Source organism: Arthrobacter zhaoguopingii, assembly GCF_009828595.1.
Taxonomy (GTDB): domain Bacteria; phylum Actinomycetota; class Actinomycetes; order Actinomycetales; family Micrococcaceae; genus Arthrobacter_D; species Arthrobacter_D zhaoguopingii.
Genome location: NZ_WPNY01000017.1, coordinates 1 through 47,774, shown reverse-complemented (window position 1 = coordinate 47,774; position 47,774 = coordinate 1). Strand labels below are relative to the sequence as shown.

44 protein-coding genes and 3 pseudogenes are annotated in these 47,774 nt (G+C 65.6%); 21 read left to right on the top strand and 26 right to left on the bottom strand.

Annotation, left to right across the window (positions count from 1 at the left end):
* The coding region (locus GVV86_RS16995; protein WP_159803490.1) for an SDR family NAD(P)-dependent oxidoreductase at positions 1–479 on the top strand (479 nt) is incomplete at its 5' end.
* A 164-nt stretch (positions 480–643) separates the two neighbouring features.
* Positions 644–790 (top strand): annotated as a pseudogene (locus tag GVV86_RS18810) (MFS transporter); the annotation flags it as partial.
* A gap of 274 nt (positions 791–1,064) precedes the next feature.
* Here the strand turns inward: GVV86_RS18810 and GVV86_RS16985 are convergent.
* The 8 genes and pseudogenes from GVV86_RS16985 to GVV86_RS16950 all read right to left on the bottom strand — a co-directional run.
* Positions 1,065–1,415, bottom strand: a pseudogene (locus GVV86_RS16985) (ParB/RepB/Spo0J family partition protein); the annotation flags it as partial.
* A 587-nt stretch (positions 1,416–2,002) separates the two neighbouring features.
* Positions 2,003–2,878 carry an alpha/beta fold hydrolase gene (locus GVV86_RS16980; RefSeq protein WP_159803488.1) on the bottom strand — a complete coding sequence of 292 codons (876 nt, stop codon included), beginning with the start codon at positions 2,876–2,878 and terminating at the stop codon, positions 2,003–2,005.
* Positions 2,879–3,083: 205 nt separating this feature from the next.
* Positions 3,084–3,944, bottom strand: coding sequence for an alpha/beta fold hydrolase (locus GVV86_RS16975; protein ID WP_159803487.1), 861 nt, complete (start codon positions 3,942–3,944; stop codon positions 3,084–3,086).
* Between the two features lie 40 nt (positions 3,945–3,984).
* On the bottom strand, positions 3,985–5,346 hold the full coding sequence (locus GVV86_RS16970; RefSeq protein ID WP_159803486.1) for an FAD-binding oxidoreductase: 1,362 nt from the start codon (positions 5,344–5,346) through the stop codon (positions 3,985–3,987).
* Positions 5,347–5,691: 345 nt separating this feature from the next.
* Positions 5,692–6,531, bottom strand: coding sequence for an alpha/beta fold hydrolase (locus tag GVV86_RS16965; RefSeq protein ID WP_159803485.1), 840 nt, complete (start codon positions 6,529–6,531; stop codon positions 5,692–5,694).
* A gap of 112 nt (positions 6,532–6,643) precedes the next feature.
* Positions 6,644–7,717, bottom strand: a complete 1,074-nt coding sequence (locus GVV86_RS16960; RefSeq protein WP_159803484.1) for an ABC transporter permease — start codon at positions 7,715–7,717, stop codon at positions 6,644–6,646.
* On the bottom strand, positions 7,714–10,242 hold the full coding sequence (locus tag GVV86_RS16955) for an ATP-binding cassette domain-containing protein (protein WP_159803483.1): 2,529 nt from the start codon (positions 10,240–10,242) through the stop codon (positions 7,714–7,716). Before GVV86_RS16955 ends, GVV86_RS16960 begins: the two co-directional genes overlap by 4 nt.
* Positions 10,239–11,342, bottom strand: a complete 1,104-nt coding sequence (locus GVV86_RS16950) for a substrate-binding domain-containing protein (RefSeq protein WP_159803482.1) — start codon at positions 11,340–11,342, stop codon at positions 10,239–10,241. The genes GVV86_RS16955 and GVV86_RS16950 overlap by 4 nt, the downstream gene beginning before the upstream one ends.
* A 351-nt stretch (positions 11,343–11,693) precedes the next feature.
* Between GVV86_RS16950 and GVV86_RS16945 the strand changes: the two genes are divergently transcribed.
* From GVV86_RS16945 to GVV86_RS16915, 7 genes are all read left to right on the top strand, one after another.
* Positions 11,694–12,767 (top strand): phenylacetaldoxime dehydratase family protein, encoded by a 1,074-nt coding sequence (locus tag GVV86_RS16945; protein WP_159803481.1) that lies wholly within the window; start codon positions 11,694–11,696, stop codon positions 12,765–12,767.
* 211 nt (positions 12,768–12,978) lie between these two features.
* Complete coding sequence (gene nthB / locus GVV86_RS16940; protein WP_159803480.1) at positions 12,979–13,689, top strand: nitrile hydratase subunit beta; 711 nt, start codon at positions 12,979–12,981, stop codon at positions 13,687–13,689.
* Positions 13,690–13,697: 8 nt separating this feature from the next.
* Entirely contained in the window at positions 13,698–14,321 is a 624-nt protein-coding gene (nthA, locus tag GVV86_RS16935) for a nitrile hydratase subunit alpha (RefSeq protein WP_159618640.1), read from the top strand.
* Entirely contained in the window at positions 14,318–14,686 is a 369-nt protein-coding gene (locus GVV86_RS16930) for a nitrile hydratase accessory protein (protein WP_246199783.1), read from the top strand. The genes nthA and GVV86_RS16930 overlap by 4 nt, the downstream gene beginning before the upstream one ends.
* Positions 14,686–14,889 (top strand): hypothetical protein, encoded by a 204-nt coding sequence (locus GVV86_RS16925; protein ID WP_159618638.1) that lies wholly within the window; start codon positions 14,686–14,688, stop codon positions 14,887–14,889. The genes GVV86_RS16930 and GVV86_RS16925 overlap by 1 nt, the downstream gene beginning before the upstream one ends.
* Entirely contained in the window at positions 14,886–16,349 is a 1,464-nt protein-coding gene (locus GVV86_RS16920) for an amidase (protein ID WP_159803479.1), read from the top strand. The genes GVV86_RS16925 and GVV86_RS16920 overlap by 4 nt, the downstream gene beginning before the upstream one ends.
* A 16-nt stretch (positions 16,350–16,365) precedes the next feature.
* On the top strand, positions 16,366–17,412 hold the full coding sequence (locus GVV86_RS16915; RefSeq protein ID WP_159803478.1) for a HoxN/HupN/NixA family nickel/cobalt transporter: 1,047 nt from the start codon (positions 16,366–16,368) through the stop codon (positions 17,410–17,412).
* 139 nt (positions 17,413–17,551) lie between these two features.
* Here GVV86_RS16915 and GVV86_RS16910 read toward each other — a convergent pair whose 3' ends face one another.
* The 7 genes from GVV86_RS16910 to GVV86_RS16880 form a co-directional block, all read right to left on the bottom strand.
* Positions 17,552–18,013 carry a MaoC family dehydratase gene (locus GVV86_RS16910; protein ID WP_159803477.1) on the bottom strand — a complete coding sequence of 154 codons (462 nt, stop codon included), beginning with the start codon at positions 18,011–18,013 and terminating at the stop codon, positions 17,552–17,554.
* 12 nt (positions 18,014–18,025) lie between these two features.
* On the bottom strand, positions 18,026–18,907 hold the full coding sequence (locus tag GVV86_RS16905) for an HpcH/HpaI aldolase/citrate lyase family protein (RefSeq protein WP_159618630.1): 882 nt from the start codon (positions 18,905–18,907) through the stop codon (positions 18,026–18,028).
* A 3-nt stretch (positions 18,908–18,910) separates the two neighbouring features.
* Positions 18,911–20,707, bottom strand: coding sequence for an ATP-binding protein (locus tag GVV86_RS16900; RefSeq protein WP_159803476.1), 1,797 nt, complete (start codon positions 20,705–20,707; stop codon positions 18,911–18,913).
* Between the two features lie 9 nt (positions 20,708–20,716).
* Positions 20,717–21,574, bottom strand: coding sequence for a fumarylacetoacetate hydrolase family protein (locus GVV86_RS16895; RefSeq protein ID WP_159803475.1), 858 nt, complete (start codon positions 21,572–21,574; stop codon positions 20,717–20,719).
* Entirely contained in the window at positions 21,571–23,106 is a 1,536-nt protein-coding gene (locus GVV86_RS16890) for a class I adenylate-forming enzyme family protein (RefSeq protein WP_159618624.1), read from the bottom strand. Before GVV86_RS16890 ends, GVV86_RS16895 begins: the two co-directional genes overlap by 4 nt.
* A 43-nt stretch (positions 23,107–23,149) precedes the next feature.
* On the bottom strand, positions 23,150–23,611 hold the full coding sequence (locus GVV86_RS16885) for a cupin domain-containing protein (RefSeq protein WP_159803474.1): 462 nt from the start codon (positions 23,609–23,611) through the stop codon (positions 23,150–23,152).
* A gap of 138 nt (positions 23,612–23,749) precedes the next feature.
* Positions 23,750–24,370, bottom strand: a complete 621-nt coding sequence (locus tag GVV86_RS16880; protein ID WP_159803473.1) for a TetR/AcrR family transcriptional regulator — start codon at positions 24,368–24,370, stop codon at positions 23,750–23,752.
* A gap of 161 nt (positions 24,371–24,531) precedes the next feature.
* Between GVV86_RS16880 and GVV86_RS16875 the strand changes: the two genes are divergently transcribed.
* A complete protein-coding gene (locus GVV86_RS16875) occupies positions 24,532–25,323 on the top strand; it encodes an SDR family NAD(P)-dependent oxidoreductase (protein WP_159803472.1) in 792 nt (263 codons plus the stop codon).
* Between the two features lie 111 nt (positions 25,324–25,434).
* On the opposite strand, the gene GVV86_RS16870 is transcribed toward GVV86_RS16875, so the two are convergent.
* Positions 25,435–27,012, bottom strand: a complete 1,578-nt coding sequence (locus tag GVV86_RS16870) for an acyl-CoA carboxylase subunit beta (protein ID WP_159803471.1) — start codon at positions 27,010–27,012, stop codon at positions 25,435–25,437.
* Positions 27,013–27,193: 181 nt separating this feature from the next.
* Here GVV86_RS16870 and GVV86_RS16865 point away from each other — a divergent pair, with 181 nt between their 5' ends.
* The 5 genes from GVV86_RS16865 (at position 27,194) to GVV86_RS16845 (ending at position 30,903) form a co-directional block, all read left to right on the top strand.
* Positions 27,194–27,643 carry a MaoC/PaaZ C-terminal domain-containing protein gene (locus GVV86_RS16865; RefSeq protein WP_246670027.1) on the top strand — a complete coding sequence of 150 codons (450 nt, stop codon included), beginning with the start codon at positions 27,194–27,196 and terminating at the stop codon, positions 27,641–27,643.
* A 63-nt stretch (positions 27,644–27,706) separates the two neighbouring features.
* On the top strand, positions 27,707–28,381 hold the full coding sequence (locus tag GVV86_RS16860) for an HD domain-containing protein (RefSeq protein ID WP_159803469.1): 675 nt from the start codon (positions 27,707–27,709) through the stop codon (positions 28,379–28,381).
* On the top strand, positions 28,369–29,184 hold the full coding sequence (locus tag GVV86_RS16855; RefSeq protein WP_159803468.1) for an MIP/aquaporin family protein: 816 nt from the start codon (positions 28,369–28,371) through the stop codon (positions 29,182–29,184). Before GVV86_RS16860 ends, GVV86_RS16855 begins: the two co-directional genes overlap by 13 nt.
* A gap of 329 nt (positions 29,185–29,513) precedes the next feature.
* Entirely contained in the window at positions 29,514–30,107 is a 594-nt protein-coding gene (locus GVV86_RS16850) for a TetR/AcrR family transcriptional regulator (protein WP_201291497.1), read from the top strand.
* A gap of 349 nt (positions 30,108–30,456) precedes the next feature.
* Positions 30,457–30,903 carry an NUDIX hydrolase gene (locus GVV86_RS16845; protein ID WP_159803466.1) on the top strand — a complete coding sequence of 149 codons (447 nt, stop codon included), beginning with the start codon at positions 30,457–30,459 and terminating at the stop codon, positions 30,901–30,903.
* A 24-nt stretch (positions 30,904–30,927) separates the two neighbouring features.
* Here GVV86_RS16845 and GVV86_RS16840 read toward each other — a convergent pair whose 3' ends face one another.
* Entirely contained in the window at positions 30,928–31,431 is a 504-nt protein-coding gene (locus GVV86_RS16840) for a tetratricopeptide repeat protein (protein WP_159803465.1), read from the bottom strand.
* On the opposite strand from GVV86_RS16840, the gene GVV86_RS18895 reads away from it, so the two are divergent.
* Positions 31,364–31,786 carry a GNAT family N-acetyltransferase gene (locus GVV86_RS18895; protein ID WP_201291496.1) on the top strand — a complete coding sequence of 141 codons (423 nt, stop codon included), beginning with the start codon at positions 31,364–31,366 and terminating at the stop codon, positions 31,784–31,786. The genes GVV86_RS16840 and GVV86_RS18895 overlap by 68 nt on opposite strands.
* A 1,510-nt stretch (positions 31,787–33,296) precedes the next feature.
* Here the strand turns inward: GVV86_RS18895 and GVV86_RS16830 are convergent.
* Positions 33,297–33,929: a TetR/AcrR family transcriptional regulator gene (locus GVV86_RS16830; protein WP_201291499.1), complete on the bottom strand. Its 633-nt coding sequence runs from the start codon at positions 33,927–33,929 to the stop codon at positions 33,297–33,299.
* A gap of 53 nt (positions 33,930–33,982) precedes the next feature.
* Between GVV86_RS16830 and GVV86_RS16825 the strand changes: the two genes are divergently transcribed.
* On the top strand, positions 33,983–34,906 hold the full coding sequence (locus GVV86_RS16825; RefSeq protein ID WP_159620673.1) for a zinc-binding dehydrogenase: 924 nt from the start codon (positions 33,983–33,985) through the stop codon (positions 34,904–34,906).
* Between the two features lie 833 nt (positions 34,907–35,739).
* On the opposite strand, the gene GVV86_RS16820 is transcribed toward GVV86_RS16825, so the two are convergent.
* Entirely contained in the window at positions 35,740–36,300 is a 561-nt protein-coding gene (locus tag GVV86_RS16820) for a hypothetical protein (protein ID WP_159803462.1), read from the bottom strand.
* 542 nt (positions 36,301–36,842) lie between these two features.
* Positions 36,843–37,274: a zinc-binding dehydrogenase gene (locus tag GVV86_RS16815; protein ID WP_159803461.1), complete on the bottom strand. Its 432-nt coding sequence runs from the start codon at positions 37,272–37,274 to the stop codon at positions 36,843–36,845.
* Between the two features lie 214 nt (positions 37,275–37,488).
* Here GVV86_RS16815 and GVV86_RS16810 point away from each other — a divergent pair, with 214 nt between their 5' ends.
* Complete coding sequence (locus tag GVV86_RS16810) at positions 37,489–37,707, top strand: hypothetical protein (protein ID WP_159803460.1); 219 nt, start codon at positions 37,489–37,491, stop codon at positions 37,705–37,707.
* A gap of 797 nt (positions 37,708–38,504) precedes the next feature.
* Here the strand turns inward: GVV86_RS16810 and GVV86_RS16805 are convergent.
* Positions 38,505–39,584: an ice-binding family protein gene (locus tag GVV86_RS16805; protein ID WP_159803459.1), complete on the bottom strand. Its 1,080-nt coding sequence runs from the start codon at positions 39,582–39,584 to the stop codon at positions 38,505–38,507.
* A gap of 528 nt (positions 39,585–40,112) precedes the next feature.
* On the opposite strand from GVV86_RS16805, the gene GVV86_RS16800 reads away from it, so the two are divergent.
* The 3 genes from GVV86_RS16800 to GVV86_RS16790 all read left to right on the top strand — a co-directional run bounded on the left by GVV86_RS16800 (position 40,113) and on the right by GVV86_RS16790 (position 43,891).
* Positions 40,113–40,628 (top strand): hypothetical protein, encoded by a 516-nt coding sequence (locus GVV86_RS16800; protein ID WP_159803458.1) that lies wholly within the window; start codon positions 40,113–40,115, stop codon positions 40,626–40,628.
* 91 nt (positions 40,629–40,719) lie between these two features.
* On the top strand, positions 40,720–41,733 hold the full coding sequence (locus GVV86_RS16795; protein WP_159803457.1) for a hypothetical protein: 1,014 nt from the start codon (positions 40,720–40,722) through the stop codon (positions 41,731–41,733).
* A 157-nt stretch (positions 41,734–41,890) separates the two neighbouring features.
* Positions 41,891–43,891: a putative bifunctional diguanylate cyclase/phosphodiesterase gene (locus tag GVV86_RS16790; RefSeq protein ID WP_159803456.1), complete on the top strand. Its 2,001-nt coding sequence runs from the start codon at positions 41,891–41,893 to the stop codon at positions 43,889–43,891.
* A 122-nt stretch (positions 43,892–44,013) separates the two neighbouring features.
* Here the strand turns inward: GVV86_RS16790 and wrbA are convergent, their stop codons facing one another.
* The 5 genes and pseudogenes from wrbA to GVV86_RS16765 form a co-directional block, all read right to left on the bottom strand.
* Positions 44,014–44,658: an NAD(P)H:quinone oxidoreductase gene (gene wrbA, locus GVV86_RS16785; protein ID WP_159803455.1), complete on the bottom strand. Its 645-nt coding sequence runs from the start codon at positions 44,656–44,658 to the stop codon at positions 44,014–44,016.
* A gap of 289 nt (positions 44,659–44,947) precedes the next feature.
* Positions 44,948–46,138, bottom strand: a complete 1,191-nt coding sequence (locus GVV86_RS16780; protein ID WP_159803454.1) for an MFS transporter — start codon at positions 46,136–46,138, stop codon at positions 44,948–44,950.
* Positions 46,139–46,147: 9 nt separating this feature from the next.
* Positions 46,148–47,029 carry an NAD-dependent epimerase/dehydratase family protein gene (locus GVV86_RS18890; protein ID WP_159803453.1) on the bottom strand — a complete coding sequence of 294 codons (882 nt, stop codon included), beginning with the start codon at positions 47,027–47,029 and terminating at the stop codon, positions 46,148–46,150.
* Between the two features lie 87 nt (positions 47,030–47,116).
* Positions 47,117–47,512, bottom strand: coding sequence for a RidA family protein (locus tag GVV86_RS16770; protein WP_159620686.1), 396 nt, complete (start codon positions 47,510–47,512; stop codon positions 47,117–47,119).
* A gap of 32 nt (positions 47,513–47,544) precedes the next feature.
* A pseudogene (locus tag GVV86_RS16765) lies at positions 47,545–47,774 on the bottom strand (hypothetical protein); the annotation flags it as partial.

The following is a 47,774-nucleotide window of genomic DNA, read 5'->3' as shown; positions in this document are numbered from 1 at the left end:
GTTTCCTTGAAGGCGCAGAACGGATCGTCGAGACGAACGTGCTTGGTCCGCTGCGCCTGATCGCGGCCTTAAGCGAGCACCTGCAAACCCGGCCCGAGGCCACTCTGATGACCGTATCGTCAGGGCTCGCACACACCCCGCTGGCCCTCACGCCGACGTACAACGGTTCCAAGGCCTTCATCCACCGGTTCACCGAGACCATCCGGCTCCAGTTCGCTGACACCCCGGTTCAAGTCATCGAGCTCGTCCCGCCGGCCGTGCGCACCGAACTCATGAGCGGCGGGTCGCAGAACGAGCACTACCTTCCGCTCGACGCATATGTGGACGAGGTCATGGCTCTCCTCGAGACCCAACCCGAGGCCAGGGAAATCCTCGTCGACGCCGTGAAATTCCTCCGTTTCTCCGAAATCGAGAACCGTTATGACGAAGCAGTTGCTGCCCTCAACCCCTCGGTGAAACTCAAGGTCGCCGACAGGTGAGGCGGCAGATGGTTCTGCCGACCGCCGCGGACCTGCGCCGCACGTGAGTATCATCACCCGGTAACCGGGTAACCGGGTAACCGGGTGACCGGGTGACCGGGTGACCGGGGTGACCGGGGTGACCGGGGCAACCGGCCCCGGACCCCGGTACGAATAATGGAGGAGTGGGCAAACGCCGGGCGTGGTTGGTGTGGGGGACCGGTGTGGTCGCGTACCTCATCGCCGTGACCCAGTGGACGATCTTCGGCGTCGCGGGGCTTGAAGCGACCGAACGCTACTCGGCCAGCGCCTCCGCACTTTCCATCTTCACCGAGGGGTGTGGCGTGGATGGCGGTTCGGGGCAGGTGATGCGCGCTCGAGGTTCTCACCTGGCGGCGAACCGCCCCGGCACCTGCGGACACAATCACCGCCATTCCTGATGTGCCCTGATCGGCTGGGCCTGCTGTGCAGGGTGTGTATTCCCGCCCTGCACAGCTTCCGCCGCTGCTATTCTGCGGTCAACTCCTCGGCCATCAGTTCTTCCTCATCGGCGTGGACTTCCTCGAAGGTCTCCGTGTCCTCGTCTTCCTCGGTGTCCTCGTCCGGTTCGTCTGACTGCTTGGTGCCGTCGAGGAGAATCTGCTCGACCTCACTGGCCGTGCACCCCCATGCGACCAGCTGGGTGAGGTAGGCGAGGGCTCCCGGCCGGTGAGCGCCATGAGTCCTTGGCGATGGTCTTCTCATACCCTGCGCACACCAGCGCGATTAGGGACACCTCGGGGCGGGCGGTTGTCTTGGCCACATGGTCCCGCAGCGGGTTCCACCCCACGTGTCCTTGCCCTCGGTCTTAGCCCCGGCCATCTCGGCGGCCACTGCTGGCTCGTACCCGCTGGCGACCTCTGCGTGGTGGGTCAGGGCGTAGGCGGTGAAGTACTGCCAGCCCTTGGGTGCCTGCTTTGTCCCATCCCGGCCGTGGGAAAAGCGCGGGTGTGGACAGTGTCCACACCTGGGGCTTCGGATCGAGTCGTACATCGGTCGGACTAGTCCGGATTCCGCATGTTTCCTGAGGAGCCCAGTATTCGCAAGGGCTGGAGTCCGGTTCGAGTCCCACTTCGGGCACATGTTTCCCCTAGTCAGAGGCCCTTTTGCTCTCTGACTGTGGACAGCCGGCCCAATTCTGCGGTCCGGGTGCCGGTTCTGGTGGCTGGGGTGGACTTTTTTAAGCGTCGCGGGTGCCTCCTCTCTCTCGCGAAGCCCGGTCGGGCTTTCTTACAACTTCATGGGGGAGCGGGGGTGTAGCTACATGACTGTGGTGAGGGTTCTTGACCTCGCGCGCCGCCGCCGGCCCCGGCCGGGCCACACAACTATCTTCTGGCATGGATGCCGCGTTGGCCCCAAGCACTGTTGGCCCCAAGCACTGATGTCATTGGGGCGTGCCGGGCCAGCCGCCTGCAACGTGTCGCCGACGCGTCACGCAGGACCGCCCCGAGGTAATTCCGCCCGGAGCACAGGTAGTTCCAGCTGTACCGGGGGTCGTTCCACGCCTACGAAGCCCTCGTGGCCAGCGCGCGGGAGAGAAAGTCCAGGATTAGTCCGCCGGCTTCCTGGAGGTGGCTCTCGAGAAGGAAATGGCCGCCGTCGAGGAGATGGATTTCGGCGTTCAACAGGTCCCGGGCAAACGCCGTCGCTCCGGGATGGATGAAAATCAGGTCGTTCTTTCCCCACACCGCAAGCAGCGGAACCTGGCTGTCCCGGAAGTACTCGTGGAGCCTGGGGTAAAGGTCCCGGTTGGTGGTGTACTTGCCCAGCAGGGCCACGTGCGCATCCAGGACCCCTGGGCGGCTGATCAGCGCGAAGTCCTGCGTCCACCCGTCCGGGCTGACCACGGAGGGATCCGGCACCCCGTGGGTGTACTGCCACTTCATCGCCTCCAGTCCGAGGACCTCGCCGATGGCCGCGGCCTTTCCCGGAGTTGGGTTCGCGTTGAAGTCCCAGACCGGACCCCAGAATGCGTCGTCGAAGCCGTCCTCGTAACCGTTGCCGTTCTGCGTGATGATCGCCGAGATCCGCTCCGGGTGGTTCAGGGCCAGCCGCCAGCCCACGGGGGCACCGTAATCCTGAACGTAGATCGCATACCGCTGAACCCCGAGTTGCTCCAGGAGCCCGTTGACGTAGCGGGTGAGCGAGTCGAAGTCGTACTGGAATTCCTCGACCGAGGGGGCGGCGGAGTGCCCGTAGCCGATCAGGTCCGGGGCGATCACATGAAAGCGGCCCTCAAGCATCGGGATCAGGTTCCGGAACATGAAGCTGCTGGTCGGGGCGCCGTGAAGCAGCACCACCGTAGGCTCGGAGGGGTCTCCTGCCTCCCGGTAGAACACGTTGAGACCTTCGACGTCGGTATTTCGGTAATGAACAGGCATGTGTGCCTCCTGAGCGGTCGGTGCGGGAAACGGCGCGGGCGGTCCCGGCGTGGATTGAGCCCTAGTAGCGATTGTCGTACGTTCGTTTGTTCGTGTCACGTGATCGAGGTTCTGTGACGAGCGCAGGGGTGCTGAGCTTTGCCTTCGCGGCGGTTCCAGCCTGCACGGGGCTCCCGGCCATGGGGGTGCACCTTTCCGGGACGGTCTATGCTGCGAGGAATGAGAGCGTTTCTGCGGCCGCCTCGGCCGCGTACTGGTAGATCGCCCCGTGGGAAGCGTTGGGGAAGATCCTGATTCGGGCATCGGGGATAAGGCCGGCCATGAGGTGGCTTGCGGGGGTGGGGATCATCAGGTCGTTGTCGCCCTGCAGGATCAGCGTGGGCTGCTGGATGCGGGTCAGTGACTGCACCGCCTGCCAATCCGGCCGGCCCCAAGCCAGGACCGCCCCGTGGTACTGGCTGTTCTTTGTGTCGATACTGACGTCGCTGTCGCGGCCTTCAGTGCGGCTGAAGATCCGGCCCAGGGACGCCGTTCCGGCCGTCTGGCTCTCGCCGGTTGGCGCATAAAAGACGGCGAGAATACCCTCGGCGCTTGGGACGTCGGGGGTGACGAGGTGGGCCACGACATCCTCTGACCAGCTGGCCATGCCGGGGGCGCCCTTCGGGCCGGTGCCGGCCAGGACGATCCGGCGCACGAGCCCGGGATTGGTGAGGGCAAGATGCTGGGCGATGAAACCGCCGAGCGAGAACCCGAAGAGGTCCACCTTCGCAAGGCCCAGGGCGCTGAGAAACGCGGTGGTGTCCTCTGCCATTTTCTCGACGGAGTCCGGTGTGGTGCCGGTGGTGGAGGCCACGCCGGTGTTGTCGAACACAACGACCTCGCGCTCGCGGGCGAGGGCGTCGACAAGGGCCGGGTCCCAGTAATCCATGTCTCCCCGGAAGTGCTGGAGGAGAACAAGAGGGACCTCTCCCCGGGGGGACCCGAGAATGCGGTAGGCGTAGGTGACATCGTTCTCCGCGTGGACGGTCAGCGTCGTGGCGGTGGTGATGCTTGAATTCGAGGACATGGGGTTTCTTTCGGTTGTGGTTGAGACGGCGGAGGGCCGGCTAGAAGACGCCGCGGGGGTCGTACGCTGACCGGACGTGCGCCAGCCGTGCACGGATATCTCCGGGCCAGGAGTTCCTGGCGGCCTCGCTGGCGGGCAGAGCCTGGAAGTTGATGAGCCGGCTTTCGGACAGCCATGGCTTCAGCTGGGTGGTGACGCCCGCCATTATCTGGGGCAGGACGGTCTTGAACAGACTCGGGTCGGGGACCCCGGCCAGCAGGATCGAATAATCCGAGCCGCGTCCGCCGGCGGCGCTGCCTTCGGGAACGTCGCGCCGGGTGGCCGCGCCAATGTGGCGAACCTCTGCGGCGACGATGGGAACGTTGACCTCAGGGCCGACGGCGCCGAGGAGGGCGGCGGCGAATCCGGCGTCGGCGTGGGTCAGCAGCTGCTGGACGCTGCCTTCCCAGAGGGGGATGGGGTCGGTGGGGTCGCCGTGGATGGTCCCGATGTCGGCTGCGGCCATTTCGCCGACGGCATCGATGAGGGCCGGCGCGGTGCCGCGCAGGGGAGCGAGGAGACGCTCGCCGTCGGCAGAATCCCCGACATAGGCCACCCGGAGTTGCAGCACGGTCTTGCCGCGCAGGGGTGCCGGGATAAAGTCCAGCGGCGGGAATCTGACGATGGCGGCCGAGGAGGTCAGGGTCTCGGGTACCGCGGCGGTCCAGTCGAGCCAGGCGGTGAAGACCGGTCCGACGTGTTCGGGGTCGAAGAACATGGACCCGCCGTAGAGGCTCTCGAGGGGCACCAGTTCGAGCTCCATGGAGGTGACGACGCCGAACCCGCCCTTGCCTCCGCGGAGCGCCCAAAAGAGGTCCGGATCGTTCGTGGCGTCGGTTGGAATGATGTCGCCCTGGGCTGTGACAACGCGGAAGGACCGGACCCAGTCCGAGGACATTCCGTAGGTGCGCGCCAGCGGGCCGATGCCGCCGCCAAGGATGTATCCGATCGCGGACACGGTGGTGGAGGAACCGACCACCGGGGCCAGGCCGTGTTTGGCCGCGGCAGAGACGACGTCGCCAACTCGGTGTCCGGCGAGAACCGTCGCGGTGCGCGCCTCAGTGTCGATCGCGACCTCACCGGTGAGCCGGGAGGTGGTGATGATCAGCCCCTCGGTCACATTCACATAGGAGCCGTGGCCCGTGGACAGGATGGCCAGGGGAAGGGAGTGGGACGTGGCGAAGTGGATGGCCGCAGCGACGTCCGCTTCCGATGCGGCACCAACCACGAGGTCTGGTCGGTGCTCGACCAGCACGTTGTAGGCGGCCACTTCGGCCGTGAGGCCATCGTCACCGCGGGCAAACACCGGGCCGGAGATAAGGGCGCGCAGCTCGTTGAGTTGATGGGCTGATACTTCTGCCATGGGGGTGGCCTTTCAGGGGTATGACGGATAGAACAGGTGTGCTCCGGTGGCATAACGGCCGGGCCGGTACGAGCGACAGGCTGCTGGGGCGGTGGTTGCCAGTTGCCCGCGGGCGGCCCTGCTGATCAAGCGGTGGACGGATCAGAAGGGCAGGGAGTGATTGTCCCAGCAGTCAATACACGGGCGATTTGCCGGATCGGTTCAAGCGGGTGTTGTGCCAACCGTCAGCCCGCCCATTCCGGCGAGGCGGGGTGAGCCGGTGCACCCGAACACCGCGCCTAGGCACGGCGGTCCGCGGGGCAGTGCCAGCGTCAGCGGTCCCTGCCCCGCGGAAGTCGACGGGGCCTATTTCCCGGTGATGAATTTCATGAAGGGCTGGTTGAATTCCTCGGCGTGGGTCCAAAGCATGCCGTGCGGGGCGCCGTCGATCTCGACGTATTCGGCATCGGGATTGGCCTTATGGAACGGCCGTCCGGTCGAGTCGATGGGAAGGGTGCGGTCCTCGGTGCCCTGGATGATCAGGGCCGGCACGTTGATCTTGGTGATGTCCTCTCGGAAGTCCGTCGTCCAGGACTTGATTGACTCCAGGGTTCCATAGGCCGACGAGGCGAACGCGTCGTCCAGGCTGTGCTTGAAGGCGTGTTCGCTGAGCCGGTCGGTGCCCAGGAAAACATCGGAGTTGTAGAAGTTGTGGGTGAAATCCACGTAGTGCGCGAAGCGGTCTCTGGTGGCGGACTCGACGATCCCATCGAACACGGCCTGGTCAAGGCCGGTGGGGTTCTCCGGGGTTTTCAGCAGGAACGGCTCTAAGGGCGCGGCGAAGATGGCCTTGGCGACCCGCGCGGTCCCGTACTTGCCGATGTACCGGCCGACCTCCCCGGAGCCCATGGAAAACCCTGCAAGAATGACGTCGTTAAGATCCAGGGATTCCAGCAGGGTTCTCAGGTCCGTGGCAAAGGTGTCGTAGTCGTAGCCGACGGTGGGCTGGCTCGACTGGCCGTAGCCGCGCCGGTCATAGGTGATGACCCGGTAGCCGGCCTCCAGCAGCACGGGAAGCTGGCGCTCCCAGGACCTGCCGTTGAGCGGATAGCCGTGGATCAGCACCACCGGCTGGCCCTGGCCGTGGTCTTCGTAGTAGATGTTGATGTCGGTGCTGTTTTCCTGTCCAACAGTGACAAATGCCATTTCTGGGTCCTTCGAGTTAGGTGCTTACGGGGCGGGGAACGCTAGGCCGGGGGTGCAGCGAGCGCTGCTCCGGTCTGGGTGGGAATACTTCCTGCTGAAGAACAGCGCGCGGTCAGGTGATGGGCGCCCTCCTTTCCAGTGCCGCGTCGTTGGCGGATACCAGCCCGTGCGCGGTCGGACGGCGCCGCGGCCGGTTCCGGATGTCCCGCCAGCTGAAGGCTCCGAGCACCGTCGCCACGGCGATGGCGCCGGCCTGGATGAGCAGCTGGGAGGACGTCGGTGCGCCCAGGGTGAGGACGACCTGGACCAGATGGGAAAGGAACAGGGCCGCGATTGCGGATCCGATCACCGTCCCCTTGCCGCCGCTCAGGGGCGTCCCGCCCACGATGACTGCGGCGATCACGGCCACCAGATACGAGTTTCCGACGTTGACTGTCGTGTTCCGCAGGAACCCGGCGAGCAGGATTCCCGCTACGCCGTAACAGAGCGCCCCGCAGACGTAGCCGAGGGCGACATAGCGTGAAACCCGGATCGAGGAGACTGTCGCTGCCGCCGGATTGGCCCCTGCAAGCACGAACCGGCGGCCCGCAACGGTTCCCGAGGACACGGCGGCCAGGATGAGGATGACCACTGCGGCGAACCAGACCAGCAGGGGAACGCCGAGGATGTCGGCCGTGACGACGGCAGTCAGCCCCTCCGGAGCAGTGGCCGGTGATCCCCGGGTGAACGCCGTGACAGCCCCGATGAGCAGCGCGTTGACGGCCAGGGTCGCTACCAGGGAGGTGATGGACAGCCGCAGCACAAGCAGGCTGTTGACCAGCCCGATAACCGCACAGATCACGAGGGTGATGATGATGACCAGCGGCACGGGCAGTCCGTACCGGGCGGGCAGCACCGAGACCGATACGGCCGCCACGGAGATGGTTCCACCGACGGAGAGGTCGATGCCGCGCTGCTGGACCACGAAGGTGCTGCCGACGGCGGCCACGGCGAGCACAGCGGCGAACGGAAGCATTGACAGCAGGGAGATCGCGCTCACGGTCTGGGGGGCGAGCACCGCGCTGAGGACCAGCAGCAGGATCGTCGCAGCGAGGATGGGAAGAAAAGCGGGACGCGCCGGTTTCCCTGCGGCAGGGGCGTCCGCTTCGGGGTTCTTCGCTGCAGACACCGAGCCTTCGAAAGTCATAAGTGCGCCTCCACTGACACTTTGCGCCTGCTGGCCGAATAGCCGGCGACGGCGACGATGGTGAGTCCTCCAAGGAGGAAGGACTGGTAGGCCGCATCAAGCCCGATGAACGTAGTGACGGACAACGCCACCTGAATGAGCAGTGCGCCCAGCAGTGCCCCGACAAAAGAACCCCGGCCACCGAGGAGACTGACGCCTCCGATGACCGCCGCGGTGATGCTCGAGAGCGTGTAGCTGGTTCCGGCCGCGGGATCACCCGAGCCGATCTGCGCCATCAAGGTGACGGCGCCGAGCATGGCGATGAGGCTCGCACCGACAAAGGCGGCCAGCCGGACCCGGGCCGGTTTCAGCCCGTTCATCGCCGCGGTATCCGGCCTCGAGCCGACGGCGCGCAGCGCCACTCCCGCACGGGACCTGCTCAGGAGCAACCCCAGCGCCACGCTAAGGATGACGGCCGCGAGGAACACCACCGGGACCGGGCCAAGCTTAAGCGTCAGGGGAGCGGTGATCCCGCGGCTGATGAATCCGCCGGGCACCGGTCGCAGGATGAGGGACAGCGCCTGAAGGGCCATGAACGTCACCAGTGTCGCGATCATCGGGTGCATGCGTGCGAGGTCGCACAGGGCCCAGTTCACGACGCCGACGATGACCGGTATGACGAGCAACAGGATCCAGCCCACTCCCTGGAAGACCGCCGAGGTGCCATCGACGAGGAAAAAGGACATGACGACGACGAGGAAGCCCATCAGGGGGCCGACGGATAGATCGATTCCGCCGGCCAGCAGCGCCAGGCTTTGGGCGAGGCTTGCAAAGATCAACGTGGTGGCCATCGTCAGCATGCCGGCAATGCTCAGAGGGCCGAGGAACATTGGATTGACCGACTGGGCCAGAACCGCCAGCAGCGCCACGGCCGTCCCGACAAGGGCCGCCGGCGCCCAGTCGCCGGCCAGCCAAGAGCTGACCGGGCTGCGGGTGTCTTTGCGTTTTTCCCTGACGGCGGTGGCCTGCAGCGCCGTCTGGGTAATGTGCTCCTCGGTGACCTCGCCGCCCACGAGTTCGGCGACGATCTGGCCGCGGGAGAAGATTAGGACGCGGTCGCAGAAGCCTGCGAGTTCCTTGGCGTCGGAGGAGAGCAGTACGACGCCCATTCCAGTCCCGGCCGCCCGTTCCCGGATCAGCCCGTAAATCTCGCTCCGGGCTCCGACGTCGACCCCCTGGGTGGGTTCGTCAAGCAGCAGGACCGCCGGCCCGGTGGCAAAAGCTCCGGCGAGCACGGCCTTCTGCTGGTTCCCGCCGGAGAGCGACTCGATATCCGTGTCCAACGTCGGGGTCTTGATCCGGAACTGGCGCACCAGCCTGCCCGCGAGCTGGTCCTCGCGTCCGCCCGAGACGACGCCACCCCGGGACACGCCCGAAAGACTCCTGGCGACGATGTTTTCCTTGACGCTCAGCCCGGGAAAAATGCCTTCCCGGTGCCGGTCGGCCGCGATGTATGCCATTCCGGCGGCCCCGGCCTGCGTGGTGTTGCGGAGGTCGACCTCCAATCCGTCGATCTGCATGGTTCCGCGCCGGGAACAAAGCCCCGGGAGTGAGCGCAGGAATTCCCGCTGGCCGTTGCCCTCGATTCCCGCGAGCCCGACGATCTCCCCGGACCGGACCTGCATACTGACCCGGTTGAAGCGGGGTCCGCTGAGGTCCTGCACACGCAGCCTGATCCCGGTGCCGGTGGAGCCGGGGTGCTTCGGGGGGAAGGACGCCTCGAGCACCCGGCCAACGATCAGGTTGACGATGTCACCCTCGGTGAGATCCGTTGCCTCGTGCGTGCCCTGGGACCTCCCGTTCCTCAGGACGGTGATCCGGTCTGCGATCCGCTTGACCTCCCCGATCCGGTGGGAGATGTAGACGACGGCTGCGCCGCCTGCCGCCGCGCGCCGGATATGGCCGAACAGCCGGTCGACATCCTCGGCGGCCAAGTGTTCGGTCGGTTCATCAAGGATGAGGACCTTCGGCCGGGCGGCGACGGCGCGGCAGATTTCCACAATGAATCGCTGCTCGGGGAGCAGTTCCTCCACCCGTGCCTGCGGGTCGAGAAGAAGGTCCTCACTCCACAGTCGGAGGATGGATGAGGCCCAGTCCGAGAGTCCGTTCAGCCCGGGGCGGAGGGCGGCGGGGGTGCCCAGGAAGAGATTCTCCGCGACCGTGAGATCGGGCAGCAGGGCCGGCTCCTGGCGCACGATGGCAAGGCCCCTGGACCTGCTGGCCGCGGGCTCACCCGTTGGGAGGTCCTCCCCGCCGATGGCGACGGATCCCTCGTCCGGGCGGACGGTGCCGGAGATCACGCCCATGAGCGTCGACTTGCCGGCACCGTTCTCGCCGACCACCCCATGCACCTCGCCCGCCCGGACCTCCAGGTCAACACGGTCGAGCGCGCGCACCCCGGGGTATGCCTTGCCAATCCCCCTGGCCGAGAGCAGGAGCTCCGCGGCCAGCACGCCGCTCCGTGAGGTGCCGCTTGTCTGCGTCATCGCTGGCCCAGGGCTGAGTTCAACTGTTCGGGTGACAGCTTCGAGGTGAGGTCGGCGTCGGGGGGGAGATCGGGCAGGCACTTCGGGTTGGTGCCCGCCTCGGTGTCGATTGCCCTGGGCATCTTCACCATCGAGGGCTCGTCATTCTCCATGCCCTGCGCTGCGGCGAGGGCTTTCCGCAGGGCGATGCGGCCGAAGGTCGTGGTCTCGTCGAGGGTCATATAGGGGAAGTTCTCCTTCTCCCACTGGCAGCCGTTGGCGTTTCCGCTGGCCAGACCGGTCAGTGCCGGAAGCTCAAGGCCTGCGGCGTTGTAGGCATCGATAACACCGGTGTCGGTGAGGGAGTAATCGCTGACAAACGCGTCGATTCGCCCGTGCTGGGCGAGCAGGCCCGAAACCACCCGTTTCTTCTGCCCGGCGTCCCAGTTGGTGTCGATGACGGAGTCCGAGACCAGCTCGAGGTCGGGATATTTCTCCAGGGCCTTTTTGAAGCCTTCGAAGAACAGCGAGCTGGACGCCGCCCCTGGCGTCCCGCCCAGGAATGCGACGGTGCCTTTTCCGACTGTCGCGTCGAGCCACTTGGCCCACTCCGCGCCGGCGGCGTTCGGGTCCTCCAGCACGGCGTCGGGGTAGTCGGTGCCGACGATGCCGCCGGGATCCGAGATGAGGGGGACGATGCCCACCCCGGCCTGGGTGGCGGCCGCGATCGAGGGAATCTGGGCCCGGCCGAACTCGGGTTGAATCACGATCGCCTTCACACCCTGTGCCACCAGCCCGTTGAGGTCCGACACGGCCTGCTGCTGGTTGCCCTGGGCGTCAGTGAAGATGACGTCGGTGATCGTTTCACACTTGGATGCCTCGTCCTTGATCTCGGCGAGGGTGATCTGCGCCCAAGTGTTGTTGCTGCCCTTGGCGTATGCGACCTTGGTGGGCTCGTCCGGGCAGTAGTCGGTGATGTCACCGGCGCCGTAGTCGCTGGACCCGGTCTGCAATGCCGCGGAGCCATCGGTCGAGGCTGTCGTGCTGGCGCATCCGGAGGCGAGCAGTGCCAGCGCTGTGAGACACACCGCCGCCGGTGCGGCCTTTCGTTCCTTGTTCAATGCTCTCGAACTCCCTTGGAATGAACTTCAGGTGGATTGGCTTCCGCCGCCACTGTGTCCGGGAGCTTCCGGCCGGCGTCGGGATACGGCTCCTTCGAGCCGAGGCGAACAAGCGTTTGTTCCCATTAGTGTGACGCCGGCCCACTCCAGTGTCAACAGGGCCCTTCTTGGCTGACCCCCGGGCGAGGCGGACCGTCCCGGGGGCCTTGACATCGTGCTCCGGCGGGTTAACACTCATCTAACAAACGACCGTTCAGCGGTAGTGGGCGGAACTCAGGCGCTACCAGTCGGGTGAGCGGCAGTCCTCCAGCTGGGGCCCGGTACGGCGATGACTGACTTGGAGCAGGGCAAATGACCAGTGCAGACACAGGTACCGCACCGGAGGATCCGGCCGGCAGCTACACGGCCGAGGACTACCCGGGAAAGGTGACGAAGTTCCTCGACGACAACGCCACCCTGGTGCTGAGCATCATTGGCTTTCAGTCACTGGACGCCGACACCGCGGTGCGCCGGCGGGGGGAGCTGGTCCGCCTGCTGGACGGAGACTTCCGTCCCGACGCCGTCGAGCACGCCCGCCATTTCGACGCGGCAGGCTTCGAAGGCCGGCTGAGCTTCCTGTACTGGAGGACCGACGAGCAGTACGAAGGGTGGTGGAACCGGCCGGAGGTGCGCAGCTGGTGGGAAAACCTCCCGCTGGACGGGCCGGACGGCGGGACCTGGCGCGAGACGATGGCCACCACCGCGGGACGGCACCAATATGCCACCGGACAGAAGGCGCCGGCCGGGCCCTCCGCTTTCCTGCCGCTAACCCCTTCACCGCACTTCGGATTCCAGGGCGCCTACCGGGCGCGGATGGCCGACTCCAGCTTCGACCGGCTCGGCAACGACATCCGGGAACTGCCCGAGCCCCGGCCTGCCGATTCCCTCGGGCGGAGGCTCACCGTCAGCCTTCCCGAGAACGTGTGTTTCATCCGTGAGGGCCAGACGTGGGATGACTGCTCAGAGGCCGAGCTGCAGGTGTGGCAGCGGCAGATGAATCCGGTGATCGGCAGCTGGGTCTCGGAACTGGAGCGAAACCCGGTGGGAACAGGCTGCATCAGCATCAGGGACTGCATCGAGCAGGACGGCGGGGGAAAGGATCTGGAACGCCGCTCCGAAATCGCTTTCCTGCTCTCGTTGGGCCACATTGAGAAGGCCGCGCGGAAAAACCCGTCGCACCTGGCGCTCATGAACGCCTTCACGTCGATGTACGCGGAGGCCACCTTCGATCCGACCATGAACATCTGGGTCGAGGTGCAGATTCCCCATACCGGAAAACTCGAGGCCGAGTACATCAACTGCCATGGGTTGACCGGTTTCCTCCCCTTCTTCGAGTCCCGTCCGGCGCTACCCGCACCGCGCCGGCGCCATGCCGTCCCGCAATAGGGCCAGGGGAGCGGCCCTGCATTCCTCGCCGGCCCGTTGACAAACGAGCGTTTGTTTGGTGAGATGGGTGGGTGGGTGTGACGCAGGTCATTCCTTGAGTAGATTGGAACCGGGAACGCGGTGGCCGGCTGAAGACCGGGGCCATCCCGGGTTCCGCCACGGCCCCGCGGTGGAGATTCCGCCGGAGGTCCCGACCTGAAGGGGTGCGGCCATGATCGGCGTTCACGATCTCGGGGGAATGCATCATCTGGGACCCGTCGCGACCGGCGATGACGAGGCGTTCCACGAGGACTGGGAGCGGTTGACCTTCGGGTTGCAGATGCTGGGGGCCGCCGTCGGTGACTGGACGGCCGACGAATACCGCCACCTGATCGAACTTATGCCGCCGGCGGAGTACCTTCAGACTCCCTACTTCACGCACTGGCTGACGGCACTCGAAGCCCTGTACTCCAGCAGGGGCTTCGTCACCCGCGAGGAGATCCGCACGCGGCAGGAGGCGCTGCGGAACGGAGCCCCGCTTCCCCCGCCGCCGGCCGCCGATTCCCAGGTGGCGGAACACCTGATCTCCACGATGCGCCGGATCGCCTTCGAGGGAGGCGGGGTCCGCAGACCCGAAGTGCCCTCGTCCTTCTCCGTGGGGGACCGTGTCCGCGCGAAGACCCTTGCGGTCCCGGGACACACCCGGGCTCCCCGGTACATCTGGGGCAGGACGGGGACCGTCGTGTCCTACAGCGGCGTCTACTCGTTGCCGGACACCGTGGCCCACCACCGGGGGGAGAACCCCGAACCCGTGTTCGGGGTGCGGTTCGACGGCCAGGAACTGTGGGGCCCGGACGCCGAACCGGGCACCAGCGTCACCGTCGATCTATGGGAAAGCTACATGGAACCACTCGGCCACCTCCAAACTGAACCGACCTCCTAGGAGCTCTTATGGGCAGCAATCATCACCACCCCAGTGAACTTTCCGACGGCGAGGTCCGCGCCCGGGCCCTCGAATCGCTCCTGCGGGAGAAGGGCATCCTCCAGGGCGACGTCGTGGATCAGATCGTCTCCGTTTATACGAGTGATATCGGGCCGCTGAACGGTGCCCGCGCCGTGGCGAGGGCGTGGGTCGACCCGGGCTTCCGCCGCCGGCTGCTCGACAATGCCACGGCCGCGCTGGGTGAACTCGGAATCGGTGGGATGGAAGGCGAGAACATGGTGGCCCTCGAGAACACCGGCAGTGTCCACAATGTCGTGGTCTGCACCCTGTGTTCCTGCTACCCGTGGCCGGTGCTGGGACTTCCGCCCACCTGGTACAAGGATGCGCCCTACCGGTCCCGTGTCGTTCGGGAGCCCCGCACCGTCCTCGCCGAGTTTGGCACGACGATCCCGGCGGACACCGAGATCCGGGTGTGGGACAGCAACTCCGAGATCCGCTATCTGGTCGTGCCGCAGCGCCCGCCCGGTACCGACGGCTTCACCGAAGAGCAGCTGACCGGGCTGGTTACCCGGGACTCGATGATCGGGGTCACCGTCCTCGGGCCAGAGTTCTCGAACGTGGGTGTGCAGTGAGCGCCGCGGCCGCTTCGGGCGGCACGCCCGGCGCCGCCGGCGTGGACCGGGCCGTCGACTCGATGGAAGGGACCATCGCGGTGCCCCGCAGCAACGGGGAGCTTGTTTTCGATGCCCCCTGGCAGAGCCGCGCGTTCGGGATGGCGGTCGGCCTGTCCCAGGCGGGGCTGTTCTCCTGGGATGACTTCCGGGCCGAACTCGCCCGGGCCATCGCCCAGCAGGGCCAGTCCGGTCCGGAGGAATACTACCTTCGGTGGCTCGATGCCCTCGAAGCGGTGCTGGCGGGCGGCGACGTGCTCGATCACGGGCTCCTTCACCAGCGCGAGGACGAGTTCCGGGACCACAGCCGGTCGGAGGTGTTCTGATGACCCAGCATGGGCCCGTCATCGCTACCCTGTTTGCCGAGGCGATCGAGCTTCCGGTGGAGGCCACCGACCGTGCTGTCCTCGAGGAGATGACCCGCTCGCTGCGGGCGGGCGCGCTGCGCCTTCGGGAGGCGGCTGCCGGCCGGGTCGGTGTCGCCCCGATCACGTCGATTCCCGACCCGTTCAGCGGGACCGCGGAGTGAGCGCCGAGCGCGCCTTCCCGGACGGCATCGACGAGGCCTCCGGGCTGATCCATCGCCGGGAGGCCAGCAGCAGGGAGCTCACCGAACTGTATCTGGAGCGGATCGCGGTAGCAGAGCCGCAGCTCAATGCGTTCATCACCGTCGCCGCGGATAAGGCCCGCGCGGCGGCGGACGCCGCCGATGCCATGCTCGCCGCCGGATACGACCTGGGGATCCTGCATGGCCTGCCGTTCGCCGTCAAGGACAACATCGACACCGAGGGGATCCGCACGACGTCCGGATCAGGGTTCCTCCGAGGAAACGTTCCGGCGACGGATGCGACGGTCATCCGGAGACTCAAGCGGGCGGGCGCCGTCGTCGTGGGCAAGACCAACCTCCACGAGTTCGCCTGGGGTGGGACTACCGAAAACGAGCACTACGGGCCCACCCGAAACCCGTGGGACCTCTCCCGGAACGCCGCGGGCTCAAGCGGTGGATCCGCCGCCGCCGTCGCCGCCGACGAGGCGCTTTTCGCCCTGGGCACCGACACGGGAGGATCGGTCCGCTTGCCCGCGGCGGCTACCGGCATCACCGGGCTGCGGCCCACTCTGGGCAGGGTGAGCAATGCTGGAGTGTTTCCGCTGGCCTGGAGCATGGACACCGTGGGCGCGATGGCCCGCACCGCGCGCGATGTCGCCGTCGTGCACACCGCCATCGCAGGCTGCGACCCGGCCGATCCGTCGACATCGTCCCGGCCCGTGCCGGAAACACCCCGGCCCCTGGTAAACCTGCGGGGACTGCGGCTGGGCGTCGTCACGGACTTCGCCTTCCCCGGCGTCGACCCCGCGGTGGTGGCCGCGACCCACAAGGCGCTCGAGGATCTCGAAGCCGCCGGGCCCCAGGTCATCCCCCTGGCGATGCCGCGGCTCGGCGAATACTATGACGCGTGGCTGACAGTGCATATCGCCGAACCCAGCGCGGTCCACCAGCAGCTGCTGCGAAACCATGCCGCCGAGTACGGGCAGGACGTGCGGGCGCTCCTGCAGGCGGGTGAGTTGATCCTGGCCACAGATTACCTCCAGGCCCAGCGCTACCGGCAGCAGCTCCGCGAGGAGTTCCTCACGGTATTCGACGGAATAGATGCCTTCATCACCCCGACAGCTGCCAGCCCGTGTTCGCCGCTGGGCTCCTCACCGCTCGAGATTGCGCGCACCATGGTGACCCCGGACGGGACTCCCCGGTTCTTCACCGGCCTCGCCAGCGTCCTGGGCATGCCCGCCCTGTCGGTTCCCTGCGGAATGGCCGACGGCGTGCCGATCGGACTGCAGATCATGGGTCGGCCGCACGACGAGACGGGGATCCTCCAGATCGCAATGGCCTACCAGGAGTTGACCAGCTGGCACCGCCAGCGGCCGCCCGCACTGGATTCCGGCACCGACACCCTCCGCATGCTGGCCGTACCGCCGGCCGGCGGCCGGTGACCGCAGTGCGGCGCCGATGAGCGCGCCGGCACTCGACGCGGCGCCCGACGGGCAGGACCGGTTCAGCGAACGCTTCCGGCTGGGCTCCATCCTCACCGCGATCGTGCTCCTGCATGGAGGTGGAATCGTGTTCCACCTGCTGGGCCGCGGCGACCTGGTGGCGGCCGGCGGCCTGTCCGGGGCCGGCATCCTGGCGTATGTGCTCGGGGTCCGGCACGCGTTCGATGCGGACCACCTTGCGGCCATCGATGACACGACCCGGCTGATGCTCGTGCGCGGCCGGCGCCCGGTCGGCGTCGGCTTCTTCTTCGCCATGGGCCACTCGTCGGTGGTGGTGGTGCTGGCACTGCTGGTGTGGTGGGGGGCCGGTTCAATCAGCTCCGACCGCGTGATGGAAGCCGGCGGCACCGTGGCGGCCATCGTCGCCGCCGTTTTCCTGCTCCTGGTGGCCGGACTGAACACCTCCGTGCTGCGGGGCCTTCTCCGGCTGTGGAGGCGCGCCCGGACCGCCGGCGTGGACCGGGCCGGCCTCGAGGACCAGCTGGCGAACCGGGGACTGGTGATGCGGCTGTTCGGCGGGCGGGCACGTGCGCTGATCCGCTCCTCGTGGCACATGTATCCGATCGGGCTGCTGATGGGGTTGGGGCTGGAGACCGCCAGCGAGGTGGCCCTGCTGGCACTTGCCGCATCGGCCTACGAGGTTTCCCTGCTGGGAGTGATCAGCCTTCCCCTGCTCTTCGCCGCCGGCATGACTACCTTCGACACCGCCGACAGTTTGATCATGGCGAAGGTCTATTCCTGGTCCTACCGGGACCCGGCGCGCACCCTGTTCTTCAACCTGGTGACCACGTCGATGACGGTGCTCGTGGCCTTCTTCGTTGCCGCCGTCTATATCAGCGGGCTCGGCGTGGAGTTTGCTGGCGCCAGTGTGCTTGCCCCCGTGGCCGCCGTCGCCAACCACTTCGAATTCCTCGGCCTGGCCATTGCGGGGATCTTCCTGGCGACCTGGCTGGGGGCGCTGCTGTTGTGGCGGGGATCCGTCCGTCACCGCGCGGTGGAGTGAACCGTCCGGCACCGGGCGGGGGCGGTGACGACTTCCTCGGAGGTGGGCACAGGCGACCGCCGGTACGGGGACTGGCCACCCGTACCGGCGGGTTCTGGTGCCCGCGGGTGCGGTACCCGCTGCGGCCGCGTTGTGGAACCTAGGGTCCGGCCCCCGGCTGACGCTTCATCAGTGCCGTCCTGCGGACGACGCACACGAGCTCATCGCGCTGGTTGTAGCCGCGGTGCTCGATCCCGACGATTCCGGTGTCCGGGCGGGAGTTCGATACGCGCTTGTCCAGGGCCTCGGTCTCCACGCGCAGCGTGTCGCCTATGAAGACGGGCTTGGGGAATTCGATCTCTCGGAACCCGAGGTTTGCCAGGGTGGTGCCGAGGGTCGTCTCCTGGACCGGGATGCCGGTCACGAGCCCCAGGGTGAAGATGCTGTTGACGATCCGCTGCCCGTACATGCTTTGGCCCGCGAACTCGGCGTCAAGGTGCAGCGGCTGCACGTTCATTGTTAACGCCGTGATCAGCAGATTGTCTGCCTCGGTGACGGTCCGGGTGGCCTCGTGGGCAAGGACCTTGCCGATGACGAAATCCTCGTAGTACATCCCTGCCATGGTGTTCGTCCTTTACTCGATGGGTTCGGTGCGCCCGGCGATGGCGAGTGCCTCGCGGGCGTGGTTGGCATGGGCCAGGTCGATGTGGTCCCCGCGGTAGGACACCGCGCCGTCACCTCTGCGCCCGGCCGCTTCGAAGGCCTCGATCAGGCCCCGATAGTAGTCTTCGTCGGTGGCGGACAGGCCGTACTCCTCGTTCACGACGGCCGCGTGGGTGGGGTGGATGACGACCTGGCCGGTGTATCCCAGCCCGTGGTTCGCGGCGGCGAAGCGGCGCAGCCCCTCGAGGTTGGCGACCTCCTGCCACAGGCCCAGCAGGATGCAGCGCACTCCCGCGGCGCGGGCGGCAAGCACGACCTTGCTGCGCAGGTACAGGGTTTCGAATCCCTCGGCGGTCCACACGAAGCCGACCTCGCGGGAGACATCGGCGTCCTTGGCGGCGGCGGCCATGACCCCGCCGACGCGCGGGGCGCCCAGGATCCCGTCCACCTTGCTGATGGATGCCGCGGTCTCCAGGGACGGAACGAGTTCGACCTGTCCGCGGGGTACTCCATTGGCGATTTCGGCGGCGGTGAGAAGGGCGTCGAAGCGGACGACGTCGTCCCTGTCAAAGAGCTTGGGCAGCAGCAGGGCGGTGAGGCCCGGGCGGGTGACCGCTTCGACGTCGAGGCCGAAATGCTCGGTGTCCAGGGCGTTGGGGCGTACCAGGATGCCGGCCCCGGGAAGGACCCCGTGCAGGACCGCCCGGACGTTGTCACGGGCCACCTGCTTGGCGGTCGGGGGAACAGAGTCCTCGAGATCGATGATGACGGCGTCGGCGCCGGAGGCCAGGGCTTTGGCAATCCAGTCCTTCTTGTGGCCCGGAACGAAGAGGACGGAGCGGAAAGGCTTCATGGTTCAGCCCTGCGCCGCGGTGAGAGAGGTCAGCAGGGCGCCGGCGGCGGGGGTTTCCCCGACCACGATACTCACGGGCCCCACTGTTCCGGCGAAGGGGGCCTTGATGGGATTTTCCATCTTCATGGCTTCGAGCACGAAGAGCACCTTTCCCGCCTCGATGATGTCTCCTTCGGCGACGTTGACCTTCACGATGGTTCCCTGCATGGGAGCGCGGATGGTTCCGTCCGACTCCTTCTTTGACCGTCCGCGGTTGGCCGTCCGGGTCCGGCCGGGGCCCTCGTCGGCGGGGGCTGCCGTGTCCGGGACCGCCGACCGGGTGCGGCCCGGTGCCGGAGAGTCGTCGAAGTAGGGGATGGTGTAGAAACGCCCGGCGACCTCCACTTCGTTGCGGGCCAGGAGGCCGCCACCCTCTGCTTCGTCGGCGGTGCCGCCGCCGCCGGAGTCCTCCGCCTCGGGGAAGGTGACGGAGGACTCCAGCCACAGCGTGGTGAAACGCTGCGCCTGAAAGTCGGGGTGGCGCAGCACGGCCAGCGCTGCGGGGACGGTCGTGCTGACACCGTCGATAACGAGTTCCTCGAGGCCGGCCGTGAGCCGCCGGATGGCCGCTTCCCGGTCAGGTCCCCATGCGATCAGCTTGCCGATGAGGCTGTCGTAGAGGGGCAGGACTTCGTCACCGCCCTGGTATCCCGCATCGAACCGGAGCCCCGGGTGGGACGGTACGGAGATCGAACGGATCACCCCGGGGGAGGGGATGAAGAGCCCCCCGGCCACGTCCTCGGCGTTGATGCGGGCCTCGATGGCGACCCCCCGCGGCGGCGGTCCGGAGGCGGGAATGGAGAGGGGCTCTCCGGCGGCCACCCTGATCTGCTCGGCGATCAGGTCGAGCCCCTGGACCATTTCGGTGACCGGATGCTCCACCTGGATGCGGGTGTTCATCTCCAGGAAGTAGAAGCCGTCGCCCTCCACGAGGAACTCGACCGTTCCCGCCCCGACGTAGTCGACCCGCCGGGCCAGGCGGACCGCGGCCTCGCCCATGGCGCGGCGCAGCTTATCGGACAGCCCCGGTGCCGGGGATTCCTCCACGAGCTTCTGGTGCCGCCGCTGCACCGAGCAGTCCCGGTCACCGATCCAGACGACTTTGCCGTGGCGGTCGGCGAAGACCTGCACCTCCACATGCCGGGCCCGGGTCAGGTACCTCTCAAGGTACACCTCCCCGTTGCCGAACGCAGCGGTTGCCTCGCGGACCGCAGCGGCGACAGCTTCCTCGACGGCAGCGGCGTCTTCGATCAGGCGCATGCCCCGGCCCCCGCCCCCGGCGGAGGCCTTCACCAGGAGCGGATAGCCGTGCTCGTCGCCGAAGGACCGGACTTCTCCGGGGCTGGTGATGGCACCGGCCGAGCCGGGGACGAGCGGGACCCCGGCTGCGACGGCGACCTCCCGCGCGGCGACCTTGCCGCCCATCGTGGAAATGGCCGCTGCCGGGGGGCCGATGAAAATCAGACCGGCCGCTTCCACGGCGGCCGAGAACCCGGCGTTCTCGGAAAGGAATCCGTAGCCGGGGTGGATCGCCTCAGCACCGGTGGCGCGGGCCACCTCCAGGATCGCTGAGGGTTTCAGGTAGTTCTCACTGGCGGGGCCGGACCCGAGGTTTACGCTCTCGTCGGCGGAGCGCACATGGTAGGACGCAGCGTCCGCCTCCGAATGCACAGCGACCGTGGCGATGCCAAGGTCTCGGCAGGTCGACATGATGCGGACGGCGATCTCTCCCCGGTTGGCGATCAGAATTTTCGTGATCATGGGTGTTCCTCAATCCTTCTGCGGGAAGTCCCCGCCGGGCACCCCCGGGGCGGCAACGCACCGGTTGGCCGTGGAACCCAGGGAGTCGATGGTTGTTTCAACGAGCGTGCCCGGGTTCAGGTACTCCCGCGGGGTCCGGCCGTCACCGACACCCCCGGGCGTGCCCGTGAGGATGACATCCCCGGGGTTGAGCGTGGTGATGGCAGAGATGTACCGGATCAGCTGCACCGGGCCGAAGACCAGGTCTCGGGTATTGGCTTCCTGCTTGAGCTGCCCGTCGATCCTGCAGGTGAGCTGCAGCGCGGGCTCCGGGCCGACCTCATCGAGGGTGGCGAGCCAGGGGCCCAGCGGGGTCGTCGAGTCGAAGGTCTTGCCCTGCAGCCACTGGGGCGTGCGCCGTTGGAAGTCGCGGGCCGAGATGTCATTGGAGACCGTGAATCCGGCAATGGCGGTGCGGGCGGCCGTCTCGTCCGCACGCCGGACGCGGGCACCGATGACGACGGCCAGTTCGCCCTCCCAGTCCACGCTCGTGGACTCCGGTGGCAGGACGATGTCGTCGGTGGGGCCAAGGAGGGCCTCGGTGAACTTGGCGAACAGCGTGGGGTATTCGGGAAGCTCCCGGCCCATCTCCTTGATGTGTTCTCGGTAGTTGAGTCCGACGCACACGATTTTCGAGGGGCGGGGGATGACCGGGGCGAAATCCGCCTCCGCCAGGGGGACCGGAGGCCCCGAGGCGGCGGTGCCCGGCTCGGGGCCTCCGGCCGCCAGCCAGGCCCCGGCGTCCGGGAAGGCCAGCGGCTGCGCGGTGTCCGCGCCGATCAGCGCGGCACTGGTGCCCGCACCGGTCCGCAGCGTGCCGATCCTCACAGCGACCACCCGAGGTCGCGCCTGAGCTGGGCCTTGACCAGTTTTCCCGCGGCGGACCGCGGCAGGCCGTCGGCGCCCACGAACGCAATCTTCTTGGGCACCTTGTATCCGGCGAGCTTGGTGCGCAGGAACGAGGCGAGCTCGACCTCGGTGGTGCCCATTCCGTCGCGCAGGACCACGACGGCGCGGACCTCCTCGTCCCACGTGGGGTCCGGCACGCCGAGGACGGCGGCCTCGAGCACGGCCGGGTGGAGGTAGAGGATCTGCTCGATCTCGGAGCAGTAGACGTTTTCGCCGCCGGTCTTGATCATTTCCTTCAGCCGGTCGCGGAAGTAGAGGAAGCCCCGTTCATCGCGCACCGCAAGGTCGCCGGTGTGAAGCCATCCACCGCGCATCGTCTCCGCCGTGACGCCGGGCTTCCGGTAGTAGCCGGTCATCAGCCCGGGGCCACGCACGCAAATCTCCCCGAGCTCGCCCGGTTTCAGGATGCCGCCTGCCTCGTCCATCAGTTCCACTTCGGCCAGGAGGTATTCGGTTCCGATCGACCCGTCCACGGCCGGGTCGAGCATGTGGTCGGGAAGGAGCCGGCTGACCATGGGTCCCGCCTCGGTCAGGCCGTAGCGGAAGTACAGTTCGGTGGCCGGAAGGACGTCAGCGAACAAGAGCTTGTCGGGCATCTGCAGCAGTCCGGCGCCGGTGTGCAGGGCGCGGAATCCCTTGGAGAAGGCTGGATCGCCGAACACTCCGTTCTGCAGCAGGCGCCGCATCATGTTCGGGATCATGAAGGTGTTGGTTATCTCTTCCCGGCCCACCCAGTCGACCATCGATTCCTCGTCGAACCGCGGGGCGATCACGCTCGTCGCGCCGGCGATAAAGTGGGGGACCAGCCAGCACAGCAGCGCGGCTGAGTGGAACAGGGGAGTAACGATCAGTCCACGCTCGCGCGGTCTGCTGCCGACCTTGCAGTCGTACATCTCATTGATGGCGTTGGCCGCGGCGGAGCGATGCGAGAGCACCACGCCCTTGGAGGCGCCGGTGGTCCCGCCCGTGTAGACGATGCACAGCGGCGAGGAGAGCCCGACGACGTCGTCGATCGGCCCGGAGCCCCGCCGCAGCGCCTCGTGTTCGACGCCCTGGCAAATGACGCGGGGCAGTCGCGCCGAGTCCCGGCCGAGAATCTCGAGGGCGAGCCCAAGGAGAGGCTCGAACCGCTCCTCGACGAGGATCAGTCCGGCCCCGGTCTCCCGGATTCCGGCTGCCAGCTCTTCCGGGGCCCAGCGCCAGTTGTAGGGGACATACACCCCGCCGCTGGCAGCCACCGAAAAGAAGGTTTCGGCGTTGAATACCGAGTTGCCCGCCAAGACGCCGACCGGATCTCCGGGCCGGATGCCGGCGTCGCGCAGCCCGCGGGCCGCGCCCCAGGAACGTTCGGCAAGTTCACCGAACGTCAGCCGCCCGTCGGTGCCGACGAGGGCTTCCTGCTGCGGGTACCGCCTGGCGTTCAGGCGGATCCATTCGGGGATCGTGCGCATTCGTGCCTCTCTTCGATCCGGCTGCCGGTGCTTTTTCGCGGCTTCAGCTGCGCTGTGCGACGCGGTCGTCCTCGCCCTGCCGCGCCGGCGGCCAGTCCGGCAGGAGTCCGTCGGCGACGTCCTCGAGGTTGACGACAATGTTGTCCGGAGTGCGCGTTGTCAGCCAGGTGAGTTCCTCCGTGCCGCTCAGGTTGACCTCGATGTGGGGCATGAAGGGCGGGACGAACACGAAGTCCCCTTCCTCAAGATCCTCAAACTGCTGGTAATTGTGCCCGTAGTAGATCCTTCCGTGGCCCTTGAGGACGTAGCCGCCGGTCTCGGCCTCACCGTGGTGGTGCGGAAGGGACCTGTACCCGGGACGGTTGCTGACCTTGCCAAACCAGATCCGCGTGGCCGGGGTGTGCTGTGGCCCGACGCCGGAGACGCGGACGGCCCCGCCGGATTGCGCCGTGGAGGTATCTTCCTGGCCATGGCGGGTGATGACGGGAACTGCAGGCTGGGACATGGGATCGCCCTCTCTACGAACAAGCGTTTGCTAGTTGAAGTGTAGGCTCCGATTCTCCCGAAGGCAAGGGCTCGGGAGCGGGATGCACAAAGGGAGGGCGCCCAGTGGAGCCCTCCCTTTGTACATCCGGCGTCGTTTCTAGTCCGCGCCGGGCCGGTCCACCCGTTCGTCCGCGTCAGGGACCCGCAGCTCGCGCAGGGCAATCGTCGTGTAGATCCTCATGATCTCATCGAGGGAAAGACGGCCGTCAGGCCGGTACCAGCTGGCGATGTGGGTCGCGTGGGCCACGATGCTGTAAACATGGATCCGTGCGTCGAGCACCGACGCAAGCCCCTGCTGGCCGGCCTCCTCGATCAGCCCCTGGATAATGTCCTCGTATTCGCGCCGCTTGCCGACAATCACCTCGCGGGCGTCCTGGGGCAGCGATCGGAGCTCGGTGTTGCCGATGAACACCTCCTGAGCCCGCTCCGCGTGGAATCGGAGGTGGCAGGCGAGGACCGCCTGCAGCTTGTCGATCGCGTCCCCCTCGGTGGCGAGGGCCTGCTGCTGAAGAGAAAGCAGGTCATCCATGATCTCGCCCATGACCTGCAGCAGCAGATGTTCCTTGCTGTCGATGTGGTTGTACAGGCTTCCCACCTTCAGCCCGACTGCCGCGGCTACCTGGCGCAGCGTGGTGGCGTCATAGCCGCGCTGAAAGAAGAGCTTGGCCGCCTCCTCGCGGATGGCGTGGGCGGTTCCGCCCTCAATCGTTGATGTCATGATTCCCCTTGCGTGCGTTCGTTTTCCTGATCTCAAGGCTATTGCATCGCCCCGGCCGGCGGGGCCCGATCATTGACACGCTGTACCTCTCCCGCAAATAATCCTAGCTAACGCTTGTACGGGGCATTCTATGTCCGACCGGTCGTGGGGAGAAGAAAAAGATGAACCAACCGACGGTCCCGCGGACGGTCCTCGTGACCGGTGCCGGGGGAGGTATGTGCACAGGCATCAACAGCAGGCTCGCGGCCGACGGCCATGTCGTCGTGTGCGTCGACCTCAGCCTTGATGCCGCGGCGGCCGCGAAGGAAAAAATCACGGGCGGCGGCGGCCGGGCCTTTGCCTTCGCCGCCGACGTCACGGACGAAGACTCGGTCGCACGGCTCCTGGCTGATGTGAACCGCGAGGTCGGCGCCGTCGAGGTGCTGATCAACGCGGCGGGGGTCCTTGACCGCAAGTACCTTACCGAGCTCGAGGTGAAGGCGTTCCGGCGGGCGCTTGAGGTAAACCTCGTGGGTCCCTTCGCGATGATCCGCGCCCTGGCGCCGGGGCTCGTGGAGCGGGGGTGGGGGCGCATCATCAACATTTCGTCGATCGCCGGGATCACCGGCTATCCCTATCCAAGTTATGCGGCGTCGAAGGCAGGGCTGTCCAATCTGACCCGTTCGCTCCTGGCGGACTTCTGGGGCACCGGCGTGACCATCAATTCGATCTGCCCGGGCGTCGTCGATACCCCGATGGTGATCCAGGCCGTGCGCGACCAGGTCGCAAGGAAGGTGCCAACGGCGAAGATTATCCAGCCCGAGGAGATCGGCGCCCTTGTGTGCTTTCTAATGGGCGAGGACGCGAAAAACATCAATGGTGCCGACCTCGTCATCGACGGCGGGGCCACCCAGCTGTTCCAGCTGTTCGACCGGCACCTGCAGGATCGGCCCCCGGCCGGCACCTCGGGGTGAGCCGTCCGTGCGGCACCGCACGGCCGGACGGCGGCGACGGCGGGCTGGCAGGCAGTGACCGGTGGACTGCCGAGCGCCCCGCGAGTGCCCGTCCATTTCCCGGTGTAGGGGTCAGGCGGGAGTGACCGCCTGGCGCCGTTCAATAGGAACGGCGGGTCGCTTGCCGTACAGGCGCAGGCGGCGGATCAGCTCGCCCCGCAGCTGGTTCGAGGGCACGACGGCCTCGACGGCATTGGCATTCGCGATCTTGAAGACGTCGATGCCTTCGGAGTATTCGAGCTGCTTCTGCGCGATGAACGCGCGGCGCTCGGCGGGATCCTCGATCTCCTGGATTCGGTTGTAGTGGATGCCGTTGACCGCGGCGTCCGGGCCCATGAGCGCGGGGCGGGCCGTGGGCAGCGCGATGACGGCATCGGGGTGCATGGGTGCGCCCGACATGGCGAGGTACCCGCCGCCGTAGGCCTTGCGTACCAGCACTGTGATCCGGGGAACCTTGCATTCGGAGACGGCGAAGATCATTTTCGCGCCGTGCCGGATGATGCCCTGGCGCTCGACGGCCGAGCCGATCATGTACCCGGCAATATCGACAAGGAACACGATGGGGATGTTGTAGGCGTTGCAGATCCAGATGAAGCGGGCCGCCTTGTCGGAGGAATCGGGGAAGATGGAGCCGCCCATGTGGTTGGGCTGGTTGCCGACGAGGCCGACCGGACGCCCGCCGATCCGGGCGAAGCCGGTCAGCATCTCCGGGGCGAAGAGTTCCTTGTATGGGAAGAAGGTTCCCTCATCGACAAGGGACTCGACAAACTCCTCCATGTCGAAGACCTCGGCCTCCCGAAGGGGAACGATCTCCTCAAGGGTCCTCCCTTCCCGCGGCTCGGCCGGCGGAGCCAGTGGTGCCGGTGTTTCCCAGTTCGGCGGCAGGAACGAAAGCCATACGCGCACGGCGGCGAGGGCTTCCTGATCGTCCTCGACAAGCACATCTCCAAGGCCGGAGACGGTGCAGTGCATCTCGGCGCCTCCCATCTCCTCGAGGGTCACCTTCTCTCCGGTGACCATCTCGGCAAGCCGGGGCGACCCGAGGTACGCGGTGGCATTGCCGCGGACCATGATGGTCATGTCGCACAGGGCGGGCACGTAGGCGGAGCCGGCGGGAGAGGGGCCGAACAAGGCGCATACCTGCGGCACCCGGCCGGAGATCTGCACCTGGTTGTAGAAGATGTTGCCCCAGGCATGGCGGCCGGCGAAGCTCTCGAACTGCTCGTCAATGCGCGCGCCGGCCGAGTCGAAGAGATACACAATAGGGATTCCCGCGGCGACGGATTTTTCCTGGGCATGGGTGATCTTCTCGAAGGTCCGGTTTCCCCAGGTTCCCGCCTTCACGCTGAAGTCATTGGCGATGACGCAGACCTCGCGGCCGTCGATCCGGCCGAAAGCCGTCACCACCGCATCCCCCGGAAGGCCGTCCTCGAAGCGGGCGAGCAGGCCGTCCTCAACGTAGTCCTCGTCATCGAAGAGCAGGCTCAGCCGCTGGCGGACGAGCATCTTCCCTGCGGCGATGATCTTGTCCCGGTTTTTCTGGGAGCCTCCCAGACGGGCAGAGGCGAGGTTGTCGTCCAGAACATGGTGGACGCTCCGGCGGGGGGACGCTTCCTCAGCCGGCGGCTCCGTGGTTTGGATGTTGCTCATAACGCCCTCCGGGTTGGTGATCCTCTTGCCACAAGTATACGAACAAGCGTAAGTTAGTCCATAGCGCGATGAAAAATCTTCCCGAACTACAGAGCCGTGTCGAACACCGGCACCAGAGAAAGCGAGTTCATCGATGTCAACCCCAGCTCTGGCTGCCGCGCACGCACCCATCCCTCACCCAGTGAGGACTCGCCCGGACCACCACTGGGAGTCCCTGGTCACAGGGGACCTGCTCGAAAGCCCTGGCCTGACCATCACTGAGGCGCACTTGGTGACCTGGGCCGGGCTGACCGGGGACTGGGTGTCCCTGCATCTCGATAAGGAGTACGCCGCCAAGACCCAGTTCGGGCAGCGGATCGGGCACGGTCCGCTAACGCTCTCGGTGGGTCTGGGGCTGATGACCCAAACCGGGTACTTTTCCAACGTCGTCGCCTGGCTCGGAGCCGACGCCATCCGGGCCGGGCACCCTGTATTCATTGGCGACACGGTGCATGTCGAGGCGGTGGTGGCGCAGGCACGGACCACCAAAAACCCCAAGGCAGGGCTGTGGACGCTCGACTATACGGTGCTCAACCAGGACGGCACACCAGTGATGACGTTCTCCAGCAGCTTCCTCATCTCCCGTCGCTGACACCGTCCCGCGCCGTCCGTCCGCAGGGCGCCGCCCTGTAACCCCACCCAGGAGGAAAGTTCAATGACCGATCCGAGCAGTTCCAGTTCCAGTTTGCGTTCCCGTTCCATTGAACTTCCGCACCTGCCGGATTCTCCGGCCGCCCGGCGGGCGATCGAGACGGTCCTCGAAAACGAAAGCGAAGCACTGGCCAACCACAGCATGCGCAGCTACCTGTTCTCCATGATCGCCCTCGGGCAACACCCCGGGCCGGTCAGCGAGGAGGACCGGGAGCTGATCTTCTTCGCCGGGGTCCTGCACGATATGGGGACCACGGACCTGCTCAAGGGCGAGCCCCGGTTCGAACTGCAGGGTGCGGATTTCGCTGCGGACTTTCTCCGCAAGGAGGGGATGACCGAGGGTCGGATCGATAAGGTATGGGAGGCCATCGCGCTGCACACCACCCCGGAAATCCCCTTCCGCCGCGGCACTGTGAGCTCGACCATGGCGCTGGGGGTCTTCATGGACTTTGGCTTTGGCACCGAGGCGGTGTCGGACGAGCTGGCGTCGGCCATGTTCGAGCGGTATCCGCGCCTCGACCTGGCGAAGTCGTTTGTCGGTCGGCTCGTTGAACAGGTCGAGGAGATCCCCGCTAAGGGGGCGAGGTTCACCATGGCCGGTGAACTCCACCGGGAGCAGCTCGCGAACGGCATGACCGAGCTGGAGCAGGGCGTCCGGCAGGCGAGATGGCGCGGCTGACCGCCGTTCCGGGGGCAGAACAACCGAAGAGCGGGGGCTGGCATCCGGCCGAATGGGGGTCCGAGTTCGTTGGCACCTTCGTGTTGCTTTATACGGTGTATCTGGCGGTCGCCGCGCTGGCGAGTCCCTTGTCGCCGTTGAGCGGGGCCATTTCCTCCTGGCTGCGGCTGGTCCTGATTGGTCTGTCCGTCGGTCTGATAGCCGCAGCGGTGGCCGTGTCCCCGCTGGGCCGGCGCAGCGGGGCACACCTGAACCCGGCAATCACCATCGGCTTCTGGGCGCACGGGCAGACCCACTGGCACGACCTGCTCGGATACGTTGCGGCGCAGTTCCTCGGCGCGGCACTGGCGTCAGTAGTCTTCGCCGCGAGCACGGGTCCGCTGGCAGTCAGCATCGGCTACGCGCGGACCGAGCCCGCCGTGGGCGGCTGGGCGGCAACCATGGTGGAACTACTGCTGACCTGCGCCCTCGTTCTGACAGTTTTCTTCATGCTCTCCTCCCGGCGGACCTGCCGTTGGACCCCCGCGGCGGTGACGCTGGTACTGGTTGTCCTTATTCCGCTCGGTGCACCACTGACCGGTCCGAGTCTGAACCCGGCCCGCAGCGTCGGTCCCGGCATTGTTACCGGGACTTTTACCTCCATCTGGCCCTATCTCGCCGGGCCAGTCCTTGGAGCGCTGCTGGCAGCAGCGCTCTTCCATGTGGTGGCGGCGGGCAAAAAAGCGATCACGGCAAAGCTCTTCCACGACCCGAGGTATCACTCGGTCCACACCAGTCGATGGGACGGGATCAAGTCATCTTGATTAAAGCGATGAACACAACTCGCCGGACCTCCGGCCGGAGCGGGTCTGGTTGTACCCGGACATGAGGTTGGCGACTCTGAGGGCCGCTGTTCCGTTCCAGCACATCCCGTGCAGGGGCGGAGGGAGCACAGGTGAATCCGGTCCCGAGCCGGGACTGCAAGGCAATCTGGCTGGTGGCCGGACGGGCAGGGGGGAAGGCTTGTTGCTGCCTGGTCGGATGTCACCGAGATTTTTGGAAAGGAATGGAATGTGTCCCCTTGGCGGCATCCGGAGCAGTCCGGGTTTGATGGGAAGCGGAGAATGCTATGACAGTGCCTGATCCGCCTCAAATGCGCGCTGATGCGCTGCGGAACAGGGACCTCCTGCTCGCTTCGGCGTCATCACTTTTCGTCACGGAAGGTCTGGAGGTGTCGCTCAAGGCGATCGCCCGGCATGCCGGGGTCGGCATCGGTACCCTTTTCCGGCATTTCCCTAGCCGTGAGGCCCTTATCGACGAGGTATACCGCACCGAGCTCGCCGCTGTCGCCGCCTTGGTGCCGGGGCTGCTGGGTGTTTTTCCCCCACGGGAGGCCCTGCGGGCATGGATGGATCATTACATGGAGTACATGACCACGGATACCGGAATGGCAGTTGCCCTGCGTGAGGTGGTTACTTCCCGCGGGCTGCCCTACGCGCGGAGTCGGGCGATACTGACCTCTGCGATCGCAGCGCTCCTAAACGAAGCGACCGCCGAGGGGAACATCCGAAACGATGTCCCCGCCGACGACGTCCTGGCCGCCCTCGGAGGTATCGCCCTGGCGGCGGGAAGACCTTCTCAACGAGATCAGGCCGCCCGGCTCATGAATCTGCTGATGGCAGGCCTCGCCGTTGCCGCGGCCTCTGACGCCGGTCATCGCCGGGGAGGGAGTGTGCGTCCGAAGTGAAGCGGGGACGGGGTCGGCTTTGTGGGACCTTATGCACATGTCTAGACCGCTTCCTGCGGGGTCCCTCACCTTGGGTGCTCTGCGTTATGTCGTGTCGGTTTGCCTGGCGCTGGGTCTGGAATGATCGGACCGACGCGCAAGATGGCGGGCAGGAGATAAGGGGGCAGCATGCGGATTGTGGGTGTTGGACGACTACCAAGGTGTCACCCCAGGCTATGCGGCCTGGGACAGGCCGGGTAACGATGTAATGCTGCGCATCTCTGGAGCGTATTCGCGTGTTCCTACCCGCCGGACGCCGGTCCACGAACCAATCGGGTGAACACAGGGTGCCGGACCCTAGAGTGAGGGGATGCCCCGGGAAATCAGGAAAGTCGCCTGCTACGTCGTCCACGATGGGCACCTTCTGGTGTTCACCCATAACGGGATGCCGATGACCGTGACCGGGGTGCAGGTCCCGGCCGGTTCAATCGAGCCCGGAGAATCCCCTGAAGAGGCTGCGGTCCGTGAGCTCTTCGAGGAAACCGGACGGCACGGCCAGGTGGTGCGCGGTGTCGGCATTCAGCGCTATGACCTTAGGCCAGCCCGGGACGAGGTCGCCGTCCGGCACTACTTCCGGATGAGAATGACGGCCGCCGACGTGGCAGAGCGGTGGACAGCCGGAGAATCCGATCCCTCCCATGGCGAATCGGGCACCAGCTGGACGTGCTGGTGGATCCCTCTCACCGACGCACACGTTCTCGCAGCAGGATTCGGCGCACTGCTCGGTCCCATGCTCGCGGGAACCACCGCCCAGTAAGGATCCCACAGCGGGACTCGGCTGCTACCGCGGTCTCGTCTCCTCCACGGAGCGGATGTAGGCCGCGTTCCCGCTGATTGCGGGTTTGTACCGCTCCATGTCCGGTGTGCCCACGAATTCCGCCACCACCTCCAGCAGCAAGGCGATGGATTCGTTCGGCTGGCCGGCAGCGTGAGCGGTGATGGCTTCGAAGACTCCCAGCTCCGGGGACCCGGGGAAGGCTGTGCGGGCTTTCCTGAAGATGTCGCTCGACTTTTCGTACTCGCCCAGGTTTCTCAGTGTCGATCCGTACTGGAGGTAGCACCGACGCAGAAGGTCCCCCTCCAGCCCGGCAGCCAGAGCCTTCTCGTAGAATCCCTGTGCGATGGTCTCGTGGCCGGCCGTGTCGTAGGCGCCACCGACCTCGTAGAGCACCCGCGCGTTCTCCGGGTGAGATTCGTAGAGTGGGAGCAAAGCATCAATGGTTGGCTGCATGTTGTCCCGGTCCCGATCCGCGAAGATCTGGTCGAGTTCGTCGTCCAAAGGCATGACGCCCACTCTTCCACAAGCGTCAAAAGATAGAACCTGTGAGCTGGTCCCTCGCCGCGCGCTTTGTCGGGCGGGTCTAACGCAGCAGGAGAGTCGTCGTCCTCGGGGTGCCGGCACCGCGCTGTGTGCCTGGGCTGAGGAACAGGCGGCCGCGGCCGGGTTCGGTGCGATCTACCGTGGCGTGGGCGTCGACAATGACCGGGCCCGGAAACTTTATGAGCGGTTGGGCTACAGGCCGCTGGGGGAGTCGGTCACCACGACCTACAACTATGTTGATGATGCAGGGGTCACCCAGACGGCGACCGAAACCGATGGCCTTTACGTGTTGGATCTGCGTGGCCGGGAGAACCGGTGACCCAAGGCCCCCAAACGGGACGACTCGTGACCGTTCTCGAAATGTCGGTGACGGAGGAATCACCACATGATAAGTGCACCGAAGACCGAGGGGCTCGTAGTCCGGGTGGGTGGGCACCCACGGACCGAAGTCGTTCAGGCACTGCGCAATGCGGGCATTCAGCTCAATGTCCACGCGGAGACGCTGCTCGCTCACCGCGCATTCGATGACCCGGCGGGTCAGATACTGCGGATTGTGGAGCGGACCGTAAAACAGTGGGCTGGACGAGGGTGCCGTGCAATCCCGGGTCTTCGCGGCGGCAAGAAGCCATGGCCTCCAGGTTTGGGGAGGTCTCCACCCGTACGGTGTAAATAGGGCCAGGGCATCATTCATCCCGGGGCACCCTCAGCAACTATCAGCAAAACCAGGGCCCTCGCCCCGAGGCGCGCTGCACAGAGTCCTTCTCCTATGCGCTTGATCACGCCCAAGGTGACAGCCGGATCCGCTCAGCCGGTTGCACACCGCATCATCACCAACACGTAAAGCTCAGCGCAGGTGTTCATCCTCGTGAACCGACGGCTGCGGAGCGGCGCCGCTGCAATACCTGCAGCGAATCCGGTTAGGTCTTGGTGCCGCCACCCACCTAGCCATTTTTCTCACGCTCAGATGACCGCGGTCGTGCACAGAGCGAAGCGGCGCCTTATCCGCACATCGGACCGAGGTCGAGTGTGGTGCGCCAGATACACCCAGACGCAACTGTTCAAAACGCGCCGAAACGTGTCGTTCTAGGGTCCTTTTCTGGCTTCTGCATCGGATGTGCGCGAAGGTCCAGAGATGGTGCACCATGTCTCGGCAGGGTACGACTGCCGCGGACAGGTCCGGGTGGCTCACCCATAGGTGGACGGCTTTGAGCTTTATCCTTCGGGCTCCACCCGCCCACAGATGGATGACCAACTACCGGTCTGGCTCCACGGCCCCGGGTTCTGTCCCGTGCATCGATGAGCACTGCTGATCTGGCGGGCCAGGTGCCGGGGGCTGTCCCGCCGCAGCTTTCAGAAGGCTGTGCACGCCCGCCGCCGGCTCAGGGGTGGGTTGCCAAGTGTCGGTGACTTAGGTGGGTGTGTGCAGGCGGGCCCCTGGTTCCTACTGGCCATCTTGGGTGCAGGACAAGCAGCGAAGCGTGGGGGACCTTTTGCCGTGCCCCTGACGCTCCTATAACTGTCAATTCGCGCCCGATCGCTTACGTGCTTCGAGGGTCCTGGGGACGAGGCGGGTGGTCGCGGCAGACTCTTACCTTATTTTCCGGAGTGTGGCGGCACTTTGCCGAGCTGTCCAAGAGTCGGTGCTGGGTCAGGTTCTTTGAGCTGCGGCAACAGTGGGGGCCGGTAGGCGAGGATGCGGGTTCCTGAATGCCCGGGATGTTCGGAGGTGAGGTGACTCTTCATCGTGCCGGGTGGGACCGGGGCGGGCCGCGTCGCTGCGTGACACCCGATCGGTAGGGAGGGCGATGGGGCGCCTCGCCGGACGTCCGTCAGCCGGAGGCGGTCGCCCGAGCCTTAAGGAGTGGCGTGGTCTCCAGGAAACGAAGGTTGCGCCGAACCAGTGCGTGAAATGCGGCGGGGTCGAGGTTTTCGGATTCCAGCCAAGCCTCCCGGGCCCGTCGCCAAGCGTTCAAAACGCCATCGAGCGCCAGGTCGAATTCGTGCTGTGCGATTGTGCTGAAGGATGGCCGGAGGGCATCGGCGCACCGCGCAGCCGTGACTCCGCACAAATTCAGCGCTATTCCGCTGACCGTCGGACTGGCCGCCGCCAGTCGTGACGCACCGGCGAAGCGTGTCCACCATGCCTGGTCGAACTGGGCAGCGGCGGCCTCGAAGGCGCCCAAAAAGAATTCACTGAGCGACAATCCTTCCGCCTGCTCATCCAGTGCCTCGAGGATCGCCGTGAAGAAGTCTTCATCCAGGGCAATGACAGCCTCTTCCTTCGAGGAAAAGAACCGAAAAAAGGTCCGCGCCCCGATGCCGGCCTCGTCGGCGATCTCACGCACGGTCGTCGCGTCAAGACCCCGGGTGCTGCCGAAGTGTAGGACCGCGTCCACGATGGCGGTCCGTGTCTGCTGCCTTTTCGTCAGCCGGCGGCCCGGTGCGACCTGAACTGTTGTCATGGCCTCATTATGGCACATTGTGCCAATCGGCACAGTGTGCCAAAATTCAGGGCATGAACTCACTTATTGTTGACCGCGACGCCCCGGGCGGCATCCGCCTTGCCACCACCACGCCGGAACCTTCAGTATCCGAGGCGCTCGTGCGGGTGTCGGCCGCAACCGTAAATCCCACGGACCTCCACTTTGCCGCACAAGCACCCCATGGAGCCGTCATCGGGTACGAAGTGGCTGGCACCATTGATGTACCCGCTTCGGACGGCTCAAGCCCCGCTGCCGGTACGCGGGTGGCGGGACTGGCGATGGGCGGTGCCTGGGCGGAGTATGCGGCTGTTCCGGGCGCCCAACTCGCCGTCATACCCGACCACCTGGATTTTGACACTGCCGCGACTGTGCCGCTCGCTGGGGCGTCAGCGCTGCGAGCTCTCCGGGCGCTGGGCTCGACGCTCGGCCGTCGGGTCCTGATTACCGGAGCAACTGGGGCAGTGGGCAGGATCGCAGTGCAGCTGGCGGCCGCCTCCGGCGCTGCGGAGATCGCTGCGGTAGCCCGGGACGAACAGGCATTTCCGCTCCTTCGTGAACTCGGTGCCACCTCCACCTCCGCCGTGATCGGCTCAGACCTTGGCATATTCGATGGCGTCATCGATAACGTGGGCGGACCCGCCCTCAGGGATGCCTTCGCCCTGCTGGCATCCAATGGAACCCTCGTCTCGGTAGGACGAGCGAGCGGCGAGGACGTTGTCCTGAGCGCAACTGATCTTCAAGGCGACTGGGGAGGATCCGGACGAACCATCCGTACCTTCTTCATGCCGGAGGAGGGCGGGCCGGACCTCCAGTCCGACTTTGAATTCCTCATCAACCTCGCCGCGACCGGCCGCCTGCACACGAACATCGGAGAGCGCGTCTCCTTGAGCCGCGGCCTCGACATCCTCCGTACAGGAGCGTGGAAGGGGAAACTGGTCTTGCAGCCCCAGGCATAGGTGGACCGGCCCGCGTACCACCACGAGCGTACCCCCGCCTCACGCCCGGCACCTCAATGGCAGGCGTCCGCCACAGTGACGGCGGGGCTTCTGGCCGCCATTACTCCTGCTGGGGTGGAGCCCAGACAACAGAGCGTTCACCTCCGTCCATCGCGTTGCCCAGCGAGTGCGCCACATCCACTAGACCGTCAGGATCATCTGCACGATTGGTGAGCTCCACCAAGAGCCCGGTGCCGCACCGTACCCGCGATTATTCTCCATTATTGCCGTGGGCGAGGGATGGCGGTTTGTCGCAGATCATGCGTGCCTGGGGCTGGCATTTAGCGGCGAACCACCCCCGGGCGATGAGCCGGTAAGCGGCGCGGGGGTGAGCCGACCTTAGGGCATGCTGCTGTCTAGAGAGATCAAAATCAACGCATGGCCGCAGGTTACCGGTGCTGAACAACTGCGAAGTGCACACATCGGGTGCGCACCTCGCAGCTATCTTGTCCGATACTTATCGGAAGGATCGCTTGTTTGTGGCTGTGAGTCCGGCCCGCAGCGCTTCGAGGGCCGATCTGCCGTCGTTCCAGAAGCTCGGCAGCGACTGAGCGGGTGACGCCGGCCAGTACGTCGCGCGAGCCCTGATCTAGAAAGCTTCGCTTCCCCGATAGAGGCTCCTCCACCGGATGCGGGGACGCCGCACCCAGCCCCAGCGGGCGGGGTGCGGCCCTCCAAGGCCCTTAAGGGAGGGACACGAACACTCGGTGTCAAGGCCAGGAAGTTGTTTTCACGCATCTGAATGAGAGGTGAAATTGGTACCAGCAGCACAGCAGCTGACTCTCGCTGGAACGCTATCTTTGGTCGGCTGCGATGACATCGACGTCAATTGTGGACACGGTGCGGGTGCCCGCGGGAGTGTCGAATTCGAGGGTGGCTGCGCTGTACTCTCCGGGGTTGCTGCCAGCAAGCCACACAGCACCCCAGATACCGTCGGCTAGCGTGGTTTCGGTCACGGTTCCGGAGGCGCTGATGACGCGTACTGCGGTGACGTCTTCTCCTGCCTGCCCGCTGAGCTGAGCGTAGTTCTGCCCGGTCGCTGCACTTCCAAAGCCTGCGACATAGCCGAATGAGATGATCTGGTCCGCCGGTAGGCCGGTTCGAAGAGACGTTGATCCCGTTGAGACGACCTCGCCGTTTTCCTGGAAGGATTCGACCAACGTTCCACCTTGGACAGCCCATTTTCCTTCGTAGTTGGCGACCGATTGTGACACCAGCGGTGAGATAACAGCGGTCTGCACATCGGCGCCGGGCACCGAACTTGCCGCTGTGGTGGTAGCTGTGACGCCGAAACCAATACCGATGATCGCTGCAGAGGCGGTGAGCCTCCGGGCCATGCTTTTCGTCGTTTTCACGTTGTTCTCCTTGGGTTGTGATAGCTAGTGAAGGGGACGATTGCGCAGGAGCGCATCGTCTTGCTTCAGCTTTCCAGTTTCACGAAGCAGGATCATCGCCTCAGGGAATGAACCCGGCCTCATCCCCAGGGATGAGACGCCTAGGTAAGGCAACCTGCTAGGGCATAGCTACTGACTCGTATTCGTTTCTCAAGCTGAACCAGGCCATGTTGCTTCTCCGAGGCCGGAAACGAAGTGGCCACATACAACGTCTTTGGTCAGGCTGCCCTTCGGCTGACATGCCGTGATCTTGATGCCCAGAAGTTTTGATACCCAGAAGTCTTGTCCTCAACCTCAACGGCTTGAAACGTCACGGTGTCCTTTTTTCGGGCGCTTAACGCCGACGGTTACGGCCTGGACCCTGTCACCAACGGCATATACATCATCTCGCTAAAGGATCGGTGAGTTCAGTCGGTCGTTGCAAGAGACCGCCTTAGCCTTCTGTGACGTGTGATCAGGTCTTGTTGAAAACTGGATAGTTGTCGTCCGCGGGGGTTGACCGCCTAGCGTTCCGGGTTATTCAGGAGGGCCAGTTGGATAGGACTACCTTCCCGGTGATGGTAGAGCTCGTGAGCGCGCCGAAGGCCTTCGGCGTTGATTGGTTCGATGTGGGTTGTCAGCGTTGAGCGGATGCGTCCGGCGTCGACCATCCCGGAGCACTCATTGAGTAGCTGATGCTGGTAGTAGTCGTGCGGTTCGAACAGAGGACGGGTGAACATGAGCTCCCAGTGCCAGGTGATGCTCTTATTCTTGAGGACATCGATGCTGCCGCCGGACTGATCGATGGATACGACCTGCCCGCGGGGTTTGAGGACATCGGCGATGGCCTCCAGGTTCGCCGGAGTGAAGGACGTAAATACGTAGTCCACCCCATTGGGTACCAGCTGCTTGACGTCGCCGGCGAACTCGCGCGGGACTACCTCGTCGGCGCCCATAGGTTGAACCCACTCCGAGGACTCTTCAAAGCCCGGATATCCACGGCTTTCTGAACCGTCTGGCCGTGTTGGCCGCCTGACCGAAAAGGTTGTATTTGGCCACTTCTTTTCTCGCAGCAGGGAAAGAACATGGCGCGGTTCAGCTTGAGAGACGACTACGAGTCTGCAGCTATGCCTTAGCGGGTTGCCTTACTTGGACATCTCATCCCTGGGGATGAGGCTGAGTTCATTCCCTGAGGCGATCATCAGCGCCTCCGGAACCGTGACCGAAGCCAAACTAGCCGACGGCATCTGGGGTGCTGTATGGCTTGCTGGTAGCAACCCCGGAGAGTACGGCGCAGCTACCCTCGAATTCGACACCCCTACGGGCACCCGCACCGTGTCGACCGCCGACGTCGATGTCATCGCAGCCGACCAAAAGATTGCGTTCTAGCGAGAGTCAACTGCTGTGCTGCTGGTACCAGTTCCACCGTGCATTCAAGTGAATGGAAAGACTCTTTGGCCTTGATATCCGGTATTCATGTCCCATCCTTAAAGGCCATGGAGGGCCGCACCCCGCCGCTGGGGCGGGGTGCGGCGGCTGGGAGGTTGCTCCGGCCGTCGGCTTGCCCGTGCTTCCAGTACCAGAAGACCTCGAACTGATCGCCCAGGGGCTTTCCAATCCGGAGATAGCCCTGAAGCACTTCCTTTCGGAGGCCACGGTGGCGGCAGAGCCCGGAGGACGCCCTCAAAAGGCGGGCACAACGGCACGCAACAGGACTGGGTCCGCGGCAGTCAAGCCGCACCGCCGCGTACCAGCGACGACGAACAGCAGATCCAATCAGAACCCGGCACCCCCTGTAGCGGGCTCGATGCAAGGACCTGCGGATCCCTGCGGGACCCCTATTGTGGTGAAGGATCCGCAGAGGCGCAAGGTTGACTGTCACTGCAGAGCGCGCGGTTCCGAGTGGACCTGATAAAAAGATTCTCCGACACATACAAGATGTCTTGTGAGGTGTCGGTGACGACCGCTATGTCGGCGGCAGCGAACCAGGCCGCTTCCAGCACCTCCGTTATTGCATGGGCCCTTTGGTGATTTCCTTGTATCGACACGATCAGTTCCCCCATGGATGAGACCGGCAGCAGACCGCTGTGCCCGGACTGGGCACAGTCACCGCGACACGCCCCGCGCGGCCCGCTGCGGGCCGGCCCAGTGGGCAGCGGCCCTGATGGTGAACACGGCTGTTCCGCTCACCGGCGCTGGCCGGTGGAGCCGGACGCGGTCGCCGCGGCTGCGCTCTGAATGTCGGTGCCGCGGTTCGTCAACAGTGGAGTCGGCTCAGTGCCGGGGCCCGAGACAAACCCGTTGTTGAAGGCGGGGGTGTCTGACGGCAGAGGCACGCTACCGGCCGGCGCTGGAAGGTTTCCAGTGGTCACGGGGGCAGGGTTGGCCAGAGTCGGTACAGGTGTCGGCGCGGCAGGCGTCGGGACCGGAGCGGGCGTCGGGACCGGGACGGGGGTTGTTTCGGTGGGGACCGGGACGGGGGTGGTTTCGGTGGGGGTGGGGACGGGCTGGCAGTTGGAGGTCAGGAAGGTGTTGGTGTCCAAGGTGACTTCGCCGTTGCGGGCCAGTGCTCTGCCTTCGACCACGGTTCCGGTGGTGACCGCTATCGAGGTCAGGGCCAGGATGCTGCCCTTGAAGGAGGATTCCGTACCCAGTGTTGCGGAACTGCCCACCTGCCAGAACACGTTGCAGGCCTGGGCTCCGCCGATAAGGCTGACGCTGCTCGCACTGGCGGTGATCAAGGTCGAGGAAGCTTGAAAAATGAAGACGGCATTGGGATCTCCTGCCGCATCCAGGGTCAGGGTGCCGCTGAGGGCGATGGGGCCGGTCGAGTTGTAGACCCCGGCGCCGAGGGTCTGCCCCACCAGATCGCCCGCGACGCTGGCCGTTGGTGCCCGACCGGCGGCATCGTTATACCCGATGACCAGGTCCGCCTGCGCCTGGAGCGCTTCGGCGTTGCCCGCATTGACCGCTCCGGTGGCGACTCCAGGCGGGAAGCCGGTGATCGCGGTGCCCGGGCTGACGCCCAGGTTGGCGTTGAGCAGGGTCGGGCCCGTGTTGGTGACGGTCTGGCCACCGAGCACGGAATAACCGCCTGCGGTCCCCAGTCCGACGGGTGCTTCCGCCGCGAAGGCGTCCGGAGGTCCGGTCAAGGTGCCCAGGAGAGCCAGGATCACGGCTCCGGAGGCCGCGGTGAGGGATGCGGCGGCGGTCCACCGCGGGAGTGTGCTTGATGCGGCGGCTCTGCGGGCGCTTGGATTCTTCATGGTGATGCCTTTCAAACGGAAGGCGCCCCAGGGCGTGATACTCCTGCTGAGTTTCCAGAGAATGATCCCGAGCCAGGTCACAATCGCAAATGGGATAGTGCGGCACCGTGCGAGGGAGACAGGTCGCGGGGCCTGCGCTCAGGGTAGACCCGCAGTACGGGTGAAAACGGGAAAAGAGAAAAGGGAAAGGGGTGGACTATTGCGCGGAAGGCGCGTTAGAACGCGTGCACGCGCCGCTGCGTCTGGCCGCCTAATTCCACCTCTCCCCACACCGGCCGCCCGGCCCGCTGCTTATCGCGCAGGGCCTTTCGCCGTATCAGCGCAGGATTGGCGCAGGTTAAACCTCCGAGCGCAGGATTGGAGCAGGATGCCCTCCCAATCGGTGGGAAGGGTACTGACGATGTTACGTTCGCTCCACCGGTAGGAGTTCGCTCCAGCCGCGTCGTTTGGCACATAAGCCGCAGACGGAGCGGATTCTTTATCCGGAACATCCATGATGTTTCCACTCTCCATCAAAGGTCTCATGCCATGCGTACCATCTCCCGCATCTCACTTAGCGTCACCGCCTCCGCCGTCCTCGTCGGGTCCCTCGCCCTCCCGGCGTCCGCGGCCGACACCACCGCCACCGTGCAGGTGACCGCAGGGGGGCTCGGCATTTCCGCCCCGGCCGGGGCGGGGCTTTCCGCCCTTGCGCCGGGTGGCACCGCATCGGCAACCGTTGCCGGTGTCACGGTGACCGACGAACGTGCCGGCACGATCGGCTGGAACGCCGCGGTCATCATGACCAACTTCACCGGCACCACCAACACGAACGTCATCCCGGCAACCGCGGCCAGCTATGCACCGGGCGCTGCGGTCAGCACGGGAACGGCCACCGTGGCTGCGACGTCCCAAACCGGCCTGTCCACGGCCAAGGCGGTCCAGACGGCAACCGGTGTGGTCGGAAACAACACCGCCACCTGGGACGCCACCCTTAGTGTCACCGCGCCGGCCAACGCGCTGGCCGACACCTACACGGCAGTCCTGACCCACTCGTTCCTGTAGGGCCAGACTGCAAACCGATCCGCTCGGGCCCTGCATCTCCGCAGGTCCCCTGCGGGTCGCCGCTTCCCTCCACCAAGACGAGGTCCCGTACGTGCGCTTCCTGATCACCGTTTCCTTGTTTCTGCTGTTGGCGTTTCTTCCGGCGCTGCCGGCTGCGGCTTCAACCGCCGGCACTACCGCAACACCCCAGGCCGAAGCCGACCTAACGTTGCGGCTGCTCGATATTCCAGCCGACACCCAGGACGACCCCAGGGCGCGCAGCTACATCATTGACCGGTTGCCGCCCGGCGCGCAGATCGAACGCCGGATCCACTTGGAAAACAACACGCCAACCGCACAGATCATCCGCCTCTACGCGGGGGCAGCGCGCATCGACGGCGGCCTCTTCGTCGGTGAGGATGCCGGAGTCCGCAACGAGCTGAGCACCTGGACAACCCTGGCCGATCCGGAGGTCACCCTCGAATCCGGGCAGTCGCGGGAAGTCCTCACCACCATCGCGGTTCCCGTCGACGCGCCCGAAGGCGAGCAGTACGGGGCCGTCTGGGCCGAGATGCGCAGCCCCGCCGATGAAGGAGGCGTCGTACAGGCCAACCGGGTCGGCATCCGCATTTACCTTTCCGTCGGGCCGGGCAACGGTCCGCCGGCGGATTTCGCGATCGGTTCCCTCACCACGTCCCGGGACGAGGAAGGCCGCCCGCAGCTTGGCGGCCTGGTCACTAACACCGGTGGCCGCGCCCTGGACGTCAGTGGGAGTCTCAGCCTGACCGAAGGACCTGGAGCCTTGTCCGCGGGCCCGTTCGCCGTTCAAAGCGCGACTACCATTGCCCCGGGCACAACCCACGAGGTCACGTTCATTCTGCCCAAGGACCTTCCCAACGGGCCCTGGATTGCCGGCCTCAAACTCACCAGCGGTCTGCTGGAACGCGAAGCCTCTACCCCGGTGACCTTCCCGGAGGCGGGCGCTGGAGAAACGATCACCCCGCCGCAGGCCGGAACCAATCCGTGGATTCCCCACCCCGTCCTGGCAGCGGTTCTACTCCTCGCCCTCGCCGGGACAGCACTGCTGATCCGGCGCAGGAAAAGACAGCCCCACCGGCGGCACTAACAGCACCAATGACATCAACAGCACAACCGGGCCCCGTGCCGCCGGGCACGGAGTCCGGGGCGGGAAGTCCGTCCGAAGTGTCGGCGGGCGGCATGGGGGTACGGTCATGTGTGTAGTGTCTGGCGTCCCTGCCGCTCCAGCCTTACCGGAAGGAACAATGAAATTGGTACCGGGTGAAAGCGCGACCGAGGAAAAGAGTTCCATTGACGTGCTGACCGCGGCCCGGTCAGCGGCGGCCGATATCGCGCTGATCACCGATGCCGGGCAGGCAATCACGCATGTGTCCACTTCCTTTACTGCCATGACCGGGTATGAGCCGGCTGACCTTCTGGGCAGGAACTGCCGGGTGATGCAGGGTCCGGGCACCGATCCGGAGACGAAACGTCAGATGAGGGACCTCCTGGCCTCAAAAGAAGTTTTTGAAGGACAGGTCCTGAACTACCGCAAAGACGGGTCCGCGTTCTGGACAGCCCTGAGAATCGTTCCGGTGCGGGCCGGGACCGGCACCGAAGTTACCCATTTCGTCAGTGTCCAGCGCGACATCAGCAACAAAGTCGCGCTGTTGAAGCAGCTGCAGGATCAGGCTCTGCACGATCCGGTGACGGGCCTTCCCAACCGGACCGCGGCCGAGCAGGCCATCGATGAAGCTGTCCGGATGTCCTATGGCCAGGAGGCGACGGCGGCGATCGGCCTGATCGATCTGGATGATTTCCGCCTCATCAACAACACCTACGGGCATGCCGCCGGTGATGCGGTCCTTCGGCAGTGGTCGACCCGGGTGCTCTCACGGCTGCGTGAGGGCGACATGCTGGCCCGGATGGGCGGGGATGAATTCATCCTGATCCTCAAAAACATTGTCCGGGACACCGTGGATGAGGACCTTCCAGAAGTACTGAACCGGCTTCACGGGGCAGTGGAGGAACCCTTCCAGGTAGCCGGGCAGCAGGTCCACATCGGCATGAGCATGGGAATCGCACTGGTTCCCCAGGACGGGACCGACAGCCGGTCGATCCTGCTCAGCGCCGACGAGGCCCTCTACCGGGTCAAGGGACGGGAGGACGGCAACCTGACCACCTGGTGGGAGGCCGCCGAACACCTCCTACCCCCTTTGGGTGCGGGCCCACGGGCATCCACCGGTTACGCGGACCGGGTGGGGCCGGTGGACTACCGCAGCGCTCTGGCAAGCGGAAGCGTTCTGGTTTACCTTCAGCCCGTGGTGGATCTCCGCGACGGATCCGTGGACTACTTCGAAGCCCTGGCGCGGTTGAGGCTGGCCGGAGGGCATATCGCCTCTCCAGAGGAATTCCTGCCCCATCTCGATGCCGATGATCAGCGGGAGCTGTTCACCGTGGTCCTCGATCGCGCGTTGGAGGTCGTTGCCGCCTGGGACCAGGAAGGCCGCTATCTCGGCGTGTCAGTTAACCTGCCCCCGGAAATCCTGCACGACCGCACCATACCCCAACTCATCGGGGACGCTCTGAGCGCCCACGCTCTGCTGCCCGGCCGGCTCGGCCTGGAACTGCTGGAATCTCCCGACATCGACTTGGAAACCCAGCGGGTAGCGCTGCAGGAACTCTCCGCCCTGGGAGTCGGCCTGGCCATGGACGACCTCGGATCCGGACACAGCAGCCTGCAGCGCCTGTCCTCGTTTCCGTTCAGCACCATCAAACTCGACCGGGGATTGTTCCTCCATGTGTCGGACAAACCCCTAGAGACGCTCAGCATCATGGCGACACTCATGCAGATGGGCCGGGACCTCGGATTAAGTGTCGTGATCGAAGGACTGGAAGATGACAGCCTGACCGAGGCTGCGATCATCCTTGGAGCGCCCCTAGGCCAGGGCTACTACTTCGCGAAACCCCTGGCGCCGCAGGACTGCCTCCGATGGATTGACTCGTTCACCTTCGAACTGCACCTGTCCCCGATACAAACCTCCCTTGGCGCCCTGGCCTATCACTGGCAGTTTGCCCGGCTGGCCGCACCGCACCCGTTGGAACTGCAGCGCTGCCCACTGACCAGGTTCATCGATGACACCGGTGCCGCTGCTGAGGTGAAAGCCTGGCACGCACTTCAACACTCCCAGACGGGAATGCACCCGGCGTCCAGTCGGCTCCTCATCGACTGGCTCACCCACCGCATCCGCACACCACAGCCTTGATGAAGCAGCACCCCTGATACGAGAAGCGCCCGGTACGGCCGGAACGGCAGACAGCAGATACCGTCATGAGCGATTCAGTGACCGCACCTGCCTCAAGTAGGTACCGCAACCCGCAAACCTGGTTAGGAGACACGCTCCAGTTCGGCCGGGCTCTCTGATTCGGTGTCCTGCAGGAGCCGTGAGGTGAACCGGGCCAGCCGGTTGCCCTGGTGGCGGGCAGCAGCCTTTACGGCCTCGGGCATCATCACTGTGCCGTCACCGGAGGGATAGGACACACCATAGGGGTTTCCGCCAGCCGCAAAAGTCACTGACTCGGTATTGCCGGGGGGAACGATGATTGCCCCCCAGTGGTAGAAGACGTTGTTGAGCGACAGGAGGGTGGCTTCCGATCCGCCGTGCACGTTCTGGGTCGAGGTGAACGCGGTGGCGGTTTTGTCCGCCAGTTTCCCGGCCGCCCAGAGGGGGCCGGTCTGATCGATGAACTGCTTCAGCTGCGAGGAGGGCAGCCCGAACCTGGTCGGAGTGCCCAGGGCCACGCCGTCGGCCCATTCGAGGTCCTCGTTGGTGGCTTCCGGGACGGAGTGCTTGGTCGCCTCGTGGTGTTCGTTCCAGGCGTTCTGCCCGCGGATGACCTCCTCCGGCGCTAGTTCGGGTACCCGGCGCAGACGTACTTCAGCGCCTGCCTCGCGTGCACCTTCAGCGACGGCTTCGGCCAGTGCGTGCACATGACCAGTGGAACTGTAGTAAATCACGGCAATATTCGTCATGTGATTTCTCCTCGATGGTGGGAACTGATGGATACTTCGTTCTGAATCAGTGGTACTGACACTACCATCATATAGATACTTTGCGAAATGTCTATATAAGTTGTGCTGTAGCTGCTCCACAGGCTCGTCGACCTGTGTGCCGACGCGCCGGTTACGGATTAGTTGCACGATGGACTGCTGCGTGCCCGTCCGATCCCAGGTAGTCATAGTCGCTTGGGATGGGCCCCTGGTTTCACGGGCATCGTGGGTTCGTCGGATCATTCCGCCTGCCCGCAGCAGCTCGCTGTGTTCAAGTGATAGAGCTTTTGCGGTTCGCTGTTCCGAACAGCACCGCGCCGAGCAGCAGGGCGGCAGCTCCGACGGTGTAGACGAGCTCGATACTGCCAGAGTCGACGAGGATTCCTCCGACCCCGGCTGCGGACGCGATGGCCACCTGGAATCCGATGAAGATGAGGGTGCCTCCTGCTTCCAGGCGGTTAGGCATCCGGTGACCTACCCAGGTGTTCATCACGAGCAGCCAGGATGAGAAGAAGAAGCCCCAGAGCAGCGCCACAACGCCGATCGCGATGATTGAGTCCGAGAACAGGATCGTTGCGAGCACAGCGGCGGCGATCACGGTGGGGGTGAACACGGCGAAGAACGCGAACGCCCGATCGATGAGCATCCCGATCACGAAGTTTCCCACAAGTCCGCCGATGCCGAACACGGCGAGCAGCACCACGATCGCTGCGGCGTCGATGTCGGGGATACGCTCGAGTGCGAGCCGGATGTAGGTGTAGGCGAAGAAGTGCCCGAGCACGACCGCGATGTGTCCGAACATTCCCAGGCCGATGCCGGGCTGCCGGAGGGTGCTGATGATCAGGCGCAGGCTGGACGCCTGCTCGGCCGGGACGGTCGGTAGGAAGATGCGCAGAGCTACCGCGAGCATGATCATCAGCACGCCGGCGATGGCGAACACTGCATGCCAGTTGACGATCTCGCTGAGCATGACCCCCAACGGCACACCGGCGACCGTAGCCAGCGAGACGCCCGCGGATGTGAACATGACCCCTCTGCCAAGGTGCTGGGGCCCTGCAAGGCGCGCGGCGACGGTGATCGACATCGCCCAGAAGGCACTAAGCGCAGCGCCCAGCAGGAACCGGGCCGCCAGCACGATCAGCAGGTTCGGTGCGATAGCGACGATGAGGTTCGAAGCCGCCGCAGCGAGTGCCATCCAAATCAGCAGCGACCTGCGGTCAAGCTTCGGGAACAGGATGCTCACGGCCGGCGCGACGATCAGCCCGGCGAGGGCTGTCACAGTGACGGTCTGGCCGGCCTGTCCAGGGGTGACGCCGAGCGTGTCGGCCATTTCAGTGAGCACGCCGTTCGGGAGGAACTCGGCCGTGACGAGCAGGAAACCCATCAGCATCAGCACGACCAGTCCGCCATAGCGGATGCTGCGAGTGGGCGTCGTCGACGGGACGGGGACAGTCGTCGTCATGGGGTACTTTCAGTTCGTGTACGTGCCGGCGTTGATTTCATCGATGAGCGTCGGACGGGTCGGGGTCCATCCGAGTTCGCGGGCGGCCCGGCCGGTCGCCTGCTGGCTGAGGAGGAGCGCTTCGCCGAAAGCCCCGAGGCGGGCGGTGGTCTCAGCTGCGGTTTCCGGAGCGACGCGTCCGCCGAGTCCGCGTACGCGGCTGGCTGCTTCTCCGAGTTCCCGGGCGGTGGGGTTGTGGCCGTTTACGCCCAGGTACGTGGAGCCGTGGGGCGCTTTTTCCAAGGCAAGAATGTAGAGGGCCGCGAGGTCGTCGACGTGGACCGTGGTCCAATGCTGATTTCCCTCTCCGAGAAGGATGAGCGCCGGACCGTCACCCTCGGTGATCTCGGCGCGGGTGACCAGGTTGGGGATGCCGTGTCCGTAGCCGTAGGCGACGCCCGGCTCGATGAGGATCGATCGGATCCCGGGGGCCTGAAGCGTGGGAATGTCGATGGCATCACGCCAGGCCACGAAGCTGGGGGCACGCCGAGGGGAGGCTTCGGTGATGTCCTCACCCTGGCCGTACACCAAGATGCCGCCGGTACGGATGAAGGGCTTGCCGGTGTCTCCGAGGCCGGCGATGACGGCGTCGGTGAGGGCGCGTTCTGCGGCCGCTTTGTGCTCGTCACCGGTAGTGGCCGTGTGAATGACGGCGTCGACCTTCTGTGCAAGAGCGGTGATGAAGCCCGCATCACGCATGTCGCCAACGACGGCGTCCACGTCCGAACCACGTAGGCGGTCGGCGGCGTCCTCGGTGCGGACGAGGGCGGCGACGGAGTGGCCACCCTGAAGGAGGGCCTTGAGGACGGCGGAGCCGATGTAGCCGGTCGCTCCGGTAAGCAGGACGTGCATGGTGTTCCTTTCAATCAGCAGCACCGTGGCTGCGGTGTAGTAGGGAGGGATGGCAGCGGGGCTGTCCCTCTCTCGGGTGCGCTGGCCTCAGGGGCGCTCGATCACGGCGGTGGCCTGTATCTCGATGCGCAGACCGGAGAGGACGAAGTCGATTCCTCCGAGAATGGCGGTCGGCGCGAAGTTCTCGTCCATGAGTTCGTGGCAGATGTCGATGAATTCGAACGCATCGCGGGCATCGGCCAGGTAGACGGTCAGATTGACGATGTTGGCCAGGTTCGTGCCGGCGGCCTCCAGAGCCAGTCCGACGTTGCGCAGGGCCTGCCGGGCCTGGGCGCCGAACTCGGGCGAAACGATGTTGTAGTCCTTATCAACCCCGGTCTGCCCGGCGACGAACGCGAAATCGCCGGCCGTGACGCACTGCAGGTAGGCGTACTTGCGGGAGTCGCCGAGCCCAGGGACCTCGATGTTGGTTTTAGTGATCATGACCGTGCTCCAGTTCTTCGGTTGTGAACGTCTCAGCGGACAGCGGCCGGTTCGGCCAGGAGCGTCTCGGTGACGTAGGCCCGGGCCTTCACGAGTGCCTGCTCACGCTCCTCGTCGCTGAGGCGTGCAGGCGCATGAGTGACGAAGGGCTGCACCACGTCGTACCCGACGAACTCGAACATCCCGCGGCGGACGTGGTAGAGGAAGTCATCGAGCCCGCCGTAGCCGCCGGGCGCGGAGGCCGCGCCGGGCGCGAAGGATG

What these genes read in the sequence shown, in the direction of transcription:
- GVV86_RS16980 (WP_159803488.1), bottom strand. Translation starts at nt 2,878, where the DNA reads ATGCCTGTTCATTACCGAAATACCGACGTCGAAGGTCTCAACGTGTTC.
- GVV86_RS16975 (WP_159803487.1), bottom strand. Translation starts at nt 3,944, where the DNA reads ATGTCCTCGAATTCAAGCATCACCACCGCCACGACGCTGACCGTCCAC.
- GVV86_RS16970 (WP_159803486.1), bottom strand. Translation starts at nt 5,346, where the DNA reads ATGGCAGAAGTATCAGCCCATCAACTCAACGAGCTGCGCGCCCTTATC.
- GVV86_RS16965 (WP_159803485.1), bottom strand. Translation starts at nt 6,531, where the DNA reads ATGGCATTTGTCACTGTTGGACAGGAAAACAGCACCGACATCAACATC.
- GVV86_RS16960 (WP_159803484.1), bottom strand. Translation starts at nt 7,717, where the DNA reads ATGACTTTCGAAGGCTCGGTGTCTGCAGCGAAGAACCCCGAAGCGGAC.
- GVV86_RS16955 (WP_159803483.1), bottom strand. Translation starts at nt 10,242, where the DNA reads ATGACGCAGACAAGCGGCACCTCACGGAGCGGCGTGCTGGCCGCGGAG.
- GVV86_RS16945 (WP_159803481.1), top strand. Translation starts at nt 11,694, where the DNA reads ATGACCAGTGCAGACACAGGTACCGCACCGGAGGATCCGGCCGGCAGC.
- nthB (WP_159803480.1), top strand. Translation starts at nt 12,979, where the DNA reads ATGATCGGCGTTCACGATCTCGGGGGAATGCATCATCTGGGACCCGTC.
- nthA (WP_159618640.1), top strand. Translation starts at nt 13,698, where the DNA reads ATGGGCAGCAATCATCACCACCCCAGTGAACTTTCCGACGGCGAGGTC.
- GVV86_RS16925 (WP_159618638.1), top strand. Translation starts at nt 14,686, where the DNA reads ATGACCCAGCATGGGCCCGTCATCGCTACCCTGTTTGCCGAGGCGATC.
- GVV86_RS16915 (WP_159803478.1), top strand. Translation starts at nt 16,366, where the DNA reads ATGAGCGCGCCGGCACTCGACGCGGCGCCCGACGGGCAGGACCGGTTC.
- GVV86_RS16910 (WP_159803477.1), bottom strand. Translation starts at nt 18,013, where the DNA reads ATGGCAGGGATGTACTACGAGGATTTCGTCATCGGCAAGGTCCTTGCC.
- GVV86_RS16905 (WP_159618630.1), bottom strand. Translation starts at nt 18,907, where the DNA reads ATGAAGCCTTTCCGCTCCGTCCTCTTCGTTCCGGGCCACAAGAAGGAC.
- GVV86_RS16900 (WP_159803476.1), bottom strand. Translation starts at nt 20,707, where the DNA reads ATGATCACGAAAATTCTGATCGCCAACCGGGGAGAGATCGCCGTCCGC.
- GVV86_RS16890 (WP_159618624.1), bottom strand. Translation starts at nt 23,106, where the DNA reads ATGCGCACGATCCCCGAATGGATCCGCCTGAACGCCAGGCGGTACCCG.
- GVV86_RS16885 (WP_159803474.1), bottom strand. Translation starts at nt 23,611, where the DNA reads ATGTCCCAGCCTGCAGTTCCCGTCATCACCCGCCATGGCCAGGAAGAT.
- GVV86_RS16880 (WP_159803473.1), bottom strand. Translation starts at nt 24,370, where the DNA reads ATGACATCAACGATTGAGGGCGGAACCGCCCACGCCATCCGCGAGGAG.
- GVV86_RS16875 (WP_159803472.1), top strand. Translation starts at nt 24,532, where the DNA reads ATGAACCAACCGACGGTCCCGCGGACGGTCCTCGTGACCGGTGCCGGG.
- GVV86_RS16870 (WP_159803471.1), bottom strand. Translation starts at nt 27,012, where the DNA reads ATGAGCAACATCCAAACCACGGAGCCGCCGGCTGAGGAAGCGTCCCCC.
- GVV86_RS16860 (WP_159803469.1), top strand. Translation starts at nt 27,707, where the DNA reads ATGACCGATCCGAGCAGTTCCAGTTCCAGTTTGCGTTCCCGTTCCATT.
- GVV86_RS16855 (WP_159803468.1), top strand. Translation starts at nt 28,369, where the DNA reads ATGGCGCGGCTGACCGCCGTTCCGGGGGCAGAACAACCGAAGAGCGGG.
- GVV86_RS16850 (WP_201291497.1), top strand. Translation starts at nt 29,514, where the DNA reads ATGCGCGCTGATGCGCTGCGGAACAGGGACCTCCTGCTCGCTTCGGCG.
- GVV86_RS16845 (WP_159803466.1), top strand. Translation starts at nt 30,457, where the DNA reads ATGCCCCGGGAAATCAGGAAAGTCGCCTGCTACGTCGTCCACGATGGG.
- GVV86_RS18895 (WP_201291496.1), top strand. Translation starts at nt 31,364, where the DNA reads ATGGTTGGCTGCATGTTGTCCCGGTCCCGATCCGCGAAGATCTGGTCG.
- GVV86_RS16840 (WP_159803465.1), bottom strand. Translation starts at nt 31,431, where the DNA reads ATGCCTTTGGACGACGAACTCGACCAGATCTTCGCGGATCGGGACCGG.
- GVV86_RS16830 (WP_201291499.1), bottom strand. Translation starts at nt 33,929, where the DNA reads ATGACAACAGTTCAGGTCGCACCGGGCCGCCGGCTGACGAAAAGGCAG.
- GVV86_RS16825 (WP_159620673.1), top strand. Translation starts at nt 33,983, where the DNA reads ATGAACTCACTTATTGTTGACCGCGACGCCCCGGGCGGCATCCGCCTT.
- GVV86_RS16815 (WP_159803461.1), bottom strand. Translation starts at nt 37,274, where the DNA reads ATGGGCGCCGACGAGGTAGTCCCGCGCGAGTTCGCCGGCGACGTCAAG.
- GVV86_RS16810 (WP_159803460.1), top strand. Translation starts at nt 37,489, where the DNA reads ATGAGGCTGAGTTCATTCCCTGAGGCGATCATCAGCGCCTCCGGAACC.
- GVV86_RS16805 (WP_159803459.1), bottom strand. Translation starts at nt 39,584, where the DNA reads ATGAAGAATCCAAGCGCCCGCAGAGCCGCCGCATCAAGCACACTCCCG.
- GVV86_RS16800 (WP_159803458.1), top strand. Translation starts at nt 40,113, where the DNA reads ATGCGTACCATCTCCCGCATCTCACTTAGCGTCACCGCCTCCGCCGTC.
- GVV86_RS16790 (WP_159803456.1), top strand. Translation starts at nt 41,891, where the DNA reads ATGAAATTGGTACCGGGTGAAAGCGCGACCGAGGAAAAGAGTTCCATT.
- wrbA (WP_159803455.1), bottom strand. Translation starts at nt 44,658, where the DNA reads ATGACGAATATTGCCGTGATTTACTACAGTTCCACTGGTCATGTGCAC.
- GVV86_RS16780 (WP_159803454.1), bottom strand. Translation starts at nt 46,138, where the DNA reads ATGACGACGACTGTCCCCGTCCCGTCGACGACGCCCACTCGCAGCATC.
- GVV86_RS18890 (WP_159803453.1), bottom strand. Translation starts at nt 47,029, where the DNA reads ATGCACGTCCTGCTTACCGGAGCGACCGGCTACATCGGCTCCGCCGTC.
- GVV86_RS16770 (WP_159620686.1), bottom strand. Translation starts at nt 47,512, where the DNA reads ATGATCACTAAAACCAACATCGAGGTCCCTGGGCTCGGCGACTCCCGC.